This is a genomic window from Mycoplasma sp. P36-A1 (genome assembly GCF_049478495.1).
In the GTDB taxonomy this organism is placed as follows: Bacteria; Bacillota_I; Bacilli_A; order JAJDGJ01; family JAJDGJ01; genus P36-A1.
This window is the reverse complement of record NZ_CP168083.1, coordinates 634388-692058: the sequence shown is the minus strand read 5'-3', so window position 1 is coordinate 692058 and position 57671 is coordinate 634388. Positions and strand designations below refer to the sequence as shown.

Annotated in this window: 55 protein-coding genes and 1 tRNA gene; 13 read left to right on the top strand and 43 right to left on the bottom strand. The window is 26.4% G+C overall.

The window, feature by feature from the left end:
• Positions 1-89 precede the first annotated feature (89 nt).
• Complete coding sequence (locus tag ACD762_RS03205) at positions 90-1904, bottom strand: alpha/beta hydrolase fold domain-containing protein (protein WP_423364418.1); 1815 nt, start codon at positions 1902-1904, stop codon at positions 90-92.
• 167 nt (positions 1905-2071) lie between these two features.
• On the opposite strand from ACD762_RS03205, the gene ACD762_RS03200 reads away from it, so the two are divergent.
• The 3 genes from ACD762_RS03200 to ACD762_RS03190 all read left to right on the top strand — a co-directional run bounded on the left by ACD762_RS03200 (position 2072) and on the right by ACD762_RS03190 (position 6195).
• On the top strand, positions 2072-2980 hold the full coding sequence (locus ACD762_RS03200) for a nucleoside hydrolase (protein ID WP_423364417.1): 909 nt from the start codon (positions 2072-2074) through the stop codon (positions 2978-2980).
• Between the two features lie 326 nt (positions 2981-3306).
• The gene (locus tag ACD762_RS03195; RefSeq protein ID WP_423364416.1) at positions 3307-4458 is read left to right on the top strand and encodes a cation:proton antiporter; all 1152 of its coding nucleotides are present in this window, start codon (positions 3307-3309) and stop codon (positions 4456-4458) included.
• A 147-nt stretch (positions 4459-4605) separates the two neighbouring features.
• Positions 4606-6195, top strand: coding sequence for an IS1182 family transposase (locus ACD762_RS03190; RefSeq protein ID WP_423363416.1), 1590 nt, complete (start codon positions 4606-4608; stop codon positions 6193-6195).
• Between the two features lie 134 nt (positions 6196-6329).
• On the opposite strand, the gene ACD762_RS03185 is transcribed toward ACD762_RS03190, so the two are convergent.
• Positions 6330-7739: a C69 family dipeptidase gene (locus ACD762_RS03185; RefSeq protein ID WP_423364415.1), complete on the bottom strand. Its 1410-nt coding sequence runs from the start codon at positions 7737-7739 to the stop codon at positions 6330-6332.
• Between the two features lie 189 nt (positions 7740-7928).
• Between ACD762_RS03185 and ACD762_RS03180 the strand changes: the two genes are divergently transcribed.
• The 3 genes from ACD762_RS03180 to ACD762_RS03170 all read left to right on the top strand — a co-directional run bounded on the left by ACD762_RS03180 (position 7929) and on the right by ACD762_RS03170 (position 8929).
• Complete coding sequence (locus ACD762_RS03180; protein WP_423364414.1) at positions 7929-8084, top strand: hypothetical protein; 156 nt, start codon at positions 7929-7931, stop codon at positions 8082-8084.
• A 116-nt stretch (positions 8085-8200) separates the two neighbouring features.
• Positions 8201-8274: transfer RNA gene (locus ACD762_RS03175), tRNA-Trp, on the top strand.
• A gap of 397 nt (positions 8275-8671) precedes the next feature.
• Positions 8672-8929: a hypothetical protein gene (locus ACD762_RS03170; RefSeq protein ID WP_423364413.1), complete on the top strand. Its 258-nt coding sequence runs from the start codon at positions 8672-8674 to the stop codon at positions 8927-8929.
• Positions 8930-9135: 206 nt separating this feature from the next.
• On the opposite strand, the gene ACD762_RS03165 is transcribed toward ACD762_RS03170, so the two are convergent.
• Positions 9136-10098 carry a minor capsid protein gene (locus tag ACD762_RS03165; protein WP_423364412.1) on the bottom strand — a complete coding sequence of 321 codons (963 nt, stop codon included), beginning with the start codon at positions 10096-10098 and terminating at the stop codon, positions 9136-9138.
• A gap of 508 nt (positions 10099-10606) precedes the next feature.
• On the opposite strand from ACD762_RS03165, the gene ACD762_RS03160 reads away from it, so the two are divergent.
• Positions 10607-10870: a S24 family peptidase gene (locus tag ACD762_RS03160; RefSeq protein WP_423364411.1), complete on the top strand. Its 264-nt coding sequence runs from the start codon at positions 10607-10609 to the stop codon at positions 10868-10870.
• A gap of 177 nt (positions 10871-11047) precedes the next feature.
• Complete coding sequence (locus ACD762_RS03155) at positions 11048-11410, top strand: phage integrase SAM-like domain-containing protein (protein WP_423364410.1); 363 nt, start codon at positions 11048-11050, stop codon at positions 11408-11410.
• Positions 11411-11486: 76 nt separating this feature from the next.
• On the opposite strand, the gene lysA is transcribed toward ACD762_RS03155, so the two are convergent.
• Positions 11487-12785, bottom strand: coding sequence for a diaminopimelate decarboxylase (gene lysA / locus ACD762_RS03150; RefSeq protein WP_423364409.1), 1299 nt, complete (start codon positions 12783-12785; stop codon positions 11487-11489).
• 247 nt (positions 12786-13032) lie between these two features.
• On the opposite strand from lysA, the gene ACD762_RS03145 reads away from it, so the two are divergent.
• The 3 genes from ACD762_RS03145 to alr all read left to right on the top strand — a co-directional run bounded on the left by ACD762_RS03145 (position 13033) and on the right by alr (position 16617).
• Complete coding sequence (locus tag ACD762_RS03145; protein WP_423364408.1) at positions 13033-14574, top strand: alanine/glycine:cation symporter family protein; 1542 nt, start codon at positions 13033-13035, stop codon at positions 14572-14574.
• A 190-nt stretch (positions 14575-14764) separates the two neighbouring features.
• Entirely contained in the window at positions 14765-15589 is an 825-nt protein-coding gene (locus ACD762_RS03140; RefSeq protein ID WP_423364407.1) for an AraC family transcriptional regulator, read from the top strand.
• Positions 15586-16617 (top strand): alanine racemase, encoded by a 1032-nt coding sequence (gene alr, locus ACD762_RS03135; RefSeq protein ID WP_423364709.1) that lies wholly within the window; start codon positions 15586-15588, stop codon positions 16615-16617. The genes ACD762_RS03140 and alr overlap by 4 nt, the downstream gene beginning before the upstream one ends.
• 12 nt (positions 16618-16629) lie before the next feature.
• Here the strand turns inward: alr and ACD762_RS03130 are convergent, their stop codons facing one another.
• The 14 genes from ACD762_RS03130 to ACD762_RS03065 form a co-directional block, all read right to left on the bottom strand.
• Positions 16630-17775 carry an amidohydrolase gene (locus tag ACD762_RS03130; protein WP_423364406.1) on the bottom strand — a complete coding sequence of 382 codons (1146 nt, stop codon included), beginning with the start codon at positions 17773-17775 and terminating at the stop codon, positions 16630-16632.
• 16 nt (positions 17776-17791) lie between these two features.
• Entirely contained in the window at positions 17792-18151 is a 360-nt protein-coding gene (locus ACD762_RS03125; protein WP_423364405.1) for a GntR family transcriptional regulator, read from the bottom strand.
• A 1-nt stretch (position 18152) separates the two neighbouring features.
• Positions 18153-19694: a hypothetical protein gene (locus ACD762_RS03120; protein WP_423364404.1), complete on the bottom strand. Its 1542-nt coding sequence runs from the start codon at positions 19692-19694 to the stop codon at positions 18153-18155.
• Positions 19678-20550: an ATP-binding cassette domain-containing protein gene (locus ACD762_RS03115; RefSeq protein WP_423364403.1), complete on the bottom strand. Its 873-nt coding sequence runs from the start codon at positions 20548-20550 to the stop codon at positions 19678-19680. Before ACD762_RS03115 ends, ACD762_RS03120 begins: the two co-directional genes overlap by 17 nt.
• Positions 20551-20560: 10 nt before the next feature.
• The gene (locus ACD762_RS03110; protein ID WP_423364402.1) at positions 20561-22114 is read right to left on the bottom strand and encodes a hypothetical protein; all 1554 of its coding nucleotides are present in this window, start codon (positions 22112-22114) and stop codon (positions 20561-20563) included.
• Entirely contained in the window at positions 22098-22970 is an 873-nt protein-coding gene (locus ACD762_RS03105; protein ID WP_423364401.1) for an ATP-binding cassette domain-containing protein, read from the bottom strand. Before ACD762_RS03105 ends, ACD762_RS03110 begins: the two co-directional genes overlap by 17 nt.
• Before the next feature lie 161 nt (positions 22971-23131).
• Positions 23132-23782: a winged helix-turn-helix domain-containing protein gene (locus ACD762_RS03100; RefSeq protein WP_423364400.1), complete on the bottom strand. Its 651-nt coding sequence runs from the start codon at positions 23780-23782 to the stop codon at positions 23132-23134.
• A gap of 215 nt (positions 23783-23997) precedes the next feature.
• Positions 23998-24927, bottom strand: coding sequence for a thioredoxin-disulfide reductase (gene trxB, locus ACD762_RS03095; RefSeq protein ID WP_423364399.1), 930 nt, complete (start codon positions 24925-24927; stop codon positions 23998-24000).
• A complete protein-coding gene (gene lgt, locus ACD762_RS03090; RefSeq protein WP_423364398.1) occupies positions 24917-25729 on the bottom strand; it encodes a prolipoprotein diacylglyceryl transferase in 813 nt (270 codons plus the stop codon). Before lgt ends, trxB begins: the two co-directional genes overlap by 11 nt.
• The gene (gene hprK / locus ACD762_RS03085; protein ID WP_423364397.1) at positions 25730-26647 is read right to left on the bottom strand and encodes an HPr(Ser) kinase/phosphatase; all 918 of its coding nucleotides are present in this window, start codon (positions 26645-26647) and stop codon (positions 25730-25732) included.
• Positions 26637-26828 carry a DUF951 domain-containing protein gene (locus ACD762_RS03080; RefSeq protein ID WP_423364396.1) on the bottom strand — a complete coding sequence of 64 codons (192 nt, stop codon included), beginning with the start codon at positions 26826-26828 and terminating at the stop codon, positions 26637-26639. Before ACD762_RS03080 ends, hprK begins: the two co-directional genes overlap by 11 nt.
• Positions 26829-26836: 8 nt before the next feature.
• Positions 26837-27415, bottom strand: a complete 579-nt coding sequence (locus ACD762_RS03075; protein ID WP_423364395.1) for a mechanosensitive ion channel family protein — start codon at positions 27413-27415, stop codon at positions 26837-26839.
• A 16-nt stretch (positions 27416-27431) separates the two neighbouring features.
• Entirely contained in the window at positions 27432-27968 is a 537-nt protein-coding gene (locus ACD762_RS03070; RefSeq protein WP_423364394.1) for a helix-turn-helix domain-containing protein, read from the bottom strand.
• Between the two features lie 65 nt (positions 27969-28033).
• The gene (locus tag ACD762_RS03065) at positions 28034-28888 is read right to left on the bottom strand and encodes a DegV family protein (RefSeq protein WP_423364393.1); all 855 of its coding nucleotides are present in this window, start codon (positions 28886-28888) and stop codon (positions 28034-28036) included.
• Positions 28889-29097: 209 nt separating this feature from the next.
• On the opposite strand from ACD762_RS03065, the gene ACD762_RS03060 reads away from it, so the two are divergent.
• Positions 29098-29748, top strand: coding sequence for a VanZ family protein (locus ACD762_RS03060; protein WP_423364392.1), 651 nt, complete (start codon positions 29098-29100; stop codon positions 29746-29748).
• 240 nt (positions 29749-29988) lie between these two features.
• On the opposite strand, the gene ACD762_RS03055 is transcribed toward ACD762_RS03060, so the two are convergent.
• The 6 genes from ACD762_RS03055 to ACD762_RS03030 all read right to left on the bottom strand — a co-directional run bounded on the left by ACD762_RS03055 (position 29989) and on the right by ACD762_RS03030 (position 35669).
• Positions 29989-31659, bottom strand: coding sequence for a SpaA isopeptide-forming pilin-related protein (locus ACD762_RS03055; protein WP_423364391.1), 1671 nt, complete (start codon positions 31657-31659; stop codon positions 29989-29991).
• A 332-nt stretch (positions 31660-31991) separates the two neighbouring features.
• The gene (locus tag ACD762_RS03050; RefSeq protein ID WP_423364390.1) at positions 31992-32594 is read right to left on the bottom strand and encodes a DNA-3-methyladenine glycosylase family protein; all 603 of its coding nucleotides are present in this window, start codon (positions 32592-32594) and stop codon (positions 31992-31994) included.
• Positions 32588-33244 (bottom strand): hypothetical protein, encoded by a 657-nt coding sequence (locus ACD762_RS03045; protein WP_423364389.1) that lies wholly within the window; start codon positions 33242-33244, stop codon positions 32588-32590. Before ACD762_RS03045 ends, ACD762_RS03050 begins: the two co-directional genes overlap by 7 nt.
• Entirely contained in the window at positions 33237-33866 is a 630-nt protein-coding gene (locus ACD762_RS03040) for a hypothetical protein (RefSeq protein ID WP_423364388.1), read from the bottom strand. The genes ACD762_RS03045 and ACD762_RS03040 overlap by 8 nt, the downstream gene beginning before the upstream one ends.
• Position 33867: 1 nt before the next feature.
• Entirely contained in the window at positions 33868-35127 is a 1260-nt protein-coding gene (gene hflX, locus ACD762_RS03035) for a GTPase HflX (RefSeq protein ID WP_423364387.1), read from the bottom strand.
• Between the two features lie 44 nt (positions 35128-35171).
• Positions 35172-35669, bottom strand: a complete 498-nt coding sequence (locus ACD762_RS03030; RefSeq protein ID WP_423364386.1) for a hypothetical protein — start codon at positions 35667-35669, stop codon at positions 35172-35174.
• A gap of 161 nt (positions 35670-35830) precedes the next feature.
• On the opposite strand from ACD762_RS03030, the gene ACD762_RS03025 reads away from it, so the two are divergent.
• Positions 35831-36046 carry a hypothetical protein gene (locus tag ACD762_RS03025; RefSeq protein WP_423364385.1) on the top strand — a complete coding sequence of 72 codons (216 nt, stop codon included), beginning with the start codon at positions 35831-35833 and terminating at the stop codon, positions 36044-36046.
• A 44-nt stretch (positions 36047-36090) separates the two neighbouring features.
• Here the strand turns inward: ACD762_RS03025 and ACD762_RS03020 are convergent, their stop codons facing one another.
• The 19 genes from ACD762_RS03020 to pflA form a co-directional block, all read right to left on the bottom strand.
• Positions 36091-36852, bottom strand: coding sequence for a hypothetical protein (locus ACD762_RS03020; RefSeq protein WP_423364384.1), 762 nt, complete (start codon positions 36850-36852; stop codon positions 36091-36093).
• 149 nt (positions 36853-37001) lie between these two features.
• The gene (locus ACD762_RS03015; protein WP_423364383.1) at positions 37002-37445 is read right to left on the bottom strand and encodes a hypothetical protein; all 444 of its coding nucleotides are present in this window, start codon (positions 37443-37445) and stop codon (positions 37002-37004) included.
• A 78-nt stretch (positions 37446-37523) separates the two neighbouring features.
• Complete coding sequence (pyrE, locus tag ACD762_RS03010) at positions 37524-38165, bottom strand: orotate phosphoribosyltransferase (RefSeq protein WP_423364382.1); 642 nt, start codon at positions 38163-38165, stop codon at positions 37524-37526.
• Positions 38158-38847, bottom strand: coding sequence for an orotidine-5'-phosphate decarboxylase (pyrF, locus tag ACD762_RS03005; protein ID WP_423364381.1), 690 nt, complete (start codon positions 38845-38847; stop codon positions 38158-38160). Before pyrF ends, pyrE begins: the two co-directional genes overlap by 8 nt.
• Complete coding sequence (locus tag ACD762_RS03000; RefSeq protein ID WP_423364380.1) at positions 38840-39754, bottom strand: dihydroorotate dehydrogenase; 915 nt, start codon at positions 39752-39754, stop codon at positions 38840-38842. The genes pyrF and ACD762_RS03000 overlap by 8 nt, the downstream gene beginning before the upstream one ends.
• Positions 39744-40475 carry a dihydroorotate dehydrogenase electron transfer subunit gene (locus tag ACD762_RS02995; RefSeq protein ID WP_423364379.1) on the bottom strand — a complete coding sequence of 244 codons (732 nt, stop codon included), beginning with the start codon at positions 40473-40475 and terminating at the stop codon, positions 39744-39746. Before ACD762_RS02995 ends, ACD762_RS03000 begins: the two co-directional genes overlap by 11 nt.
• The gene (carB, locus tag ACD762_RS02990; protein ID WP_423364378.1) at positions 40462-43623 is read right to left on the bottom strand and encodes a carbamoyl-phosphate synthase large subunit; all 3162 of its coding nucleotides are present in this window, start codon (positions 43621-43623) and stop codon (positions 40462-40464) included. The genes ACD762_RS02995 and carB overlap by 14 nt, the downstream gene beginning before the upstream one ends.
• Positions 43624-43652: 29 nt before the next feature.
• Entirely contained in the window at positions 43653-44945 is a 1293-nt protein-coding gene (locus tag ACD762_RS02985) for a dihydroorotase (RefSeq protein WP_423364377.1), read from the bottom strand.
• Positions 44932-45795: an aspartate carbamoyltransferase catalytic subunit gene (locus ACD762_RS02980; RefSeq protein WP_423364376.1), complete on the bottom strand. Its 864-nt coding sequence runs from the start codon at positions 45793-45795 to the stop codon at positions 44932-44934. Before ACD762_RS02980 ends, ACD762_RS02985 begins: the two co-directional genes overlap by 14 nt.
• 381 nt (positions 45796-46176) lie before the next feature.
• Positions 46177-46773: a cadmium resistance transporter gene (locus tag ACD762_RS02975; protein ID WP_423364375.1), complete on the bottom strand. Its 597-nt coding sequence runs from the start codon at positions 46771-46773 to the stop codon at positions 46177-46179.
• Positions 46774-46864: 91 nt separating this feature from the next.
• Positions 46865-48469 carry a bifunctional aspartate transaminase/aspartate 4-decarboxylase gene (locus ACD762_RS02970; protein ID WP_423364373.1) on the bottom strand — a complete coding sequence of 535 codons (1605 nt, stop codon included), beginning with the start codon at positions 48467-48469 and terminating at the stop codon, positions 46865-46867.
• 183 nt (positions 48470-48652) lie between these two features.
• Positions 48653-50059, bottom strand: coding sequence for a dicarboxylate/amino acid:cation symporter (locus ACD762_RS02965; RefSeq protein ID WP_423364372.1), 1407 nt, complete (start codon positions 50057-50059; stop codon positions 48653-48655).
• Positions 50060-50455: 396 nt separating this feature from the next.
• On the bottom strand, positions 50456-51391 hold the full coding sequence (locus ACD762_RS02960; RefSeq protein ID WP_423364371.1) for a hypothetical protein: 936 nt from the start codon (positions 51389-51391) through the stop codon (positions 50456-50458).
• 44 nt (positions 51392-51435) lie between these two features.
• Complete coding sequence (locus tag ACD762_RS02955; protein WP_423364369.1) at positions 51436-52695, bottom strand: S1 RNA-binding domain-containing protein; 1260 nt, start codon at positions 52693-52695, stop codon at positions 51436-51438.
• Between the two features lie 150 nt (positions 52696-52845).
• Positions 52846-53574, bottom strand: a complete 729-nt coding sequence (locus ACD762_RS02950) for a TrmH family RNA methyltransferase (RefSeq protein WP_423364368.1) — start codon at positions 53572-53574, stop codon at positions 52846-52848.
• Entirely contained in the window at positions 53574-54731 is a 1158-nt protein-coding gene (locus ACD762_RS02945) for a lipid II:glycine glycyltransferase FemX (protein ID WP_423364367.1), read from the bottom strand. Before ACD762_RS02945 ends, ACD762_RS02950 begins: the two co-directional genes overlap by 1 nt.
• 60 nt (positions 54732-54791) lie before the next feature.
• Positions 54792-55973 (bottom strand): hypothetical protein, encoded by a 1182-nt coding sequence (locus ACD762_RS02940; protein WP_423364365.1) that lies wholly within the window; start codon positions 55971-55973, stop codon positions 54792-54794.
• Positions 55974-56058: 85 nt separating this feature from the next.
• The gene (locus tag ACD762_RS02935) at positions 56059-56766 is read right to left on the bottom strand and encodes a TMEM175 family protein (RefSeq protein ID WP_423364363.1); all 708 of its coding nucleotides are present in this window, start codon (positions 56764-56766) and stop codon (positions 56059-56061) included.
• 141 nt (positions 56767-56907) lie between these two features.
• Positions 56908-57660: a pyruvate formate-lyase-activating protein gene (gene pflA, locus ACD762_RS02930; protein ID WP_423364362.1), complete on the bottom strand. Its 753-nt coding sequence runs from the start codon at positions 57658-57660 to the stop codon at positions 56908-56910.
• Positions 57661-57671 lie beyond the last annotated feature (11 nt).

Sequence of the window (57671 nt, the reverse complement as noted above, 5' to 3'; positions counted from 1 at the left end):
ACCTCCGATTGTTTTTTATATAATACTTTAGAATAACTTATTATGCAAGCATGTTATAAAGGCGATTCAGTTGATGAACCGCCTTTAGATTAGTTGTTTAATACTATTTCTATTAATGTTTCTAATGCTTCACTAGCTTCTGGAGTGGTATATTGTACAAAGTTTGGTATCATGTATTCATATTCATAAAAGTTAATAGCTACATTATCAATTAAACTCTTATCTAACAATCTTCTAGCATCAATATTAAATATGTCATTTGTACCTGTAAACACTGAGATTTTTCCTATATTTTCTATATTTCCATATATTGGGCTTAATCTATAATCTTTTTCATCTTCATGATTTGCATAGTAACTTAGTCTTATCTTTAAATCATAAGGTCTTTGAACTGGATCATTTTCTTCTATCTCATAAATCTTAGTATCATTAAGTTGAATATCTAAAATTGGAGAATTTAAGATTATGTTTGTAGGTGTTAATAGTCCTTTTTCTTGACAGTACATTGCAAAACCTAAGGCTAAAGATCCACCACTACTATTTCCTACAAAAATAATTTCTTTGTTTGGATTTTCTTTTATTAACTTAGTATAAAATTCATCTAAAAATTTATAGACATCTTTATAATTATAAGTTGGTGCTTTTGGATATATTGGAATATAAACACTTGCATTTAAATTATCTGCTAGTGTTGTTGCATATTTATATTGTTGTTCATCTGGTTGCATCCAAAACATACCTGGATGAAAGAATATTACTATTTTTTGTAAATATCCATTTATGTTTTCTATTTTATAAACATTTTCATATGATGTCTCTACTATTCCAAATTTGTTTTCAAACTTTAATGGAAGTATATAGTCAAATGAACTGTATTCTTTTGCATTATCTAGTATTGCTTCATTTGCAATGTGATCATTTATTATAAAACCTACTTTATTTTTCACATCCATTGAAAGCAGTCCTAATTCAATTAACTTGCTTGCAACACTACGTTTTTCAATTACTTTTGCATTAAATGATATTGCAGCAGCTGATGCAGCAGTCGCTACAACTGGAGCTACAGCTAATACTTTTAAAGCTGTATGTTTATTTTTATTTTCTTGCATGTTATCTTCTTTGATAGACAACTCATCATTAATATCTGCTATTTCATCTATAAGTTCTTCTTTTTTTGCTTTAGTTTTTACTTGTAATGATTTTAAATTCTTAATTTTATTTATTTTAGACATTTTATCCTGTAAGTTTTCTCCTATTTCAGTTTGATATTTTTTAGTTTGATTTTTTATTTTTGCAAGGTTTCTTCTGATATCCCTTTGTATTTTAACATTATCTATTATTAAATCATTTTTGAACTTATCAATATCAAAATCTTCTATTTTATCTGCAATATTACTTTTTACATCTTCTATTTTTTCACTACTTTTATCTTTTACAGCAGCAAAAGCTTTTGTCACTGCTGGTTTAACTTCTGCTTTTGTTTCATCTATAGTATCAAAAAATGACTCTTTTAATGCAAAAAATTTAGGATTAATATTTTTATTTCTATCATATATTGCTTCATTAACTTCATCAATAAACATGTCATCCTTTATTGATGAAAGTCCTTTGTCCATTTTTTTCTCTAATTCTTTTTGAATTGTCTTTGTTTGTTTTTTAAACTTTTTCAGTTTCTTATTTGTTTTTTTATTTTCTTTTTTTAATAGCTTTTGAACTTTTCTTAGGTTTACATCTTCATCTTTTTCTAAACTATCTAAAATTCTATTAACTTTTAGCTCATTTTCAGTTTTTATATTTTCTAAATTCTCATTTAAATATGTTATCAAACTCTCGATTTCACTAGTTGCTTTTGTTGTTTTTTTATTTATTTCATTCTTGTACTTTAATTCTTTTTTATTAAACATTTAAATTCCTCCACTCTTATAGTATAGTATACTCTTATAATTATTATTTTACTATTTTTACTACAAGAAATACAATAAAATACCTTAAGTAATGTGTATTTTTAGTTTATTGAAAATATGTTATTATTATATTAGATATAATTTATTTAATGAGGAGTTATAAAAAAATGAAAAAACCAATTATTATTGATACAGATCCTGGAATTGATGATGCTTTAGCTTTAGCATGTGCATTGTTTTCTAATAAATATGATATTTTATTAGTTACTACAATGGCAGGAAATGTTAATCTTGAAAATACAACTAGGAATACTTTAGACTTAATTAGTTATTTTGGATATGATGTAGATGTAGCTAAAGGTAGTGAATATCCTTTATTAGGTGATTTAAGTGATGCTAGTTATGTACATGGAAAAAGTGGTATTGGTAGTATTGTTTTACCAAAATCTTTAAAAAGTGTTATTGAATTAAGTGCTGTTAATGCTATGAGAAAAGCTATATTAGCAAGTGAAAAACCTGTGACAATTATTAGTCTTGCAGCCTTGACTAACATTGCTTTACTGTTAAAGATGTATCCGGAAGTAAAAAATAATATTGAAGAAATTGTAATGATGGGTGGAGGCATTGGTTTAGGAAATGTTTCAAGTTGTGCTGAATTTAATTTTTATGTTGATCCACTGGCTGCAGATTTAGTTTTTAATACTAATGTTTCTTTAGTTATGGTTGGTTTAAATGCAACAAATAATGCTTTACTAACTAACAATGAATTAGCACCTTTATTAAAAGGGTCTAAAATTCAAAAAATGTTTTATCAAATGTTCAGTGAATATCAAGACGGAAATTTTGATGATGGTATTTCAATGCATGATGTTTGTACTATTTTTTATTTAGAGCATCCAGAATTTTTTAACGTTGAAAAATTAGATGTCAAAATTGTTAAAGATGGTTTTGCAAAAGGTGCAACTGTTGTCGATTATCATCCTAGCATTATAAATAAACCGTATGTTGATGTTTGTATGGGACTTGATACTAAAGAATTTGCTAAATGGTGTAGTAATTTATTAAAAATAATGTAGCTTTTTTATTTTAAAATTGGATATAAATGTTTTATTAATAGACAGTATAATCATACTGTCTATTAATTATTAACTATTATTTATAATTATTATTTTATATTATTAACTTATATACTGTTTAATGTAAATATTTCTACCATTATTTTTAATTATATATACATTTTTTTATTATAATATTAACTTTTATTCTCGTAATTAATAATATTAATTATATTAAAAGATTTGTTAATTATTTTTTTATATTTTTTTTCTAAACTCGAATATAAAACAGTTTACTAGCAATGTTATAATTATATTACGTGTTATTATAAGTATAGGAGGTTAATATGGAATTTATTGGTATTTTATGTATTATACTTATTTCTACTACTCTTATTAGTCATTTGTCTAGAAAAATTGCAATTCCAGCTGTAATTGGTCAATTATTAGTGGGCCTAATTTTAGGAAAAGCTGGTTTCAATGTAGTTCATCCTGATGTAATTGTAAAAGAGTTTTCTGAAATAGGTATTATTATATTAATGTTTATGGCTGGTTTAGAAAGTAATGTTTCTTTGTTAAAAAAATATTTTAAACCAGCTATTATGGTAGCTTCATTAGGAGTTATTTTACCTATTATTGGTGGAATTTTTACTGGTGTTGGCTTTAATCTTAATTTTAATGAAGCTATCTTTTTAGGAATAGCTTTAGCAGCGACTTCTGTTAGTATATCTGTGGATGTTTTAAAAGAGTTAAATATTTTGAATTCAAAAGAAGGATCGACAATTTTAGGAGCTGCCATAGTAGATGATATTTTAGTTGTCTTTGTTGTAAGTATTGGTTTATCATTCTTAACTACTTCAAGCGAATCTTCTGTTACTAATCTACCTCTAGTATTTGTTGAACAAATACTTTATTTTGGTGGTATCTTTTTCTTAATAAAATGGATTGCACCTTTTATTATGAATTATAGTTCTAAAATTAAATCTAACTCTGCTGTTATTATAATGTCTCTTGTAATTTGCTTAGCTATGTCTTATGTTGCAGATCTTGTTGGTTTAAGTTCTGTGATTGGTGCCTTTTTTGCTGGTGTAGCCGTTGCACAAACTGAGGTGTTTGATGAAGTATTAAAAAGTGTTGAAGAAATTGGTTATTCAATATTTATACCTGTCTTTTTTGTAAGTATAGGTTTAAATGTTGAGCTATCTGATTTCTATCCACAAATTCTATTTATTTTATCATTTACTGCAATTGCTGTACTTACAAAATTAATTGGTGGTTATATTGGGGCACGATTATCAAAATTTGAACAAAATTCTTCATTGATGATTGGTGCCGGTATGATTTCTCGTGGTGAAATGGCCTTAATTATCATACAAATTGGTAAAGAAGCAGAAATTATTAATAATTTACATTATTCAGCGTTTATCATTGTTATTTTATTAAGTACTTTAATATCACCATTACTGTTAAAAGTATTCGCTAAAAAAATATATGCATAATTATTATATGCATAAAAATTATAAGCATAAAATTTATAAGCATAAAAAGGGGCTGTAATGCATTAGCATATATAGTCCTATACAATAAAAGGAAGAATGTTTACTCAATGTAGAGAAAACATTCTTCCTTTTTAGTATAATTGATATATGAATACCGAATTACTCAATAACAATTATGCTTTTAATTATAAACCAGTTCAGCTTATTTTACCACTAGAAGTAGAAGTAATTTCACCAGCTGATGATGTAGTACATTCATTTGTAGAACTAATGAAAGGATTTAATTTATCAAAATACATAACTCGATCATACCATAGAGGTAATCAAGGGTATGATCCTACAATGATGTTACTAGTTATTTTATTTGCATATACTAACCAAATTTATTCTTTAAGAAAAATAGAACAAGCATGTAAAACAGACATACGATTTATGAGTCTTTGTAATATGAAGACTCCATCTCACAATGCTTTCGCAACATTTATAAATGAAAATTTAGTTGATAAAAATATAGAAAATATATTTTATGATATAAATAAATATATTATCTCTTGTGATGATTCAATTGATACTTCAAAACTTTATATAGATGGTACTAAATTTGAAGCCAATGCTAAAAAGACTAGTTTTGTATGGCGTAAAGCTGTTGAAAAATTTCAACAAAAACTATTTACTAATGTTTCAACTTTCATAGTAGAATATAATAAATGTTATGATCAATATTTTCCAGTTAAAAATAAATATAAATCAACATACTTAAAAACAATAGTAGAAGATATTGAAATAAATATAAAAAAACAAAAAATTGAGTTTGTTTATGGAAAAGGATCTAGAAAACACGATTTACAAAGAAAACATGAAAAAATAAATGATTATTATTCAAGATTAGCTAAATATGAAGAACATTTTAAAATATTTGAAAATAGAAACAGTTACTCTAAAACTGATCATGATGCCACTTTCATGCACATGAAATATGATTATTATAACAATACTGGAGTTTTTAAACCAGGGTATAATATCCAAGTAGGAGTTTCAAGTGAATATATAATGGTTGCAGATATATTTCAGTGTGCCAATGATTTGAGAACATTCATTCCATTAATGGATTTGTATAAATCTAAATATAAAAGTTATCCACAGTATCCAGTAGGTGATGCTGGATATGGTAGTTTTGAAAACTATAAATATTGTAAAGAACACAATATGGAATTAACTTTAAAATACCCATTATTCAATAAAGTTAATTTTGATAAAACTTTTGTTAAGAAGAAAAAATATCAAGCTATTAACTTTAAAACATCAGAAAATGGATTCAAAATTTGTCCTGAAAATCAAGAGTTTAATGTTTTAATAAGTGAAAATATAATAGATGTAAATGGCTACGGAAAAAAACAATATAAATATGAATGCACTAAATGTAATGACTGTCCAGTCAAATCAGAATGCACTAAAGCTGCAGGAAATAGAATGATAACAGTTACACCTGAGCTTGAAGAAATGTACAAAAAAGTAAATGAAAACCTTACAGGAGATTTTGGTAGTAACTTAAGAAAACAAAGAAGTATCCAAGCAGAAGGAACATTTGGAATAATTAAACAAGATTATCAATACACTAGAATACATAGAAAAAAGATAGAGAATGTCAAAACTGAGCTTTTACTAATATGTATAGGATATAACATAAAAAAATATCATAATAAAAAAAGCAGAATTAAGCTTAATTGATATATTTAAACTTAATATCGTGATAGGCTTTTTAATAATGCCTTTTTTTATGAAATATACTAATAACTGAACAAATTCTGTATTAAAACTAAAAAAGCTATAATGCATGATTATTAAATCAATGCATTACAGCTCCTTTTTTATTAGTCACCTAGACTATATCTTAATTTCATATGTGGTGATCCTAATACTACCATATCTTCAAGTAGTTTTGTAGATCTTTTTAATGAGTCTTCTGAAAGTTCATCATTAATTTTTTCTAGATATTTATTTATATCCTTTTTATTTACTGCTTCTTTATCTGCCTTCATTGTTATGTTTCTAAAACTTGCATGTGCATTTTGTTCAAAAGCATTTTCTAAGTCACTATATAAATCATAGTTATAATCACCTAATAAGGCAATTGCACAAGTTAGCCAATACATATTTGTAAAGTCACCTGTACCTGTTGCATTAGCGTATGCTTTAGGTGTTTTAGTTACATTTGAATAAAATGGTACTAGAGCATTAAATGTATTTGGTCCAAATGCTAACCAATGAACTCCTGCAATTTCTTCAGGTACATTATTTCTTATTTGACATAAATGAACTGAGTGATTTCTGTTTATTCCTATAGGTCTAAACAATTTTTTTGTTTCTGGATCACTTATTGTACTATATGGATCATATGGAGTATCTTGATAATGTGAACTTAGTAAAAATTTAATATCTTCCATACATATTTTTTTATTTGGTACTAATATAAATGGTTGATCATCATCCATTGGTTGATTATTCAATTCTTTGTTAAAGAATTTTTGAATATACCATGTTCTTGGATTATTATAATGATGGTCTTTAATTGTTGCACTACCAAATATATGTCTTAAATTAATACTACCATCTTTAGATGCATTTAGATTATTATCCATTATTAATTGTTCTAAATCTTTAGAACATAAATAATCTTTTGATGCAAAGTCAAAATGATCTATGTTAAATCTATTTGGAGCTACGACATATGAATCATCAGGTACTCTTACTGCAGCCCAATGATGTCCTCCGATACTTTCATACCACCATACTTCATCTTTATCAGAAAATGCTACTCCATTAGGTTCATATGTTCCAAATTTTTCTGTTAACATACCTAATCTTTCAACACCTTCTTTAGCACTTGAAATATAAGGTAAAACTATTGTTACCATGTCTTCTTCACCAATTCCACCATCTACATAAGGATCTACTCCTAAAATTCTTGCATTTGTTGTAATTGTTTCAGTAGCAGACATTGCTACATTTTTACTGTTAATTCCTGCTTCTCCCCAAATTCCTTGATCTCTTACTGCATTTGGCATTACAGTGTATCTTAAAGGATTATCTGGTAATTCAATTTTCACTTTACTTATTACTGATTCATAACTTCTCATTTGATCTTCTGGATTAATAACTAGAAATTGTTTTGGTCCTACTGCTTCATGTCCATCTTCATTACGAGCTATCATTGTTGATCCATCAATTGATGCATCTTTTCCTACTAGAATTGTAGTACATTCACCATTCCATTTTTTCATTTTATACACCTCAATCTTTAATTTTTATACTTTCATAATACACCTGTATTTCCACTTTGTTAAATTTATTACAACTTTAATTTTATCTTAATTAGTAATATGAATTAATTTTTCCATTTTCAAAAGCAAAGGAATTGAAATAAAGGTTAGTTCTATGCTATATTTTAGTTCTTAATGGAGGGAATAATAATGAAAACAAGCGTTATAAATAGAAAACCAATTAGTTTAACTAATTTTAAAGAAAAAAGAATACCTGGCTTTAGTTTTAGTAATAGAAGTCCAAAGTACTCTATTACTGATTTTAAAACTAATGAAGTTAATGTTAAAAATAGTAATAATAAATAGTTATCGAAAAAAAGTTATAAAATATATAACTTTTTTTCGTAAATAGCACTTTTTGTCAAAAATAAATTGCATTGTATATTCTAATAATGTATAATTACATGGTAAGCCAATCAACTAGGGGTGTAGTTAAACGGCATAACCACGGTCTCCAAAACCGTTATTGCGGGTTCGATTCCTGCCACCCCTGCCATTTAACAAATAAGCCTTTATTAGGGCTTTTTTTAATGCCGTAATTGCTTTTTATCCTTAAAAATTTCTCTAAAACAATCGATTAAATGACATTTCTAAAAATAATATGACACTTTTGATTTCAAATACTAAATATTATTTAAAAACGCTTTACACTGCCGGTAGTGTGGCGTAATATAATTAGGTAAGGTAGATGAATAAATTGTCTGATATAACAGAAAAGTTGTTAACTATTATCGAACTCATCATAATTCTCAAAATAGTACAACAACTTAAAAATTTATAGAATTGGAGGTTATCCCCTTTCCTAAATATAGTATAACAAAAAAAACTGATAACTGTATTTAAGCTATATTGCAATGTTAAGAATTTAATTATTTACACTGTATACTTGACAGGTGTCAGTTCATGTCGAATCAATTCAATTACTTTATAATAAGCAAAAAATAAATCTAACTAAAGGGATTATTGAACACGAATTATATACAATGACTTTTGATAGCTATGAATACCAACCATTCTCAAATATAATTTTATTACAGCCTAAAGAAGTAATAGCTTTAGGAGTTGTTTTTAATACAGTTGTTAACCATAAAGCCATTTTAGTGGCTAATACTACTAATAATATAAAGTTTAAAACTAATATTATCGTTTAAATAACAATAATGCGACCAATATTAATTCAATTGCTACCAATAATAATTGTTAGCAATTGAATAATAGTAATTTCCAGCATTTGTGTATCTCCTTGGTTATTTGATATTAAATTAATGTATATGTGTTTACAAATATGTTATTGTGGGTTAAAATGTAGATAATAAGAAGAGGTGTCGAGCTCTAGCGAGTGCGGTACCTCTTCTTTTTACTTCTTATAAACATTATAAAATTTACTTTTCACAATCATAATTTCTTTAACAAAATCAGTTCTTTCATTGGTAAATATCTGTTTAATAATCTTTTTACAACTCTCAATTTCCAAAGTAGATTCAGTTAAGTCGAATATGAAATTGCTACTTTGTTCCTTCTTTTTCTTAACGTTGTTATACAGAGATGATGGATTTGAACTTTTTATTGCTTTCAATTCCCAATAATTATTTTTAAATAAATAATCAGGAGCCTTTACACCTTCTGGATTATTGACCCTCGGTATCATTTCAACATTTTCACTGAATTCTTTTGAAAGCCATTGTGCAAATTCAATCTCATTAACTGATGCATCATACACTACATTTTTACCATCAATTTCATAATCAACACCCTTATAGTTAATAATGTCCCCTATTTTTGGTTCTATAACCTCAGGAAGTAAAATAGCCGCTTCATTAGCTGCTATTTTTTTATTTGCTTCCAATCTCCACTCATTAGTAACATCCTTATAAGGTAATTTGCTTTTATACTCTTTATAAGTCGTATATGTATCAAGTGGATTATCATCATTAGGTTCTAAATTTCTAGCAAATCTAGTTGTTGGCATTAAATCACTGCTTAAGTATGGAACTGTAGTACTTCTGTTATTAGAATGCATTGGTGGTAGATTTTCTCCTGCTTTAGCATTTTTTACTTCAAATATTTGATCATCCAATTCCTGACACACTTTACTTGTTCGATTATCCATGACTGACATATACTGATATTTAGTATATCCAGAGTCTTCATAGCCTTTTAATTCTGACTGGTTATGAAAATAATTAGATTCAGTTATAATCAATCTATCTGCATATTGCTTATCAACATCAAAGTCATCTCTTATGTCTTTAGACATTTTTGCTATTGGTGCATTACTTAATGTATTAGATGTAAAAAGCTCTTGCAGTCGTTGACTCAAAAGCTATTTAACACTTCCATATTTGCCTCCTTTCTAGTACAATATGGACTTATGGCTATATGATACATATTATTCATAATATATTTAGACCAATTTTATACTAAAAGTTTAATATAAGTTGTTTTTATTCCTATTTGTACTAATATTGTTTTAAGCATTAAGACAAGGAGGCATAAAATAAATTTAGGATATAGATTAAAAAAATAAGATTATCAACAGGTTTAAGTCAGGAAAAATTTGCTAAATTATTAATTTAAAACAAACAACTTATAGTAAATACGAAAATAATTCTAGATAGCCTGATTACAATTCATTAAAAACTATAGCTAATCATTTTAATGTATCTATTGACTACTTCTTAGATAACAAAAAAAACATTAGAAAGCAATGTTGCTAAGTTAGATATTGATAGAAATAGAAAAACTATTCCAGTGTTGGGAGAAGTTCCAGCCAGCATTCCTATTTACGCAATAGAAAATATTTTAGTTGAAGAGGATATACCTGCTAGTTGGATAGGCGATTTTTTGGCTTAAGAATTAAAGGTGACTCAATATATCCAAAATATCAAAATGGAGACACAGTCATCTTTAAAATGCAATCCAATATCGATTATGGCCAAGAAGCTTTAGTGTATGTAAATGGATATGATGCGACATTTAAAAAAGTAATAAAGTCAAACAAAAGTGTTATTTTACAACCTTTGAACAGTGAGTTTAGCCCTATTATAGTTGAAGATGATGAAACGTTCAGTGTTGCAGGCGTTCCTGTATAAATTAGAAGAAAATTATAATGGCATAATTTAGTAATAGTTTAAATCATTGGGTTGGTGATTTTTACTTTAATAATAAAAGGTATCAAAAAAAGTCTAGAAAATTCAAAAAGAAAAAAATCTGCAGTTTTGTGGGAAAAAGATAAAGCCAAATAACTAAACGTTAATTTAGGAATTAAAATGACCCTGAAAAATTTATGTGATATTTTCATTTCAGAAAATACGTCGGATTTAAAAAATACAACTATAGCTATATATATTACAACATTTGCTTTATATGAGTCTTTTATTGATTTAGATGTTAATGATATTGATTCAAGACTACTTAATAAATGGAGAAATGAATTACAAGCTAATGACTATTCAGCTAATTACATTAATAATGCTATTAACTCGCTTTCAACAATTTTTAAGTTCGGTATAAGACAGTGCCATTTAACAAATAAAGCCTTTATTAGGGCTTTTTTTTATAAATTTATATATTCATCATTAAGAGACTTTTACTTAATGCCAAATATTAATATCATGATAGTATTCATGTAATTACAATAAAGAAGCATTCTCATTTTTGAGAATGCTTCTTTGTTATTACTTCAATCATTTCAAGATTATAAGCAAATTATATTTCTATTTCACAATCGTTTTCTATTAATTGTTTAAATGTTTGACCTTTGATTAATGTTTGTACTTTACCATTTTCTATTAACAGTGTTGGTGGTATTCTATTTTTATTATAATTACTTGCCATACTATAACCATAAGCACCTGTTGAGAATACACATATTGTATCGTTTGGTTCAATTATTGGAAGTTTAATATTTTCAATAATTATGTCACCACTTTCACAGCAGTTACCAGCTAATGTTACAAGTTCTATAATTTCTTCATCCATTTTGTTAGCTACTACAGCTTCATATCTTGCTTGATACATTGATGGTCTAATATTATCAGTCATTCCACCATTTAATCCTATATATTTTCTTACTTTTGGAATTTCTGTGATGGATTGTACTTGATATAATGTTACTCCTGCTTCTCCTATCATATATCTTCCAGGTTCTATTACTATTTTTGGTCTTTTTTTGTATTCTAGTCTTTTAAATATTTCATCTACTTTTTTCATTATTATATCAAAGTAGTATGATAAACCTGGGGCATTATCTTCTTTTGTATAGTTGATCCCAAAGCCACCACCTAAGTTTAAGACCTCTATTTCAACATTTGTCTCTTCTTTTATTTTTTTCAACAATTTATAAGCAACTTCTACTGCTTCAATATATGTTTCATTATCGTGTAGTTGTGAACCTACATGAAAATGTATTCCTTTAACACAAACATTATTTAAAGTTAAAGATTTTTTGAATACTTCAAAAAAGATATCTTCAGTTATTGGGATCCCAAATTTAGAATCTTTTTGCCCTGTGTTTATAGCTTTATGTGCACCACCAGAAACTTCGGGTGTAACTCTAAACAAAATGTTTTGTACTTTATTTTGTACAGCAGCTATATCTTGAATTCTTGCAAGCTCTGTTTCGTTGTCGCAAACTATGTAGCCTATTTCTTCTTTAATTGCAAATTCAATATCTTGTTGTGTTTTAGCATTTCCATTGAATTCGATATTTTTAAGATTTACTCCTGCTGCTTTTGCAATATATAGCTCTCCACCACTTACAACATCTAATCCAAAGTCATTAGCTTGCATGATTTTTGCTAAACCTAAAGATAAATTAGCTTTTGAAGCATAGTGTATTCTTACATTTTCATATTTATTTTGAAAGCTTTCTTTAAATTCATTAATATTTTCTTTTAACTTTGAATAGGAGATTACATATAATGGTGTACTATATTCATTTGCTAATTCTACCATATTGACTCCATCTATAATAAGTTGATTATTTTGTTTTTTATATTTTAACATTTGTTCTCCGCCTTCCTTTGATAAGCTAAATATTAACATATACATATATAATTTCAATAGGAATATTGATTTATGTAATATTTTTATGGATTTTTAAAATATATAATAAAATTCAATAAGATTATATCAAAAAATCATTATAATGTTGCTTTTTAGTCATTTTAAAACGATAATAGTATCAATTCATAAGAAAAATAAAGGAGGATCGTAGTATTTAATCTAAATTTAAAAATATAAGGAGATTAAGATGAAAGAACTATTTGAACAAGTAAATAAGCTATTTGAATTCTTAGGACCTATTAGTAACCTAATGTGGGAATTCCCACGTAACTTTGAATGGTATACTAAAATTCCTATATTAGGCGAATTTACATTTGCAATATTATTATTAATTGGTGCAGGAATATTATTCACCTTTAAACTTGGATTTGTCCAAGTAAGATACTTCAAAAAAAGTATTGATATTTTAAAAAGAAAAGAACAAAGTGATACTGGACTTTCTCCTATGGCAGCATTTTTATTAAGTAGTGCTACTAGAATTGGACCAGGTAATATAATGGGTGTAACTGGTGCTATTACTACTGGTGGGCCTGGTGCTTTGTTTTGGATGTGGGTATCTGCCTTTTTTGGAATGGCAACAAGTTTTGTTGAAGCTACTTTATCTCAAATATTTAAAGAGAAAAAAGATGATACTTATGTAGGTGGTATTGCCTATTATGGTCGAAGATTACTTGGTAATTATAAAATATTTGGTGCTTTAATTGCTTTAGCATATATTGTCTATGCCTTATTTACTCTTCCTGGTCAAGTATTTCATATGTTTACAGCCTTTGGTGGTGTTGCTTCAAGAATAACTGGTGTAACTTATGGTAGAACTGACTTAGTATATATTATTATTGGAGTTTTAATAATTGTTACAACAATTCCAATAGTATTTGGTGGTATTAAAAGAGTTGCTAAAATTACTGATGTTATGGTTCCAATAATGGCAATTGTATATTTTTTAATCGCTTTTATTCTAATTATAATAAACTATGATAAAATACCTTTATTTTTTACTAGTGTAATTGGCGGAGCCTTTTCTCCTCAAGCAATGTTTGGTGGTGCTTTTGGGATAGCTATGCAACAAGGGATCAAACGTGGTTTAATGTCAAATGAAGCTGGCCAAGGAACAATTACAATGGCTGCAGCATCAAGTGATGCAAAACATCCTGTAGAACAAGGTTTTGTTCAATCATTTGGGGTTTTTGTAGATACATTTGTTATATGTACTATTTCTGGTTTCTTGGTTGTCATTGCTCAGATATGGAATGTTAATGGTATAGATTTTGCTGGTATGGTTGACTCTAAGCTAGATGTTTATAATACTTCTTTGGCTGTCTTAAGCCCTGGAATACTTGAAGAACCTGTACAAGTTATAATGTCATTCTGTTATGGACTATTTGCCTTTTCAACTGTATTAGGTATGATTGCCTTTATCGATATTTGTGCTAGTGAGATTTCTAAAACAAAAGGATTTTCTATCTTTACTAAATTAATATCTTCTGGAGTATTTGTTCCATTTGGGGTTGTCTGTGTTTGGACAGGAATGGAATTAGACAATATATGGGTTATATCCGATTTTGTAAATGTTATGATGGTCTTTATTAATGTTCCACTTGTATTACTTGGAATAAGATATGTTAAGAAAGCTTTAAAACATTATGAAAAAAATGATGGTAGTAAATTTACTGGTTCAGTAATTGGACAAGAACTTACATACTGGGATAATATTGATAATAATGAATAATACTTTAATATTTAGCGCTCTTAAAAGAGCGCTTTAAAAATTATAATTTCATTTTAATACTATTTACATAAAAATTGATCACCTTTATATATAAATTCTACTCTAATATATCGATTCTTGTATTATTTATAAAGTAATTTGATTTTATAACATACTTTTATTATGTTATAGTTTAATTGAGGTGATTATAATGTCAAAAATTGAAAATACTAGTCCATATTATTACAAAGATATTGATATCCTATATGAAGGTGCTGGTATTCTTGAATATATGGATGATAAAAAATATCATGATTTTTTTAGAATATGTTACTTTGAAGATACTAAAGGGATTTTACATTATGAAGGAACTTCATATCAAATAAGTGAAAACCAAACTGTAGTAATTAAACCAAACACAGTTTATGATATAGATTCATACGATGATAATGTAAAATATTTTGATTTAAACTTTTTAGATAAAAAGAGTATTTATAATATTGATCAATTATTTAAAACAGAGTTTATTTTTAATATTAATGACCTTTTTTATAGACAGTGTTTCATTAAAACAATTAATGAAGCAAATGATGAAAAAGGATCGAAACTACTTTTACAATCTGGTATTGGCTTTTGTTTATTAAGCATGATTTTTAGAGAAATGAAGTTATCAAAAGGTGTTGAAATTAATAAAAGAGAAATATCAAGAAATAATATTTTTTTACTAAGTGAAATAGAAACAAAATTAAATGAAGATTTCATTAGTAATTCTATTATTAGTAACCTAGCATATGCCGTTGGTGTAAGTGAAAATAAGTTATATAAAGTAATAAAAGAAACATACGATGTTTCACCAAAACAGTGGATTTTGGAAATGAAAATTAAGAAGATTAAAATAATGCTTGTTGAAAGAAAAACTTATCAAGAAATTACTGATTTATTAGCTTTTTCTTCGGTATCACATATGAGTGCTACCTTTAAAAAATATGTAGGATGTACTCCAAATAATTATTTAAAAAATTATTCAAATAAATAGGAGGTTTTATTATTTTTGTAAATTACAATAATATTGTTAATAATTTAAATTATTTAACTAATAAGTATAATAAAAAATTATTTTTTGTAGTTAAGAATAATGGTTACAATACTGATTTAAAACAATTAGTAGTTCATACTACTAATGCAGGATTTACTCATTTTGCAGTAACAACGGTTAAAGAAGCTATTATTATAAAGAAATGTTGCCCAAATGCATATGTTTTAGCAATGAATCCAACTAATGAAGCTGAAATAATATTAGCTAAAGATTATGAAATTGCCTTAAGTATTACATCTTATGAATGGTATCTAAAGTATAAGGATGTAATTAAAGATCTAAAACTACATTTAAAAGTAAATTTTGGAATGAATCGCTTTGGAATTAATGACATAAATCAAATAAATGAGTTAATTGAAAGTAATAGTAATATTGAAGGTCTATTTACTCATTTTCCACTTGCTGATATGGCTGATTTAACTCTTCATTATCAACAAGTCGAAGTTTTTACCAATATATTCAAGAAGATAATTAGTAAAAAACAACTAAAATATATTCATAGTGAAAACAGTGCTGCCTTGATGCTAAAAGATGATTCATTAAAAATATGTAATTTTGCCAGGGTAGGCATTATTGTTTATGGCTACAGTCCGACAACTTTTGATCAAAATTTAAAACCATCTATATACCTTTTTGCAAAAGTTATTTCATTAAAAAGTGTGAAAGCTAATGAATATGTAGGTTATGGTTTAGATAATAAGTTAACAAAGGATTGTATTATTGCAATTATTGATATTGGATATGGTGATGGCTTGAGTAAACTACGCTCTTTATTACCTGTTACAATAAATAATACAAAATATAAAATATTAACTATTTCAATGTCTCATACTATATTATTAGTAGATAAGAAAGTAAACATTGAAGATAGTGTTGAAATTTATGGTGATAATCATCGAATAGATCATTTACTAGATGTAACTGAAACTACTTGTTCAATTCACATGTCAACATTACATTTAGATTAAAAACAAAAGCACCTATTGAGGTGCTTTTTGATTGAAATAATTTGATATTTGTTTAAATAATTCAAGTGAATAATTGAAAGCTTCTAAATTAATAATAACGCCATCACTATGTAAATCATAATAGTTGTTTTCTGTATGAGTTCCAATAATAAAGTATGCTGAAGGTTTTAATACTGCATAATTAGAAAAATCTTCTCCTCCATAATTAAGGTCTAAAATATATTCAATTTTTAATTTGTCTTGAGTATTATTAATGTAGTTAACTATATCTTCACTTAGTGTTTCATCATTATGTAAAGGTGGTTCTCCAATTTGCCATTCAACTTTTGAAGATACTTGGTATGTAGATGCTATACTTTCTACATATTGCTCTAAATAAGCTCGAGAATTAGCTCTTATTTCTTGATCATGAGCTCTAATACTACCTTTAATATTTGCACTTTCATGAATAACATTATGAGTATTAGCACCGTATGTAAATGATGATATTGCAATTAATGGTAGTTTTAAAGGATTTAACCTTTTTAAAATTGTACTTGGCATGTATGTTGCAATATTTAATGCTGGTGGTAAAGAATCTATTCCTAAATCTGGAGTACAAATATGAGCTCCTACTCCCTTTAAGTTAATTGAAAAGTCATCAGTAGAAGCATAAAAATCACCTTTTTTTATTAAAACCTGACCTACTTTATAGGTTGGTTCTACATGTAAAGAAATAAAGTGATCAACATCATCTACAAGTTTTGATTGTATGATTTTAACTGAACCCCCTGGTGTTGTTTCTTCATTAGGTTGAAAAATAAACTTTGCTGTATAATTAATTGTTTGTTGTGCTAAATACTTAATAAATACTATTAAATTAGCAGTGTGAAAATCATGACCACAAGCATGCATAACTCCTTCATTTTTAGATGAGTATGGCAGTTGTGTATTCTCTTCAATTTCTAAGGCATCAGTATCTGCTCGAAAAGCTACAGTAAGTTTTTTATTAGGATTTAAAGTAACTATTAATGCATTATTGTCTACTTTTTCTATACTAATATTAGGTATAGTTTCTAGTTCTTTTAAAATATATTTTGTTGTTTCGATTTCATTATTAGATAATTCGGGAAATTGATGTAAATATTTATAGTGTTGTATTGCTTCTTTTATAAACATAATATTCCTCCTTGTTTTAGTATACTTCTTGTATTATTTTTTCTAAATCTTTTTTACTTATTCCTGTTAATTTTAGTTTTAAGATATAGTTTTTCATTTCCTTAAGTAAATTATTTGTTTCATTTAAAATTAAATCATCTAAGTTATCTTGTACAAACATTCCTTTACCTACTAATGAATAAATATACCCTCTATTTTCTAGTTCAACATAAGCTTTCTGTACAGTATTATGATTGATTCCTAAAATTTGCGATAGATTTCTTATCGAAGGAAGTTTTTCATTCCCTTTGAATGTACCATTCATGATTAATTGAATGATATTATTAACAATATCTAAGTATACTGGACTATTGTTATACAAATTTAAGTTGAACACTTTATTTTGCCTCCTTTTTCACTACATTTAAGACATCACTTAAAGCATTATTATTAATGGTGTAGTTTTTTACATCATAAATAATATACATGTTTTCATTATACAACCCTTCTAAGTAGTCAATGTTAGTTTGATCATCACTTTCTTGATTAGCATTCTTTGTTTTAACATCCTTACTAATATTATTAAATACACTGTCACTCTCTAATACTTTGTAGATATATTTCATTTCATTTTTTTTATATTTTTCTTTAATTACATTTATAAAATTTTCATGAGAGACATTATTATTTAATTTTTGTTTTTTTAATACTTTGTAAACATTTGTATCTTCTGTTTGATAATCTATCAATTCATACATATTAAATTGATAAAACCCATTTTCTAGTAGAATATTGATAAAATCTTGTTTCTTTATTTCATAGGTTTTATGATTGGTAAAGTTGTTCATAACATAAATCATACCATTATCTGGAATTGTTGAATCTGCAAGTGATAATGCTACAACCTGACTATTACTTTTTATAGATTTAATAATATTCTTTCTTGTATCTTTATCAACCTTATCAAACATCACTATATTAGAATCTGTCCTAATTGTATAGGTATCACTATCTTTTTGGACATCTTTAATTACTAAATCATTATTATATTCTTGTGTAATCACTGGTGATCTGTACAAATAATATAAAGTTGATGATGCAATTATTGGTAAAATTACAAATATTACAGTACTTACAGGTTTAAATTTATATTCATTTATAGAATATACTATAATTATGCTAGTTATTATAAATACTATACTTAATATATAATCTAAACTTGTTAATTGCATTTTATCAGAATATAAAAATGTTCCTAAAAATGATTGATTTCCAATATTTGTAAGTAAAAACATTAAAAACAAATAACATAAAAATTTTGTTGTTCTTTGCCAGTGCCATTTATATCTCATTACTTCAAAGAATATACTAATTAAAATAAATATTACAGATAATATTAGTAAACTTATTGGACCTGATACCATTAATGAATAATAATTGAATGAAAGGACACTACCTATTATTAAAACTATTGAGCTTTTTAAATCATATGAAATATGAAATAACATAAATATATAAGTGCTTATTACATATTTAGCTAAGATTACAGATATAGAAAATGAAAGAAAAGATTCCTCCATAACACTTTGAGCAATTGCATCAGTATAAGCAACCGCACAAAGCAATAATAAATCTAATACTGCAAAAAAGATATAATAAGAGACTAATGGCAAAAAGAATTGTAATCTTTTACTTAATGGCCACAGCAAGCTTTGATATCTTCGTTTTGGTATTATACTAGCTGAAAATGAAATAAATGATACTAATATTAGCACTATTGCTGAAATAAAGATATATGAATCAATAGTTATTTGTTGAAAGTCATTTATAAAGTATGAAGAACTTGATAATAATAAGACAATACTTAGGATGTGTAATCCTACTACAAGAAAGAATGGTAGTTTTATATCGTTTAATAATCTTCTAAGAAATAAGTTCATAGTATACTACCTCCTCAAAAGTTGAGTTTATTCTTCTTATATCTTTAAATGTAATATCTTGTAATTTTTCTAATACATTATCATCATTTTTTACTGCAATCCAAACAATATTATCTAATTTTTTAAACTGCTTTACAAAGATCCCTTTTTTGATAAAAAAGTCTCTATCTAGCGGTTGATCACTTACTATTTGATATGTTGCATATTTATTTCTTACAGTATCAATATCTTCAGGAGCATTAATAATATTATCATTAATAAATATTAAATTATCACAAATATCTTTAATATCATCTAGTGTATGTGATGATATTATAATAATTGCTTCATATTCAAAAACATAGTTTATTAAGAATTCTTTTATTTTACTTCTTCTAACTACATCTAAACCATCTAGATACTCATCTAAATAAATAAATCTTGGTTCTAATGCTAATGAAACTATTAACATTGCTGATTTTCTTTTTCCCTTTGATTGATTAGCTATTAAATCATCTGGGTCTATTTGCAATTTTTCCATTAGACTATCAAAGATATTCCAATTAATTGATTTTGATAAAACTTTACTGTAGTAATTTACTAATTTTCTAGCTGATTTATTAGTTATAACAAATTCATCACTCAAATAAGAGCTATGTCTTTGATAATATAAGTTTTCATAAATTGAAATATTGTCATAGATAATTTCTCCACTATTAGGAAAGTTTGCAGCTACTAATGATTGTAAAAGTGTTGTTTTCCCTGATCCATTAGGACCAATTAATCCATAAATATGTTTATTTTTAAGGACTAAATTTGCATTCTTGTATATTGTTTTTTCATCATATACAAAGTTATAATTTTTAATTTCTAGCATATATTTCTCCTTATTTCATCATTTTTTTCATTTGATTATAAACATCAGATGGTAGATTGAAAACAGTACCTACTTGATAATCCAAAGTCTTATCGTTAAATTTTGGATCATTTACATCTACAATATAATTATAAACTATAAGATTTTTATCATAATCAATGTCTGATGAGTATTCATCATCCGCTACTATTTTTTTTGTATTAATATTATCTTCTAACAAATTAACAAATTTTTCATTTCGTATAATGTATATTTTGATGTTTTCTTTTGTTGATATTTTATTAATTTCAGTAATAATTTTACTATACTTTTCTTCATCAATATTTTCTGGGATATATGTAAATGATTCTGATCTATCTGCTGTTATTGCATTGTAAATAACTATTTGGTTTACATCAGTGCTTAAACTATACAAATCTTGTAATTTTATATTACTATCTACTAGATACATAATTCCATTCATAATTACTGTTTGATAATTATTGTCTTTAATATATCCTTCATTAATTTGACTATCATACTGGCCTACAGGAGCACTCATACATCTTTTAATATTCTTATCATATTTTGCTGTGAATGTCTCATATTCTGTAGAATTAAACCCAATTAAAGGCACATTATTATAATGTATTGTTTGTTTAACCTGATCAGAAACAACGCTACTGTTGAGCTGTGCTATTATTTCACAGTTAACCTTACTTTTGTCAAGCAATCTATCACCAACCATATATATCGTTGAAACTAAAAATACTGGTAGTAAATATAAGGCTAATATTTTCTTGTTTAATGTTTTGTAGAAAACATATACAAAGGCAATCAATGAAACAATAGCTATAAAGTAATTACCCCAGATAATTTGATAATTAGAAATTCTTATTGTTGAAAAGAATGTAGAATATGGTAATTTTACAATAAATAATTTTTGAAAGCATATTATAATAAAAACAAGCATTTCAAGATAATAATAAGTTGCTAATTTATTATGATTATGTTCTTTTCGATGAATCATAAAAGTTTTATAAGAAAGTATCAATGTAATGAATATTAATAATAAAGTAATTAGTATTGAAAATGGATGGGTACTTTTTAAATAAACTATATTTAAATTGTTCATTACTCCATCAAATCCAAGTAAAATTGTAAATACAAATAAGCTACCAACTAAATAACTTATAATTATTTTTATTATTGATCTTGAACTTGACATCCACATTAATCCTATACAAGGTGCAAGATATTTTATATAACTCACAAACATTGTACTTTCAGAGTATTGTTGTGAATAGAACATATCAAATATTAAGGATTGTACTAATAACATTATTATTGGAATATAGAATATATTAATAATTGAAATTGGTTTTTGCATTTCCATTATGCTTTTTTTGTTATTATATAAATAATTATAAAAATACAAGACTAATAAGCCATTACTTAATGCCATTAAAAATGATACAAAATTATATGTTAATTCATAAACGCTATTTAAATAAAAAGCTATTATTAAAGTTGCAATTGAAATTAAGAATGAACGAAGGAAATGTATTCTAGTTGCTGAATTCATTAAAAATTACCTCCTCTATACTTGTTTTCAGTTGTTTTAAATCTAATAAATCCATATCACTTAGAATTTTAATTTGTTTTTCATTATTAGGAACACTTATCCATCTAATATTTTCAAATGAAGTATAGCGTCTTATGTCTAATCCTAACAGCTTTAAATCATCAATATTCAAATTATTTTTTAAAACTAATTGATATGATAAATAAAGCATTCCCAATTTATCAATGCTAGTATTTCTTTTAACTATTGCATCATCCATTAATATTATTTGATCACAGATATCTTTTATATCAGTAGCTGAATGAGAAGCTAAAATTATTATTGCTTCATGCTCTTGAATGTATTCTAGAAAAAGCTTTTTTATAGTATTTCTATTTATCATATCTATACCATCTAAGTATTCATCTAAAATTATTATTTTAAACTCTAAGCATAAAACAATAATTAGAAAAACAATTTTTTTCATTCCTTTTGAAAATGATATGATTGGCTTTTTATCATTAATATTAAATATTTCAATAAGTTTAAGATATTTTTGCGTATCTATACTCATTTCTTTTGATTTTGCAATATATTTTATTAGTATCTTTAAATTAAAGCCTTCAAAGTAATCTATTTCATCTAGAAATACTAGTGTTTTTAGATAGTCAAAATTATCTTTGATTTGATTCCCTTTATAAGTTATTACTCCATTATTTGGCTCTAATGTATTTCCAAGACACTTCAGCAATGTGGATTTTCCTGCTCCATTTTCACCAATTAGCCCATATATATGTTTCGGTATAAATTCTATATCTATATAATCAAGTACTATTTTTCGATCATACAAAAAAGAAAGATTTTCTACTTTAAGCATTATAATTCCCCCTAGAATAGTGTACTATTATTGTAGGACACTATTAGCTTATTGTCAAATCAGGAAAAAAAACTAGGTTTAATTGAAGTGTTACCTTTAAAGTATTAAGTGTTTTATATTTCACTTTCTACTTTAGAGTATCATATCAAACTCTAGTTTTTTTATTTTGTTTTACTATTTAAAGAATATCCAAACCCCCAAATAGTAGTCAAGTTTTTATTATATGGAGTAATTTTTTTTCTTAAATTTTTTATATGTGTTTCTAAGGTACGAAAATCATGACTTCTTAAGCTGTTTTCACCTACACCCCAGATTACATTGTAAATATCATTTTTTTTAAGTGGTTCATCAATATTAACTATAAATAATTTTAGTAACCGAAACTCTGTTTCGGTTAAAGATATTTCTTGTTTATCTACTGTTATTTCTCTTGAAATTTTATTTATTGATATTCCTTTAAAATTAATTCTGTTTACTTTATGATCTGTGCAGCATTTTTTAACTATAATTTCTCCATAATTCTTAAAATCTTCAATATTTATAACATTTTTTATACCTGTTTCACTTAATCGTTTTTTTTCACCTCTACTATAATCATGTTTACTTACTATTATGATGTGTGAGTTTTGAAATTTTAATAAGTTATTCATATCAGAAAAAGATAATAGTTTATTTGTCTCTAGTGCAATTATACATTCATATTGATTAATAGGTATTTTTTCGATATTGTCAAAGTAATGAATAATAAGCTCTAGAGGTTTAAAATCTATTATTGCTCTTTTCTCATATGTTAAACATGCTATATTCAACATACTACCACTCCCTTATTTTGATTATAGCAAAGTATTTAACATTAACTTCATTTCTTCAGCTAATCTTTGGTTTATATTCAGTTTTGGCACTTTAAATTTCGAAATCTAAATTATTATTCAGATTTATTGCTATATATTATTATTAATAAATAATTGAATTATTCCTATTATTCAAAAAAAAAGAATAATATTTAATTACTCTTTTAGTTTATAGTCTATTTATCATAATGATCTAAATACTTAATTACATTTTGGGCTGCAATAGCTCCATCATTTGCTGCAGTAACAACTTGTCTTAGGTCTTTTTCTATAACATCTCCAGCTGCATAAATACCAGCAGTAGTTGTTTCCATTTTATTATTTGTAATTATATATCCAGCATCAGTAGTTATTTTTAATTCAGATAAAAATGATGTCATTGGATCTAGTCCAATAAATGGGAAAATTCCATCAGTCTCAACTGTCGTTTTTTCTTTTGTATCAACATTTTCAATAATTATTGCATTTACTGAATTATCTCCAATTATTTCTACTGGTATATTTTTTGTTATAATATTTATTTTTGGATTAGCTTTTACTTCATCTATAACAGAAGCATCTGCTCTAAAGACATCTCTTCTAATTATTATGTTTACTTTTGATGCAAACTTTGTTAAATATATAGCTTCTTCTAAGGCCGAGTTTCCACCACCAACAATTGTTACTACTTTATTTTTAAATAATGCACCATCACAAACTGCACAGTAACTTACTCCACGGTTGGTGAATTTTTCTTCTCCAGGTACACCTAATTTTCTTTCAACAGTACCTGTTGCTATCAAAACTGCTTTTGCATAGTATTTTTTACCATCATGCATTGTTATTTCTTTAACTTTATCATTACTTATTCTATTTACCATTCCTGTTTGTAACTTAGTCCCTAAATCCATTGCATGTTCAAACATTTGAAAGGCAAGCTCTGGACCACTTGTACTTTTAATTCCAGGCCAGTTTTCTATTTCAGCTGTTTTGACCATTTTACCACCTGGTGCATTAGCTTCAAGCATTAATATATCTAAATTAGCTCTTCTTCCATAAACTGCAGCTGTTAATCCCGCTGGTCCACTACCTACTATTATTAAATCATATATTTCTTTATTTTCCATTTTCAATCATCCTTAACTTTTGTAACTTATTTTGCTTATGCGTTTTATCAAATCTATAAAATAAATAAACTCCTACTATAATAACTAGCAATGATAATAATTGAGCTGTTTTTATTCCAAAAAACATTAATGAATCACTTCTCATTCCTTCTATTATTATTCTACCAAATGAATAAAAAATTAGGTATAATAATGCACTTTGACCTATTTTTAAAGGTACTTTTTTTACAATTAACATTATAATTAAAAAGATAACTATACAAAATATTGATTCGTATAAAAAAGTTGGTTGTCTATATGCTCCATCTATGAACATTTTATTAATTATAAATTCAGGAATAAACATATCTTTTAAATGTTGATATGATACTTGTTGTCCAAATGCTTCTTGATTAAAGAAATTTCCCCATCTACCAAAGGCTTGTGCTATTAACATATATGGCAGAGTTGAATCTGCTGCATCCCAAAAATCATATCCTCTTTTAGTAAAGTAGTAGTATCCATATGCTATACCTGCTATTACTCCACCTTGTATAGCAAGCCCACCATTCCACACAGCTATTATTTCTGAAGGATTGCTTATGTAGTATGGTAATGAGAACAACACATACCACAATCTAGCTCCTATTACTCCTATAAGTAATACATTTATAAAGAAGTCTTGTAATTCACTAGTATTATAACCCTTTAATTTCCATTCTCTTCTTGATAAGTAAAAGGCTAAAAATGCTCCTACAAGAATGCATATTGCATAATATGAAATATTTATTGGCCCTAGTATAACTTCTTTTGATGTAAACATTTACTTTTTCTCCTTAAGTTGGTTTTCTATTCTAGCTGCAAATAATTCTGCAGAGTTTATACCTTTTTCTTGTAATTTGAAATTTATTACACTTACCTCTATTACCTCAGACATGCTTCTACCTTCTGAAACAGGTAAAGTAATTTTTACAATATCAACTCCAAGTATTGTTTCTATATTCCTTGTAGTTCCAACTCGTTCATATTTAAGATCCTTATCCCACTTACTTAATTCCACAATAAAATCTATATCAGCTTGTTCTGTTATAATTCTATGTCCAAACAGTTGTGTTACATCAAGTATTCCGACCCCTCTAATTTCAATCATATTTTGAATTAATGGAGGAGCACTTCCTACTAATGTATTATCATAAAGTTTAACTTGAACACTATCATCACTAACTAAAGTATGTCCTTTTTTCATCAGTTCTAAAGCTATTTCACTTTTTCCAATTCCACTAGGACCCTTTATAAGAACTCCAATACCATATATTGACATTAAAGTTCCATATATAAGTTGAGAAGGAGCAAACCATTCATCTAAAATATCAAATAATCTTAATAGTAACCTAGATGTAGATCCATTCCAATTAATTATACTAACTTCTTTTTTTGTAGCAACTTCTTTTACTTCATCTGGAATAGTATTTCCTCTTGTAACTATAATACATGGTGTTTGTTCAGTCAATAAAAATTGAAATGCTTCAGTTATAGCCTGTTTTTCCATTGTTTTTAAAAAAGCTATTTCCTTATTTCCAATTATCATTATTCTTTTGTGTTGTGCATAATCTCTAAACCCCACAAGTTCTAATCCTACCCTATTAACTTCTGGAAGTTGAATAATTCTATCTTGACTTGGTTTGTATGCATAAGTTGATTCTAACTCATTTACTAAATCACTAACTTTTTTATTGCTCATCTTGTTTAATTACCTTTTTAAGTCTTTTATTAAACTTTTCTCTTGGTAACATTATAACTGCATTGCAACCTAAGCATTCTATTTTTATATCTGCACCCATTCTTACAATTTTCCATTGTTTTGATTTTTTACATGGATGATCTTTTTTTAATTCTATTATATCATTTAAGTTGTATTCCATAATTTTACCTACCTTACAAATTCAATTTTTTTACTTAATATTACTACACTATCAATACTACGATTATTAATAATATATTTATTGTCTTGAGCATCGATTAATACTACATATCTTGATTTAATTTCTACAACTTTACCTACATAATCATTAACTTTTATTCTATCTCCTACACCAAATGGTGATTCAAAAACAATAAAAAAGCCATTAGTAACATCTTGAATAAGACTTTGGAATATATATGTAATCATAACTCCAATAAACCCTGCTGATGTTAACATTGTAATAATTGGTACTTTGTATATTGTTAGTATAACAAAGAAGGTAAAGGCATATACGATATATTTTAAAATTGTTGCTAATAAATTACAATAACTTCTTAATAGTTTATTTGTTTTACTTCTTGATTTATCAGAAGAAAAGAAAATAACAGTATTGTAAACCATTTTTTGAAAAAAGCGTGAAATTATTAAGGCTATTATCGCAACAACTACTGATAGTAGAAATTGATTATTACTTATATATTCTCCTATTACTGAAAGAGAATCATTTACTTGATCCCATACATTATTAGTTAGTATATTTATCATTTATTTTTCTTCCTTTCTAAAATATCGGTGGTGTAGCTATCCACAATAATTTAAAATCATGCAGGCTCTTATTTTCTATATAATGATCTTTATCACCATCTAAATAGAAACTGTTTCCTTTTGATAGTTTAAAACTCTTATCCCCATATATTAAAAAGGCGCTACCTTGAAGTACATAGCCAAAGACCTGTCCTTCAAAAGGTTGTATAATATTACTTTTTTGTTTTGAATATAATGTTAAGAGTATTGGTTCCATATCATTTTTTTGGGCATTAGGAACTAAATAATTAATAGAGAAACTATCTTCTAATTGTTCAAAACAATCATTTTCTTCAAATACTATTTTAGCATTTTTTTTATCATCATCAAAGAAGTCTTTAGCACTTGTTCCTAAGACATCTAATATATCTAATAAAGTTTGAATTGAAGTTGTTGTCTTATCTCTTTCAAGTTGAGATAAGAATCCTTTAGATAACTCAGTTCTATTTGCTAATTCTTCTAATGTAAGTCCATTTTTCAACCTCAGACTTTTAATTTTCTTACCTATTTCCATTAATACCAATCTCTTTCTAATTATATTTTTACGCTAATAAATGGTACACAGAGGTACCATTCTAGCTAATTTCTTACAGTCATTAATGAGATGCAGTGTGGTCCTGTGTGGACTCCTACAGTATCTGTTAGTTCTAATATTTCAATTTTGGCATTTATATCTCTTTTCTTAATAGCAGCAACTGTTGCTTCTATTAAGTCCTCTGCCTTATAATGTCCAATCCAAAAAGTGTATTCTTTAGAAACTATATTTTTAAATGCTTCTTCAACCATTCTATCAATAGCTTTTGAATTAGTTCTAATACTAGCAATTCCTTTAATTCTTCCACAACAATTCTTATCACACATTACAACTTGTTTAACATCCATTAAAGATTTTATTAAAGCATTTGTTCTAGATATCCTTCCTGATTTACGCAAAGTTGCAACATCAGCAATTACACCATAACAATTGGATACATCTAACATATGCTGCACATTTGTTTGTGCCTGAACTAATGATAATCCTTTTGCTGTTTCAGATCTAAATTTTCTAATAGCAGCTCTAGACATTGGTCCTATTCCCTTACAATCAAGCTGTACAATTGTAAGTTTCATTTCTAAAGCAATGCTATAAACTAAATTTTGAGTGTTTGAAAGACCACTACCTAATAATGAGCTAACTAAAACATCATAGCCATCTTCTTTTATTTTTTCAAGTACATTCTGAATTGTTTGAAATGTTGGTTGAGATGTACTTATATTTTTAGCAGTTTTTATTTTTTCATCTAATTCATTATTTCCATTTTGACAATCTAAATCATGGTGTTCTTGTCCATCAATCATTATACTTAATGGTAAATAATATACATTAGACATTGATTTAAGTTCATTATCTTTTTTCAAGGAGCTTGAACTGTCTAATAAATATGCAATTTTCACTTTAATCACTCCCTTTTAAACAATTTTTATTATACATTATCTAAATAAGATTAGCACTAATATTCAAGCCATATTCACATGGAATAGTCTACTTTTTATTTACTATAAATATTATTAGTCTATTTATTTTTAACAACTATTATTTCTAATATGCTCACAACTATTTTTCTTTTTATGATATAATACATTAAGCGAAAGGAGTTAAGTAAATGAGTAAAACACAAAAATCATATTTAATTATATTTATATTAACTTTAATATATCTATTCTTTTTTTCTTCTAAATTAGTTGTTTTAACTAACTTACCTGTTGTTGTATTCAATATAATATCTAGTATACTTGTATTCTTCTACTTAGATATTTGCTATAAATTATATATTAAAAAATATCAACTTAATATCTTAGAGGTTCTATTTATATTTGCTTCTTATCTTGCAGTTCTTCTATATCTATTATTTTTCAAAAATAATGATGTAATAGATTCTTCTACATTAGATTTTATACCTTTATTTTTTTACCACCCATCTATGATTCAATTCACCTTATTGGTTGGTAATATTATTATGTTTATACCAATTGGTTATTTTTATCACCGATTAGGTTTAAAATTTGGCTTTATCTTCATTATTTTATTATCCTTTATTATTGAAGGATTTCAATTCTTTTTCAAAGTAGGTGTATTTGATTTATCTGATATCTTACTATACATAATTGGATTTAGCTTTGGTAGTATTTATTACAAATTAGTAAAAGAAAAAAGCGAACATTACAACAATAGTAGTTATGATATTAGACTTGTTTTTAATTTGATAATAACACTAGCTATAATATTATTATTAATAAACAATTTCTTTTTTTAAACAATAAAAAGGCTGTAACGCATTGATTATTTAATCAAGCATTACAGCCTTTTATATTGCTACTACCTAAAACAAATGATAATTTTAGCTATCTAATACCCTATTGCATCTGGATTAATAAGTCTATTAATGGCAAATGAAATGAAGACATTGATATATTTGCTAAAAAACACCTGTATTATATGATATATTACAGGTGTTTTCATCGTTTTATATTAAATTGTTTTTTGTCTTTATTATCTATTTATTCTTTTTTAATAAGTAAGAACTTCCTAAAAGAGTACTTGAAATAGCTAGGGCTATTAAACTAAATAGTAAGTTATTTCCTAAACTTGTTTGTGGTAATTTTTCTTGCTTTTTATCAACAACATGAACAGTTGAAGTTTTTGGTTTATTAGCTTTTTTTACTTGAACAGCACTTGTTTGATTAGCTGTAATTTCAAATGAAACTGGCGTTGCATCTAATACATAACCTTTAGGTGCTTTAGTTTCAACTAGTTGATATTTACCTGCTTTTAAATCAGAAATAGTCAATTTGCCATGTTTATTAGTTACTAAGTCAGTTTTTAATACTTTTCCAACATTGTCTAATAGCTTAAATTCTGCACCAGCTAAAGTTTTATTAGTTTTACTATCAATTTTAGTTAAGACTACACTACCTAATTGAATTTTCTTATTAACCATACTTACTTTTACAGCTACATCTTGATTATCAACAATTTTAAAATCAATTGGTGTTTTATCTAATACATATCCCTTTGGAGCTGCAGTTTCTATGAACTGATAATTACCAGAAGCTAAATTGTTCACCTTTAGTTTTCCTGAACTATCTGTTACTAAATTATCTTTAACAACTTTTCCTGAACCATCAAGCAACTTAAAGATTGCTCCTGCTAAATATTTTTGATTGTCTTCAGAATCTTTTTTTGTTAAAACAACACTTTGATTATTTCCACTTCCAGAACCACTACCACCAGTGCTTGGTGTATGTACTGTTATTTCTTGAGTTTCATAGTCTGTTCCAACTAGTTTACCAGCATTTGTATATTCACTTGATGCGCCATCATCAGTTGATTGAGCATCGTAAGTTATATAAACACAATCTTTTAAGTTTCCTAATTCTACAGAGAATTCTGTATCACTAATTGTTGTAAACTGCCCTTGTGTTAAGTATGCTCCAGCATTTGGTGTTCCATCAGAATTCCAAGATGCAACATGGTAGCCAGCATAAGTACCTGGTATCAATGTTTGATTTGGACCTAATGTATCAGTATATACAGCATCTTGAATTTCTTCACTTGCAAAATTTACTCTGACAACCCAATGAATAATTGAAGGATCATTAGCATCTACTGATCCCCATTTATATAGTTTTTCATCTACACTTGGTCCTTCACCACCATCTATATGGATATTTGAGCTACCACCAGTTCCCCAATCAATTGGATTATCTGTACCTACTTCAATGTTTTCTTGATTCCATTGAGTAGTAATATTAAATGAACCATTTTTGTTATCAGGATGTGTTTCATAATAGTCTGTAAAGACAATTGTAACTTTTCCTGTTGTTTTATCTACAGTTGCATGCCCAATAGGATTACCAGCACCATCTGTTAATTCAAATTTTAAATCTGTAGATAATGTTAACTCTTTAGGTAAATCAATAGTCATCTTATCTCCTGCTTTTATCTGAACATTATCTGGAATTGAAAACTCGTAATGAGCATTCATTGTATCATATTGACCAAATGAATTTGATGGATTCCCATTTGAATCCTGTAATTCAGCTTTGGTAATAAATTGATCTCCGAAATCTGTTGCTGCTAAAACTTGAACTCCACTAAATCCGTTGATGAAAATGCCAAAAATAACGGCAAAAAGACCAATAATTAAATGCGTTTTCTTTTTCATAATTAACTCCCTCTTTCTCATGATAGATTATATATAATTGTGTTATTTTTGTCAAATTCATTTTTGCACACTTAAACAACATTTTTGTACTTATCTCGATAAGTAAAGCCTTATTTCAGAGTAATAACATTTTGATATCATAAATAATTCTATATTTATTCTAAAAAAAGGTGTGAAATTTTTTGTTGCACTAATTAGATTTAGTGTAGTTTTATTGTATTATATGTGATTTAAAGATTAGTATTAATAATAGTATATATCTTTATTATCATTTTCTACCAATTAAAAAAGCTTTAATGCATGATTAAATAATCAATGCATTAAAGCTTTTTTTATTTTTTTGATATATGCCATAAGTATATTGATGCAATAGTAGCATATTGTCCATATATTTCTTGATGTTTCAAAAAAGTTTTTTTATCTAATTTGTCATAATTATAGAGTTTTTCCATTCCAACTCTTATCATTAAATCATTATAAGAGATTATGTCATTTCTATTTAAAGTAAATAGTAAGAACATTTCAACTGTCCATATACCTATTCCAGGGAGTGGAAGTAATACTTTTATTATTTCTTCATTACTCATTTTTGACATTAGTTCAAAGTTAATTGTATTATTTTGAGTTGCCAAAGCAAGGGCAAATATATAATCACATTTTCGATATGTCAAACCAATTTTTTGTAAGCTTTCTTTATCTAATTCCAAAATACTTTTAGGACTAATGTCTGTTATTGTATCTAGAAGACGATTTTTTATTGTCAAAGCTGCTTTTGTACTTATTTGTTGTGAAATGATTTGAAATACTAAAGCTTTAAAACCATCGTCTATTCCTTCTCTTGTCAGGGGTCCTATTTCAATCATTGCATTGTATAATATTGGATCTGCACTTTTAAAATGATTTAATGCATTTATATCATAAGCATCAATTATCATAATGTATATGCTCCTTTAACAACAGCCTGAATAATTCCTTGTACTATTATATTATTAGCATCTTTTACTACTTTAGATTGTTTTTTGTAATCGAGTATTATTTTTTTTATTTCAATATATGTTTGGTAGTTTGGAGTACTAACATATTTAACATCACTTTCAATTAAATACAACATCTTTTTTATAGTAGTTGGTTTAATAAATATCTCTGTATCTGCATTAAATATTCTTAGTAAAAAAGTTATCACTGGCCATTTAGCAGGATTAGAATTCTTTTCTAACTTTTTTAAACTTAAAATATGAACAAAATAATTAAAGTTTTCTTCATTATTATTTGTTATAAAGTTATATAGCGATGATAAAAACTCATCCCAAGTTCTTTTATCACTTAAATAATTTTTTAATGCTACTTTTTCAAATACTGATACTGCTGATGTCATTGATACTATTCTTATAATAAAATTAATGTTTTTTTGTTGCATAGTTCTATCGTTTATTTTTAAATCTTCTAGATTAAACTCATTAACTAATTTTATGATTTTTTTTGATACTAGTAGTCTTTTATTATCACTATAAAATTGTTTATCATCTATTCCTTGAGGATATTTATTTAAAAATAAACTGTCTATTGCTTTAAAATGTTTATCCATTTGAATTCTCCTTTAAAAGATAAATAAAAGTCAAATTATCTAAATTATTTAACTTAGGATTAGTTTGCTTAAAATCATTTAAAATTTCTTTGATTATTTCATAATTTTGAGCTGTCGGTACACTATCTAAATAGTAATCACTTTCAATATCTTTTAAAAAATGGTTGATGATATTACTATCGATGAAATATTCGCTATTATTATAAAGATAGGCTACTAACAAAGTAACTATATTATAATTACTAATGTTTGTTTTATATTCTTCATCATATTTTTGTAGTATGTTTATGACTAAGTAAAAATTATCTTTATATGGGTTTAATAATTGTTGTTGTAAAGCCATTAAATAAGGAAAACGATATTTTTTATCTTGAAGTAAATTAAGATATTTATTTTCGATATCTTTTGTTATTAACTTACTAGTTGTGATTATTTCAATTACTGCCATTATGTTTTGATTAATCAAGTTTACATCATCAAAAGTTTTAACTTTTAGTTTGCTTATTAAACTTAGTATTTTAGTTGATTGAAGTGTCTTTTCAGCATCTTTTAAAAATTGTTTGTCGCTTAATCCATATTCATATTTATTTTCTATTGAATTTAAAATATTTAAATAACTCATACTATTCACTTTTAATGTAGTCTTTATAAGTATCTGCTTCTTCTTGTGTTAGATCTACTTTTAAAACTACCCCTTCTTCACTATCATCCATTTCATAAACATTAACATTTCTTATGAAATAATCAAGATCTTTGTACATATTGTATGGTATTACAACATTATATGTTTTGTTGTTTGGATATAAGCTATTTTGAATTACTTCTTTTAACATTTCAATGCTAGTATCTTCTTTGGCACTTATTGTTAGTATATTTTTTTCAAAAGTTGGATATTTTGCTTTTTTTACATTATCTGCTTTGTTGTAAATGTAAATCATTTTAGTTTGATCACTTACTCCAATTTCTTTTAATGTTTGATTTGTTACTTTTATTTGACTTTCATATTGTGGATTAGAATAATCTACTACATGTAATAACAAATCTGCTTCTATTGCTTCTTCTAGGGTTGTTTTAAATGAATTGACTAAACTATGTGGTAACTTTTCAATAAATCCAACAGTATCACTTAATAGTATTTCACGGTGATTTGGAAGAAACATTTTTCTAACTGATGTTGCTAAAGTTGCAAATAACATATCTTTTTCAAAGACTTTTTTAGATTCATCTTCACTGATTAGTTTATTCATTAATGTAGATTTACCTGCATTGGTATATCCTACTAGTGAAACTAAATATTTATCTGTATTAACTCTTTGTTTTCTTTGTTCAAAACGAGATACTTCACTTTGTTCTATTTCTTTTTTTAATTCTTGTATTTTTTTATTAAGTACTCTTCTATCAGTATCTATCTTCTTTTCTCCTGAACCTCTGTTTGATGTACCTCCACCTCGTTGTTGATCATATCCTTCATCACTAGATACTAGATGAGCTAGTTCATGTTGTAATAAAGCTATTTTAACTTGTAGTTTAGCTTCTCTAGTTCTTGCTCTTTGTGAAAATATATCTAATATTAATAGAGTTCTATCTATTATTACTACATCTTCTCTTGTTAATAATTCTTCAATATTTCGCACTTGTGATGGTGAAAGTTCATCATTAGCTATTAGATAATTTATGCTTTTATCATTATCTATTATTTTACACACTTCTTGGATTTTCCCTTTTCCAAAGTAGGTAGCATTATTTGGCTTTTGTAATGGTTGTGTAATTATTTCTGCTAATGATATATTATTTGCTTTTGCTAGATTTCTTAATTCCCACATGCTTTCTTCTAATTTTTTAGGATAGGTACCTACTCCTATCAAGATTGCTTTTTTCTCCATTTTAATTATCTCCTTTTTTAAAAATAGGATAGTCTATGACTATCCTATTCAGCATCAATATCTATTACTGTTTTTTCTTCATTTGTTGTATTTATGATACTGTTACTATTTTGTTTAATAAATTTACTGAATTTATAAGCAAAATAATACATAGTTGTTAAGGCTACTGAAATCATCATCATAACCATTGAACTACTGAACACCATAAAGATTGTAAACAATATACTCAAGATGAAAGCCGCTAAAAATCCTCTAGGATTGTTGTTACGATAGCCAAATGTTCCACAGATAAATATTGCACCTAAATAGACTACAAATAACAACATTGCCTGTTTCATTGCACTTATTAGCTCACTCATTGTAAATCCATAAGTAGAAATATCAATTCCAAACGAATCAAATTGTGCTTTTAATGCATCTTGAAAATTTGCTGTATTAGATGTTTGTAATACCATTACCGCCATTATTAGTACTAGTACTGTTAAAACACCTGAAAAAACGACTGCATAAAATCCAAATTTATTTTTTACATTATTATTCATGTTAATCCCTCCTTGATATTATTTATTATAACATTTAATCTGATTTATAAGAAATAGTTTTGTTTATAAATGTTTTGTCATGCGTTTATTAGAGTGTTTTGCTTTATTTTTGCTTTTTTCAATGATATTATTCAATTAGATATGAGAAAGGGTGTTTTATGATGGATGAAAATCACAAACAAATTCATGATTACATTATTGATAGAACCGAAACTGAAAATGTTGAGGCGCAAAAAGAGGTTATTAATAAATTAGTTACTAGTAATCGAAGCAAAGATATATCTGATCAATTGAATGAAAAAATTCTTGAAAATGTTAAACCTGAATATATTAACGATGTTATTGCATTTTTAAATGGTTTTGCTCAAAACTTTTAATTATAATAAAAGACTTAGAAATTATCATATTTCTAAGTCTTTTTTTAGATTAATGTTACTGTAGGCCATCTTTCTTCATTATATAATTCTACATCGATAAAGTAATCGTTTTTTATTTTTACTATTGGTATAATACTTAGCAAAACAATCATTCCTACACAAACTATTATATTAAAATCAACATATTTTTGAATGATTAAAAATAATGATGTAGCTACTGTTATTGCAATAAGATAGTATTTTTGTTTGTCACTTACTTTACATTTGTTTAAGTATGAATAAGAAAGGAATCCCGCAAAACATATTAATAGTATTAAAAATAATAAATACGTTACTGTATACTCTCTAGCTATTATACTAATTATCATAAAGATTAAAAAAGCTGAATAGTACATTATTACACTACTATATGCTTTATTAGCATTTCTATATGTTTCGATTTTATCTAGTATATATATTATACCCTTGTATTTCCATGTTAATGAAACTATGCTTATCAATATGTATAAAGCAAGCCCTATGTAGTTAACTATTGGTGTTGTTGGTATTGTTACAAGAACAAATCCTATTAAAAATAAACCTCTAATAATATTTTTGTTTTGATCTTTAATTTGATTATCTTTTATGTTTACTAACAGATATATTCTAGCAAAAAATACCATTGAAATTATTAATCTTGTATTTAAATCTAAATTATCATGTGCATTTAAATTTATTAGTTGCCCTAGTTGAAAAAATAGCCATACAATTATTAATAATTCTACAATTAAAACAGCCAATCTTTTTTTACTTATATTTAAGGTCACTCTATTACATCTCCTTACTGTTACAACTATAATTATATTGTTTGCTAATTGAAAAGTCAAAGATTTTCTATTATTAAACTATAGTTTGTCTATTTTTTGATTATTCTTCATTAATATATTATTTTTATTACACTTATTTAAAAAACAAGCTATTTATCAGCTTGCTTTTTTAGTACAATTTTATTCATTTTAATTATTTTTTCTTCTAAAACTGGTGTTGAATTATTTTCTACTTCTTCTTGATAAAAATCAATAAAGCTATTATATTCTTGTATTGTATCTTTCAATTTTAGTTTATTTTTATTATCATTTTTTAAACATGCTAGTTCATAAAGTACAACTGCTTTTTCTTCAATTGAAACATCTTTAAGTTTGCTTATATCAAAATTATGATTTTTGCTAAGCTCTAATTCTATTCTTATTAATTTATTATTAAGTTCTGTACTTTTATTATCAAACATTTTGTTTAAATCATTTAATATATCATTGCTATTAGTAATTGTTACAATAACAGTTACTAGGATAATTAACAACGTACAAATTACAATTATATACATTTTAACATTCCCTTCTCTAGCTAAATAATTTCTCATTTTATTATATGGTTATTTAAAATAAAAGGCAATAATTAGATGAGTAAAATGTACAATATACACACTAACATGTATAAGTTATAACATAATCCAGCTTTCATCACTAGGATTATCTCTAAATTTCTTTATTCTATTAATATCACTTGTCTCAATGTAGTTATTTATGCTTGCTACTTCTAATAAAGTATCTAGATCTGTTAAAGTTTCTACTTTTATATTTGCTTGTGCAAAGTTTTCTTTTGCTTTGTTCATTTGATATGTAAATATTGCAATTACTGCTACTGTTTCAATTTTATTTTCTTTAAGTATTTCTACACATTCTAATGAACTTTTCCCTGTTGATATTAAATCTTCTACTACAAGTACTTTCGCATTTTCAGCTATTTTTCCTTCAATTTGGTTTTGTCTACCATGTTTTTTACTGCTTGCTCTAACATAGGCCATAGGTTTATTTAAAATATGGGCAATGATTGCTGCATGTCCTATTCCTGCTGTAGCTGTTCCAACTATACAATCAACATCAGAGTATTTTTCTTTAATCATTTCAACAAAGGCATTTTCAATTACATTTCTTGTCTCTGGATATGAATAGGTAATTCTATTATCACAATATATTGGACTTTTTATACCACTAGCCCATGTGAATGGATCTTTAGGATTTAAAAATACTGCTTTTATTTCTAATAATTGTTTAGCTATTATTTCTTTTATATTATTCATTAATAAACTCTCCTTTTATCTTTTCATACATTTCTTTAGGATTACTTGATTGCGTAATTGGTCTACCAACTACTATGTAATCACATGTTTCTTCTTTTGCTTTTTGAGGTGTCATGACTCTAATTTGATCATCTTGACCTGCATTATATCTTATACCTGGAGTTATAGTTAAAAAATCTTTTCCAAGTTGTTCATGTACTTCTTTAGCTTCTAAAGGTGAACAAACTATTCCATCTAGCCCTGCTTCTTTTGCATTTTTAGCATATGCTAGTACAACATCTTGGACTTTTAAAGGTATTAATAATTCTTCATTCATTACTTTTTGTGATGTACTTGTTAACATTGTAACACCAATAATTATTGTTTTTTCATTATTCAACATTGCTTTAGCTGCTTTCATCATTTCAATTCCACCAGCACAGTGGACATTTACCATATCTATATCTAATTCACTTAATGATTTCATTGCTTTGGCTGCTGTATTTGGAATATCATGTATTTTTAAATCTAAAAATATTTTATGGTTATTTGCTTTTATTTTTTCAATTATACTTGGACCTTGTTTATAGAAAAGTTCCATTCCTACTTTTACATATATTGGATAATTAAAATTGTCTAAAAATTCTAAAGTTTCTTTTTCACTGTTGAAATCAAGTGCTATTATTACATCTTTATTACTCATTTAGTGCTCCTTTAATAATATCATTTAAATCGTCTATCTTTAATTCTTTCATTACTTTTTCTAGTTCTAAAATTATATCCTGGCAGGCATATGGATTTATTAAATTTTCGCTTCCTACTTGTACTGCACTTGCTCCTGCAAGCATCATTTCAATTACATCATAGGCATTTTTTACGCCCCCGCATCCTATTATTGGCAATTTTGTTGCTTGAGCAACTTGATAGATCATTCTTATTGCAACTGGTTTAATTGCAGGTCCTGAAAAGCCCCCCATTTTATTATGTATTACTGGTTTTTTAGTATTTAAATCTATTTTCATTCCTATTAAGGTATTTATCATTACTAAGCCATCTACATTAGCTCTTTCACAAGCTAGTGCTAATTCTACTATGTTAGTGACATTAGGACTAAGCTTTATGTAGACTGGTTTTGAAACTGACTCTTTAATTTTTTTTGCAAGTTTATATAACATTTTTGGATCTGTTCCAAATGCTATGCCACCACATTTTACATTTGGACAACTGACATTTATTTCTAGTGCTCCTATCATCTCTTCCTTGTCAAAAGCTTGAGCACATTGTATATAATCTTCTATTGTTGATCCTGCAACATTTGCTATTACTTTTTTATGATACACTTTTTTTAACTTTACTAATTCTTCATTGATTACTTTCTCAACGCCAGGATTTTGTAAACCTATAGCATTTATCATTCCACTTTCACATTCTGCAATTCTTGGTAGTGGATTGCCATAACGACTCTCTATTGTACTACCTTTTAAACTAATGCTACCTAAAATGTTAATGTCATAAAATTGCATAAATTCATGGCCAAAGCCAAATGTACCACTTGCAGGAATTATAGGATTATCTAATTCTAGTCCTGGTAAGTTTATTTTAGTAATCATTTAAGTTCAACTCCCCTATTTTAAATACTGGTCCTTCAACACAGATTCTTTTGTAGCTATTATCTTTTGTTTTACAACTACATCCCATACATGCTCCAAAACCACAACCCATTCTTTCTTCTATTGATATTTGTCCATCAACTTTTACATATTCTTGAATTGCTTGTAACATTGGCATTGGTCCACATGAATAGATATAATCATATTTTATTTGTGGATTTGCTTTTAAATATTGAATTATATTTCCTTGAAATTCAACGCTTTTTTCAATTGTTGCTATCAAAGGATTATATTCTGTATAAGCATTCTCTGCTAAGTTAGTTATTCCTATTAGTAGTTTAACTTCATTATTATTTTTTAATTGTTTATATAATTCTAATAGTGGTGGGATACCAACTCCTCCACCTATTAAAAGTATATTTTTGTTTTCAACAAGCTCAAAACCATTACCTAAAGGATAAAGGATATCTAAATATTCATTTTCTTTTATATTTGATAAATCTTTTGTTCCTTGTCCTTTAATCTTATAAATTATTTCAAAATTTTGCTCGTTTATGATTGAAATAGAGATTGGTCTTCTCAAATAGTGATTATCTAATTTTATATTAATAAATTGTCCTGGTTTCGCATTTATTTGTTTTTCAAATACCATTTTATAAGTATTCAAAGCAATAAGCTTATTGCTTATTACTTTGATTTTTTCAGTTTTAGATTGTGTCAACTTTTATCCCTCTTTCTTCTAATACACTAAGTAATACATTTGCAGTATCTAAACTTGTAAATGTTGTTATATTATTTATCGCTGCATTTGTTCTAATTATATAACCATCACTTTCACTATCATTGTTTTGATTGTTTGTTGTATTAATAATATATTTTATATATCCATTTTTAATCCAGTCTAAGATTTCGTTACTTCCTTGAGATATTTTAGTAAATACTTTTACTTTCATACCATTTTCTTTTAAGTATGCTCCTGTTCCCTCAGTTGAAACTATATTAAATCCTAAGTTATAGAATCCTTTAGCTATTGGTAGCATTTCTGCTTTATTAGCATCATTTACTGTGATAAAAATTGTTCCATAATCTTTTATTTTCATTCCACTAGCTTGAAGTGCTTTATATAATGCAAGATTCAATGTTTTATCATAACCAATTGCTTCTCCAGTAGATTTCATCTCTGGGCCTAGGTTTATATCTAATCCAGATATTTTTGAGAATGAGAAGGTTGGTGCTTTTACATAGTATTTTTTGGTTGATACTGGAAGTAATCCTGTCCATAATGAAATATTTTCTAGTTTTTCTCCTAGCATTATTCTTGTTGCTAGTGCTGAAATATTAACATTTGTTATTTTTGAGATAAATGGCACTGATCTTGATGCTCTTGGATTTACTTCTATTATATACACTACATTGTTTTCATCAACTATGAATTGAATGTTATAAAGACCTTTAATATTTAATGCTAATCCAATTTTTTTAGTTATTTCTACTATTTTATCGATAACTGTTTGTTCTATTGAGAAGGTTGGATATACACTAATTGAATCTCCTGAATGAATTCCTGTTTTTTCTATATGTTCCATTATTCCAGGTATTAGGATATTTTCACCATCACATAAGGCATCAAGTTCTACTTCTTTTCCTTTTATATATTTATCAATCAAGATTGGCTTTTGAATTGATACTTCTTTTACATTATTTAAATATGTTAATAGATCTTTATCATTATAGACTATTTTCATTGACTGACCACCTAGTACAAAACTAGGTCTTACTAATACTGGATAACCAATCTCATTTGCTACTTTTGTCCCTTTAGCTAAATCTGAAATCGCATGTCCTTTTGGTTGTTTAATATTGTTTTCTTCAAGTAGTTTTTCAAATAGGTCTCTATTTTCGGCTTTATCAATTGCTTCTGTGCTTGTACCTAAAATTTTAACTCCATTACTTGCTAAACTATTTGCTAAGTTAATTGCTGTTTGACCTCCAAGTTGTACTATGACACCTAGTGGTTTTTCAATTTCTACAATGTTTAAGACATCTTCTGTCGTAATTGGTTCAAAGTATAATTTATCTGAGAATGTAAAGTCTGTCGATACTGTTTCAGGATTATTATTGATTACTATTGCTTCATAGCCATGTTTTCTTATCGTTTGAATACAGTGTACTGTTGAATAATCAAATTCAACTCCTTGACCTATTCTAATTGGTCCTGAACCAAGTACGATTATTTTTTTATTTTTAGATATTTCATTATCGTCTGTTGTGTTGTATGAAGAATAGATGTATGGTACAAACTCTTTTATGTTACAAGCATCAACAAATTTATAAGCTGGTTTTATTTTTGCTTCTTTTCTAAATTCTCTTATTTCTTCTTCTTTAACACCTAATACATTAGCTATAACTATATCTGACATTCCTAATTTTTTAGCTTTTTCAATACTTGCTTTATCTAGTTTAATTTCTTTTTCATATTGAACAATTTCGTTGATTTTTTCAATAAACCAAGGTGTTATTTGACTTAAATCACATATTTCTTGAACACTAGTTCCTGTTCTTAATAGTTCTCCTATAATGTATATTCTTTCATCATCGGCATACTTCACTCTATTTAATAAGTCTTCTCTAGTTTCATTTTTACCTTGTTTATATTCTAGATAATCATAGTTGTATTCTAATGATCTTAATGATTTTAATAATGCCTCTTCAAATGAATTAGCAATTGACATTACTTCTCCTGTTGCTTTCATTTGAGTACTAAGTTTTCTATTTGCACTAAAGAACTTATCAAATGGAAATCTTGATACTTTAAGCACTGTATAGTCTACTTGAGGTGCTCTTGAAGCATCACTATCTAGTAAGGCTATTTCTTCTAAGTTGTAACCAACTGCTACAAGTGTTGTAACTCGTGCTATTGGATATGATGTTGCTTTTGAAGCTAATGCACTTGATCTTGATACTCTTGGGTTTACTTCTATTACAAAGTATTTGTTTGAATGTGGATCTAAAGCATATTGTATATTACAACCACCAGCAATTTTTAATGCCTTAATCATTTTTATTGCTCCAGTTCTTAACATTTTTAGAGTATCTTCTGCTAATGTTTTGGTTGGCGCAACTACTATACTATCTCCTGTATGAATTCCTACTGGATCGATGTTTTCCATATCGCATACTACTAAAGCTTTATCTTGATTATCTCTTATTACTTCAAATTCAATTTCTTTATACCCTAGTAATGACTTTTCTACTAGTACTTGATGTGCTGGTGAAAGACTTAAAGCTGTTTGTGATATTGTTTTGGTATCTTCATCATTGTAAGCAAATCCTCCTCCAGTTCCACCTAGTGTAAAGGCTGGTCTTAAAACTATTGGATAACCTATTTTGTTAGCTAATACTACTGCTTCTTCAACACTATGTGCTATTTCACTTTCAATTATTGGTTCATCTATATCTAAGCATAGTTGTCTAAATAATTCTCTATCTTCAGCTTTGTTTATCGAATCTAAACTTGTTCCTAAAACTTCAACTTGGCATTCTTCTAAGACACCTTTTTGGTCCAATTCCACTACCATGTTTAGTCCTGTTTGCCCACCAAGTCCTGGAATTATTGCATCTGGTCTTTCTTTTCTTATTATTTTTGAAATGTATTCTAATGTTAATGGTTCCATATATACTTTATCAGCCATTGTTTTATCTGTCATAATTGTTGCAGGGTTTGAATTAATTAAAATTACTTCATATCCTACTTCTTTAAGTGCTAAGCATGCTTGTGTTCCTGCATAGTCAAACTCTGCTGCTTGTCCAATTACAATTGGACCACTTCCGATTACTAAAATTTTCTTAAGATCTGTTCTTTTTGCCATGTTATATTTCCTCCAAATTAATTTAGTTTCTACCAGTTATATATTTTATCTTCAAATATTGTTTTTTCTATTTTTCCTTTTAACTCTCTGTTTAAATAAAAGGTGTTTTTTGATTTTGATTTGATATTTTCTTTTGTGTATACTACATCTTTGTTTAAATCTATTATATTTAGATATGCCTTGTTGCCCACTTTTAAACTATTATCTATATTAAATATTTTTTGTGGATTGTCTATCATTGCTTTTAATATTGTTTCCAATGTTACTTTTTGGGTCTTGATTAAATAGGTGTTTAATAATGAGAAGGCTAACTCTAAACCTATTATTCCAAATGGTGCATCATTTACATCTTGGTTTTTTTCTGCTTCGCTATGAGGTGCATGATCAGTTGCAATACATTGTATTATTCCTTGGTTTAATCCATCAATCATTGCTTGTACATCTTTTTTATTTCTAAGTGGTGGATTCATTTTATAATTGCTATCTGTAACATCTATTTCACTATCATCACTTATTAAATGGTGTGGTGTAACTTCTGCAGTAACATTCAAGTTTGCTTTTTTAGCTTCTTTTAATATATCTAATGATTCTTTTGTTGACATGTGACAAATATGATATTGATATGGATGTTTATTATGTATTTCCTTGATAATGTCAATGTCTCTTTGGATCATCACCCATTCACTTTTATTATTAATGCCAATCATATTATTTTTTTGTGTTGTATTACCTTCATTAAAAGCACCCATTCCATTAATAAATTGTTCTTCATCTTCACAATGAGCACTTACAAGTTTATTATTTTGTCCAGCTTTTATTAAAAGTTCTTTCATTATTTCTTTATTCTGAATTCCCTTACCATCATCACTAAATCCAGCTATATCATATTTACTTATGTTATCTATATCAACTAGTACATGTCCTGCTAGTGATATTGTTGCAGCACTAAATGGTCGGATTTTAATAATTGCTTGTTTCTTAATGTGTTTCAGATGCTTATTTATCATTAATTCTGTATCTAGTACTGGATTAGTATTTGGCATTTCACACACATGTGAGTATCCACCTTTTAAAGCTGCCATACTTCCTGTTTCTAAATCCTCTTTGTGTTCATACCCAGGTGTTCTAAAATGAACATGTGGATCTATGAAACTAGTAGTTATCAATTTGTTCTTGCAGTCGATAACTTTTATATTGTTATTATCTTCTATCTTATTTGCGATTTTAACTATTATTCCATTTTCTATTTGAATATCTAACTTTTCAATTTTATTATTTAAATATACATCAGCATTTTGTAAGATATATTTATTTAAGTTCATTGTAAATTACCGCCATTCTTAAATAAAGTCCATTATTCATTTGATCAAATATTTTTGATTTTGGTGCCTCTACTAATTCACTAGCTATTTCAATGCCTCTATTGAATGGTGCTGGATGTAGAATAATAGCATTTTCTTTCATCATATTGTATCTTTTTTGGTTTAGTCCATATTTATCTAAATACTCTTCTTTATCTATTTCAAACTTATGTGCATGTCTTTCAAATTGTACTCTAAGTAGCATTACTACATCTACTTTAGGTATTGTTTTATCTAAGTCTTCAAAAAAAAGATCCTTCTCTTGAAATGGTTCTGGACTTGATAGGTATATTTTATTACCTAGTCTTTCTAGAATATCAATATTGGTATGAGCTACTCTTGAATGTTTAATATCACCAACAATTAAAATGTTTAAATTGTCGATTCGATTATATGTTTCATAAATAGTCAATAAATCCAATAGTGATTGGCTTGGGTGATTACTAACACCATCGCCACCATTAATGATTGGGATCTTTATATTATTTAGTTGTTTATAGTAATTATCAATTTTTGAACGAATAATTAAAGCATCAGGCTCTATCGATTCAAAAAATTTAATTGTATCATAGAATGTTTCCATTTTCTCAAGCGAACTAGAGTCAGGATTAAAATTAATAGTTTGACAACCCAGCCTTTTAGCCGCCATATCAAAAGAATAATGTGTCCTAGTACTTGGTTCAAAAAATAAATTACATACTACTTTTTTCATTTTGAAATCTACTTCTTTACCATTTTTAAATTCAATGGCTAAATCAAGCAAATCTATTATTTCTTTTTTTGTAAAATCATTTAGATTCAGTAAACTCATGTAAACTACCTCCCTATTTTTTTGCAAAAAAAAATACCCTTTTTAGACTGGTATCTTACTATTGTATTCATGAATCCCAGTCAGGTCATTTTTATTACCACTAGTATCTTAACACATCAAAGAAGATAAATACAAGAATTATTTTATTATTTATTTAAATAGTTTATATCTATAACATCTTTACTATATAAAAATGTTATATGTTTACAATTATATATTTAGAAATATTTGATATATTTAATTCGCTAAAAACGGTTTAATTCCTATATTTATCATATTTTCAATTTTTATTTAGATATTAAATAGTACTATTTTATAGTGTTTTTTAGGCAGTCTATCTAAATGAATTTTATAGTTATTACTTGTGCATTATATTTGTTCTTACTTAAAGATGATATATAGACCTAACAAGATAAATACTATTGGTATAATAATGTGTTTTGATTTTTCTAATTTGTCTTTTATTATTGGAAAACTTGCAAGTTTGTATCCTATTAAACATGATATCGCAATCATTACTATAAATATAATTATCATTATTATGTATTCTGGTTTTGTGTAGTCTTTAAAAAGTGGTATGTAAATACCTAGATTATCTGCACCATTTGCAATGGTTAATAGTATTGCATTTATTAATTGATTGTGATTTTTAGCAGTATTTTTGTTTTTCACAAAAGTATTTGCTTTATTTATTTTTTTATTATCGTTTTCTTTTTTATAATCTAACCATGTTTTTATCCCTAGTATGATGGGAATTATTCCTAAATATTTTATCATATCTGTATTAAGTAAACTTAAGCTATAAGATGCAAAAATACTTATTGTTAATAAAACTAGTGTTCCTACATATTGTCCAATTACTATTTCTTGGTTATCTTTCTTATTCTTTGCCTGTGCAAACAATAAAGTTACTATAAAAATATTGTCTAGGTTTGTACTTATAAAAGCTATTAAGTTTGTTATTAAAAATGTTTGCATTATTAATCTCCTTTTTTGCAATATCTAAAAAAGCTGCAATTATAATTTATATTATAATAATACAGCTTTGTTGTAAACTTATTAACTTTGTTTATTTTTCTTTTTTATTAGAAAATTCATCATAATACTCTTTTAGCATTACTATTATTTGTTTTCCTATTAAATGATAGTCTTCTGTAGGTAAATTAGCTTGTGAAACTCTTAAATTTCCTTCTGCTGATCCAAAACCTACGCCATCCATTAACACTACTCCATTTTTATTTGCTAAATTAAGTAGAAAGTCGATGTGCTCAATGTTATTTTCTAAATATGTTCTAAACTCTTTTCCATATTTTGTTTCAGCTAGATCATATATATTTATTAGTGAATAGTATTTAGCATTTGAAGGTGTATCATCTCCAGGATATTTCATTGCTGCATGCAAGTCTTCATATCTTTTGTATACTAATTCATTTGATGCATTAATATAGTTATCTTTTTTATCTAATTTAATTGCTACTAGGTGTGTTAATGAAAATAGTACTTCCATTATTTGTTGAGGAGTAGATAACCCTGATGTATGGTATAAACCTACTGCTCTACTATCAGCTACTATTCTTTCTAAAAAAGGCATAGATTGTACTGAATGAGTTACAATATCATATCTTTTATCTAACAGTGATTTATCTTCTTCACTTAAATCAGATATTAATTTATCATAGACATTATCTTCATTCATTGCTATCATACCAACTCGCCAACCTGTTGCTCCATATAGTTTTGAGTATGAGTATACTAAAATTGTGTTGTATGGTACTACACTATATATTGTTTGAAATTCATCTACAAATGTTCCATAGACATCATCTGTTATTATCATTAAATCTTTATTTTTTTCGACTACTTTTTTTATTTCATTTAATGCTTTTTCTGATAATGCTTTTGAACCTGGATTTGATGGATTAACCATAAAAAAGGCTTTAATATCAGGATCTGCTAATTTATCTAGTTCTTCTATTGATATATCCCAATCATTATCTGCTGTTGATGAGATAAACACTTCTTCTAATTCATATTCAGCAAGTTCTGGTATTTGTAAATACGGTGTGAATATAGGTGTGTTGATTGCAATTTTGTCCCCTGGTTTTATTAATTTATTTCTTTTCAATGAATTAAATAAATATACTATTGCAGCTGTTCCTCCTTCTGTTGGAAATACTTGTGTTTTGTCAGCAAGTTCTACCCCATTGTAAAGTGTTGACTGTAAAAATTGATTAAGTATTATTTCACTGTTTTTTAAACATCTACTTGGTACTGGATAATTATTACCGATTGCTCCATCTACTAGTTCTTTTATAGTTTCATCTAAATCTAGAGATAAATCATCTTTTAAATAATTTATTGCATCTTCTAAAAATTGATCTGTTTCATTTTCTTCTGGTTCTAAGAAAGCTTCAAATCTTTCTCTGATACCTACTAATTGAGTGTAACCTGCCATGTCTGCTTCATTTATGGTTCTCAATGAGTCTTTTATTCCAAATTCTACTAATTTACTGAAGGCTAATCTAGCTTTAGTGTTTATCCAATTTGGATTACCTCTACCTGCATTTAAAAAGATATTATTCTTTTCATTTTTTTCTGCTAACTTTAACATTTCAAAACTTATTTCAAATGCTCCAAGTCCTTCAAATTTTTGATTATCAATATTTTGTTTCATTTCTTACATCCTTTGTTTTTTGTGACTTTCTATAAAGTATCACACTTAAAGTTAACAGTCAAGTTTACTCTTATGTCTATTTTTACTAAATATGTAATAAAAAGCAAAAACAGACCAATTAAGCTATGCATTAGCAAAATTAATCTGTTTTCATATAAAATAATAATTATTATAAATAGTGGGTTATTTATTTTCTACTGCTGAAACTTCTATTTGATCATTATGTACTTGTTTATCAACAACTGTTGCAACGGCTAGTGCACCATTTACGTTTGTCATTGTTCTAAACATATCAATAAAGAAATCAATTGGAGCTACAAATACTATTACAGCTAGTGGTAAATGTAATGTTGTCAGTACTAGTGTTGCGGCATACATTGCAGTACCAGGTACTCCTTGCATTCCAAATGAAGCTACTAAAACGACAATTAGAACCATTGCTAAAGAAGCTACATCAATTGTTGTTTGTGTTGCATGCATACTCATTATCGCAATTACTGTTGGATATATTGCACCACATGCTGCCATTCCCATTGTTGTACCTAATGTTGGTATTATTGTTGCGCTATCTTGATGTAATCCAACCTTTGTTTGTAATGCATCTATTGAAAGTGGTAATGTTGAGCTAGATGATGATGTGAAAAAGGCTGTTATTAGTGGATTAGAGATTGCTTTTAAATAGGTAATAGGATTTCTACCTGTAAATGCTACTACAAGAATAGTTAGTACAAAGACAATAATAATTGATACTAACATTACTCCTACATATGTAATTAGTGTTGATATTGAACTAAAGTCTGATGCTAGTAGTACATTTACTAACATAGCAAATAAGCTATATGGTAATAAATTGATTATTGTTCTTACAAAATAATTCATTGCTTCAAATACAGCACTTGTAAATTTAACTACTACAGATACTTCTTCGCTATATCTTTTCTTTGCTCTATTTAAACTTATACCAAATAAAACTACAAAGATTATTACTGGAATGACACTTCCTGCTGCTGCACTTTCTACTAAATTAGTTGGAATAAATGATCCAAGTAATTCAAAGAATGTATATTCTGTTGCAGTAGATGCTGCTGTATTTAGACTTGTCATTGTATCATCAATTGCTATTGTGCTTATATCTAAACCTGAACCTAAATTAACACTTAAACTAACAACCATTGATATTGCACTTGCTACTAATACTGTTATTACAAATCCTATTATTCCTAATGTAAATACTTTTGATGAATGATCATCTTTTTGATTTATTATTAGATTCAGTATTGAGAATGCTACTAGTGGTAAGACACTCACTCTCATCAGCTTTGTAAATATTCCTGATAAGAATCCTAGTCCTTGAAAAACAAAGCTTGATTCTGCTGCTGACTTGATTGATTCAATGTTTTGTGAATTGAATATTTCAAATGAGTTTCCTATTGATATTGAATTAACTATAAGACTTATTATGACACTGACTACTGCTAGTAGTAATGAAATCATAATCTTTTTAGTAAAACTTGCTTTTTCTTTACTAAATTTAAAAATGATTAGTAATGAGATAATACTTAAGATTGCTAATGTGATTTGAAGTTGCATATTATTTCTCCCTTTTTTTTATTGTCAATGCATTTTATCACATGGCAGTATTTTTAGAAACAAAAAGACACCACCATGTAATGGCGATGTCTGATAAATTATATTATATATTCGTTTTTAAACGAATGCACAACACAAAAGTTCGTAATCACCATTTGTAGTGATACGACAACACATTGTATTAATTTTATTATCAAAGATTAAATTGTAATTTGTTTTCATAATTAATACATCCTTTCGTGTCTATTTCTTTCATCTTTAATACTATAACAGTTTTTCTATAAGTCTACAAGCAATTATATTAATTTTTTCTATTATATTATATTTTTATGATTTTTACTTATTATTTTTAACAGTTTTTTGACTATTTGTGTCCAATTATTTATATTTGTGATCTTAAGGCGTATCGCAACTTAATGAATAATCTTTATCTAGCACTACAACATTGTATTTATATACTTTTTGATTATTAATCGTTTGAGAATAAACTTCTACATGCATTGTTTCTGAATTTGCAACTGTTACTGCCATTTTTATTTCATGTCTTAAAAAGCTTGTATCATTATATGTTACATAATCATAGTATTTATGTTTTGTATCATTTACTTTTTTAGGATTGTTTCTTGTATATCCATATACAATTGAACTATTTGTTTCTAGTGTTGATTTATTGATGTTTAAACAATTATTCAATCCAAGTGCTTTACAAAAATTATCTGTTGCTACAGCTTCATATTTCCACAATCTATTATTTTGTTTATTAAAACAATCGTTATCTACTTGTGAGCTTGTATTATTATTTTTACTAGCATCTATATAGGCATTAGTTATTAATTTTGTTTGATTATATTCTTTTGAAACTATATCATCAAATCTATCTAACTGGCTTTTTAAAGATCGCAACTTGTCTAATTCATAGTTATTATTTAAATCTTTTATTAATAGCTCACTTTCTTTTATAGCATCTTGAAATCTTTTTTTACTTGATTCACTAAAGTTTGTAGTATTCATTGTTCTATACAAATTAAATTTATATACTTGTTGTAAGTAATCTTTCTCAACATTTTCAAATGTTTTTTCTTGTATATCATGATAATAATCTCTTAATTCACTACTGCTTGAATATTTTTCTTCTATTAATTTTTCTAATTCTTTTTTATCTGTTACTACATCTTTATCAAGATACTCTTTATATTGAATATTAAAGTTCAAGATATTTTGCTCAATTCTTTTAGCTTTATCTTGATCAATTAAAAAAATATAAATAGTGAAAAATATTATTATTAGTACTAATCGTAATACTACATTCCATCTAATGCTGTGTTTTTTCATTTAATCACTCCATTTAAAGAAAAAAAGAGTTTTACCTCTTTTTTTTAGATACTTTGTTCAAATAATTCATATTGTTTATTAACAAATTCTACATTTGATAAAGATATTTTTTCGTTTTTATCATCCATATCTGTTACTATTACTTCTAATCTATCGTTAATTCTAAGTGTTGGTTTTACTTTTGAAAAATCATAAATGTCTTCGTTTGGAATAGTTGTATAGAAGTTATCAACAACCATTACTCTAATTCCATTTTCAGTGATTCTTTTTATTAGTACACTAATTGTATCTGAAACTTTTACTTTATCTTTTAAAGCTTCATAAGGTGAAGGTTGTAAATGTTTTATTGATAAAGCTATTTTCTTTTTAGCTTTATCTAAACCAATTACTTTAACTTCTATTTCTTGACCTACTTCAAAAGCATCTAAATTTTTTGTATGTTCATAGCTTATTTCTGAAATATGTACTAATCCTTCTACATGTGGAAATAATTCTACAAATAGTCCATAATCTGCTTTACGTGTAATTTTTCCAACTACTATTTCATCAATTTTTAAGTCTTTAGCTTGAGCAAAAGGATGTTCTGTTAACTCTTTGATACTACCTTTTAAACTTAGACTTCTTTCTTGAACTTCTGTTACTTTTGCAGTAAACTCAGTGTTTACTTTTGGCATTTCTGTTAAGTTGTAGTGTGCTATTTCACTTCTTGGAATAAAGCATCTAGTTCCATCTACATCTAATATAATACCTGCATTTATTGTTTCTACTACAACACCTGTTACAATATCATCTACATGATATGTTTCTAGGAATTTTTCTTTTTTCTCATTGTTAATTTTTTGAACTAATTCACGTCTATTCAATTCAAAATCTTCATATCCTCTACGAGATTTTTCTACTACTAAGAATTCGTATTCATTTCCAATATATGGTGTTCCATCACTAATATATTTAGTATCCATGTTTCTTACATAAACACTACCACGTACATTGTCTTTTAAATCAACAATGAAACGGTTATTTCTATAATCAATAACTCGTCCTTGAACTGTTGTATCTGTTCCTACTAGTTCTTCTAAATCTTCTATATGTTTTTTTCTTAGAACACCTTTCATTGATACATAGATATCATCTTTTACATAATATGCTACTATAACATCAACAATATCTCCTACTTGTACATCTTCTTCAGCTTCTTCTCTATTTAACATAGCATCGAATCCGATTCCAATATCTACTAAGTAGTAATTTTGGTCTTCTTGTACAATTTCTGCGCTATATATAGTTCCTACTATATTTTTCATCTTTATTATCTCCTTTAAATACATAAGTTATTTTTGTGCAAAATACACTTCAATTTACTTAATTATAACATAGATTTATAAATTAGTATTGCTATATTATAACTTTAATGAAATATATATTGTCCTTTTTTTGTTGCTTTTTGGTTGTTTTTAATTTTTTTGAGAAAGTTGATAAAACATTATTGCACTAGCACTTGCAACATTTAATGAGTCAATATTATCAATAGGAATAAAGAAGTTTGTATCCATTTTATTTAACAATTCTTTTGACATTCCTTGTCCTTCATTGCCTAAAAATATCATAGTCTTTTCATTTATTGTTGTATTTTTATTTAGTGTTTTAGCATTTTCTATTGATGTACCGATAAGTTTATAGTTATTTGCTTTATATTTATCTATATTATCAAGTAAATCTTCTGATATTATATTTAATCCAAAGATTGCCCCTTGACTTGCTTGTATTGTTTTAGGATTATAAATATCAACACTGTTTAAGTTCATTATTATATTTTTGTAATTAAAAGCAAGTGCATTACGTAAGATTGTTCCACAGTTTCCTGGATCTTGGATTCTATCTATAGCTATAATATCACTATTATAATCTATTTCATTATTTAAATAAGTACAAAGTCCAATATATCCACTTGATGATTGCTGATTTGATAATGCCTCAAATACATTGCTTGAGACTACTATGTATTCTGTACTTAAGTTATAATTTTCATCTGTTGTTATTACTAACTCTAATGATTTATGTTTTATTGCTTCTTGTATTAAGTGCATGCTTTCTATCAAAAATTGTTTATTTTGATCACGATATTTTTTTTGTTTTAGCTTTCTAATTTGTTTTATAGTGCTATTTGTTGTTGAGGTAATCATTATTTTTTAAACCTTGCTTTTATTTTTTTAGCTGCCGGTAATGCTTTATTAAATAAGTAATAAATAAATGGCTTAGTTACAACATCAAAATCTCCAACATATTCAAAAAGTTCAGGATGAAATTCACTTTTAAATCTAAATAAGCCATCATCTAAATTACCTTGAACTCCTCCTAAGTTGAAATAGTCATATCCATTATTTTGGGCATCTACTATTCCATGGAAGTGTAAAGCATATCCTGCTTTATATTTTGAATACTCATCATCTGATGCTCCATAAAACATTTGAACCATTGGTGTACCATACAAACAAATAATTGCATTTGTATAAATAAATTGTCCGTGTTCTTTTGCAAAGTTTTCTAGTCTTGTAATTTCTTGCTCATTATTTTTTTGTTCTTTTGCAAAACTTATCAGTTTATTAATGTCTAATTTTGCAAAAAATATTTTTATATTATTTGTATCTTTAAATGCATGATACATTTTCATAAAGTATTCTTCATTTCTTAAAGCTACATGTTGTCTTGCTTCTGTTATTTTTGATAATCTTGCAAATTCTTTTACACCATATTCACTAGTATCTTCAATAATTTCATAACCTCTTGCTTGAAGATAAGTTTCTTTAACTAGTCTTCTTTTTTTGCTCTTTATTTTGCTTATTAACTCTTGTCCATCTTTTAGGTTAACAACCATTTGAAATCTCGGTTGAAATGTTGAAGACATGTCTGTTGATAAACCTTTACTTACTGCATGTTTTATTAACATATCATAATATTTTGAATTGTCTTCTAGTACTTCTAATGTACGGCAATCTTTTTTAAACATAGCAATTTCTGGATCAAATCTTAGAGCAAACCCATTATTTTCACTAACATATTTTTTTAGTAGTGTAATTACTTCAGAAACAAGTCTTTCATCATTATAGTCAGTAACAAATCCTCTACTACAATAAAATAATGATAATGAACCTATTGCTTTTCTTTCTAATAACATTGCAGTAGCTACAATTTTATCATTTTCTTTAAAAGTTAAAAAATGACCTTTCCAGTCTTCTTCTTTAACTTGAGACCAATATGTGGTTTGTAAGATGCTTCCAAATTTATTATTCATTGAAAATTGATTAAATTGTTCAATATTTTTTTCTTGTATTATTTCCATTAGTTTTAACCTCCATAACTTATTTATTATATCATATTTATGATATATTAGGTTAATGAGTTAGTTTGTTAGTACATAAAATGAATAGATATATGGCTTATAATTACCAAAAGATAACGTTGTTTCTTTAATGAAGTTATTATCTTGATATAGTGATGTATAAACATTGTAATCATAATCTATATAATATATTCTATCTTTTATTATTTTAAAACTCATTATTTCTTTGTTTGTATTTGTTTTATATTTTAATTCTTGGTTTAAATCTTGGTCATATAAATATATCTCGTTAAGTTCACTTAAAATTAAGATATATTTTTTATTATTAATAGTAAAATTTTGATATTGTTTTATCAAGCCTATTTCATTATATACATTTATTGATTTTACTTGCTTAAAAGTATTAGGATCAAACATTAATAATGAATTTGCTGCAGAATCTTGTTTTACTACATAAGCCATTTTTTCTGTGTAGTAAGGATTTATTAAGTTATCAATATAATTGTCAATTAATGAGACAGTTGTTTTTTCTTCTTTATTGATGTTTTGTATTGTATATTCTTTTGTTGTGATATTATAATTCAGAATTTTATATAATACATTATCTTTAGGTTGTTTTATATAAATTTCATTTGCTTCATTGCTGAACTTAAATAACAATCTGATATTCTTATCTTTAATGTATATGTTATCTAGTTTATAATAATCAAATTCTTTTTTATCTAATTGTAATAATTGCATACACTGAGTTGAATTACTAATATTAATATTTTCTTTATTAGAGTAGTCTTGTGTGTAATAAAATGAAAGATTATTGTTATTTATACTATTAAAATCATCGATGTTTTTAATTATTTCACATTGGTTTTGCGAGTAAACATATTTACTATTCATATCATAATACATTGGTTTAGTTAGATTTATAAATAGTTGATCACTATTATCTTTCATTATTTCATTCATTTTGATATTTGTTTGGCTTTCATATGTTGATTCAAAATTTTCAATTATATTACCTTCAGCATTATTTATAGCTAAAAATTCTTTTGCATCTTTTTGATTTGCTTCTGCTTTTTCTATATTATTATGGATACTTCCATTTACAAAGTATTTAACATCTTTTAAATACTGTTTATCACTTACAACAACATCTTTAAAGTTTTTATTCATGTATAATAAAGTGAATATTAATAAAATTAAACTTATTAGTATTATTTTTATTCTAGTTTTATGTTTTTTCATTAGGTCTCCCTTTTACTTTAGTATCTTAATAATAACAAAAACAACTATATTTCTCAATGTAGTTGTCGATTCTATTATAACTATTTTATCCTCTATAGTTATATTTTTTATGATTTTTTCTTCTATCTTTTTGCCAAACATTAAAATAAGTATTTAATATTGGTATTCCTAAAAAAAGATACATTGCTAGTTCAGTAAAATAATTTGCTAATACAAAGTTAACTATCATTCCTATTGTTACTATAATTGACATATGTTTATATCTTGAATTTAAAAGTTTTACAAAATCGACTTCTTCTTCATTGAGTGTTACATCATACTTTATTCTAGCATTTAGACTACTTTTAAACATTCCATAGTAAAATATATTGTTTATTAAGTATATCACTCCATAACTCATTACAGCATATTTAGCGGCATCTGTGTGTATGGCTTCTATTGTCCATTTTGTGAAAAAAGGTAGTAACGAAGTAGCAGCTAACCAAAAAATGTTTCGATGTATAAATGTTTCAGTTATGTAGGTAGTTCTATCTAATAGTCTTCTTTGATTGTTCCATAAAGTCATTATTAATAAAAAACTAACTAAAAATATTATAATACTGCTTATAAGCTTATTAATTTGAATTGTAGAAGTACTATCAGGAATTGGTACTTCTAATATTGTTATGGTTGCTATTATTGCTATTACACCATCACTTATTCCTTCTAGTCTTTTTTTAGATTGTTCACTATTCTTTACTAAATAGTCATGAAAATCAAAATTATCAAGTATCTTTTTTCTTTGCTTTTGCATTAGAGTCACCTCTATTTAATATTAACACTTTTCTTCTAATATGTTGTTTTATTATGTAATTAATTTAATAAATAGCTTTCCTTTCATAAAAAAGACAAGATCTAATGATCTTATCTTTTTATACACAGTAGTTATTAATAGTTAAAACATTGATGGAAACATTATTTTGTATGCTTTGTTAACATCATCAACATTAGCATCTCTATTTTTCAGTTGATATTTAAGTCCTAGTTTATCCCATTTTGCTTTTGCCATGGAATGATATTTTAAAATATCAACATTTTCGATATTTGGATGCTTTAGAATAAAATCTCCTGTTTTTTTCAAATCTTCTTCATCATCTGTTTTTGTTGGTACTAAAACATATCTAATCCATACCTTTTTATTCTTTTCACTCAGATAGTCTATAAATGATAGTGTATTAGTGTTTGGTTTAGTTGTTAGTTCAATACATTTATCATTATCTATATGTTTTATATCTACTAAAAATAGATCAACTACATCTACTATTTCTTTAATTTTATTATTAAAGTCTGTATTATTATTTTCAAAGTTAGCTCCTGATGTATCAATAGCAACATGAAAATTAGCTTTTTTTAATTTTTTAGATAAAGCTAACACAAAGTCTGGTTGCAATAATGGTTCACCACCACTAATTGTTACCCCACCATCATGTAGATAGTATTCTTTTAATTTCATAATATCATTAAATACTTCTTCTACTGTTTTTGCATATTCTTTATTATGTGATATTTCAAATGTTTCAGGGTTATGACAGTATTGGCATCTTAATGAACAACCTTGTAAAAAGAGCACAAATCTTGTTCCAGGGCCATCTAAATTACCCATGCTTTCATATTGATTTACATATCCTACTATTTCATTGTCGTTCATAATATATACCT